A 54,683-nucleotide genomic window follows, 5' to 3' on the forward strand; every position below is an offset into this window, starting at 1 on the left:
CCATCTGTTCGTCGGACGGGCTGAGGCACCGATCGCGTTCGTCGAGACGGTTGCGGGCGGGGTACGGCTCAAGTCGCTCGACCGCGAAGCGCTTCGCGCCGGGCTCGAACCCGGGCTGACGCTTGCCGATGCGCGGGCGCGCGTGCCCGGACTCGAAACCTATCAGCATGATCCGCATGCCGATCACGAATGGCTCGAGCGGCTGGCGGACGGATGTCAGCGCTATACCCCGTCGGTCGCGCTCGATGCCCCGGACGGGTTGATCCTCGACATCGCGGGCTGCGTCCATGAATTTGAGGGTGAGCGCCGGCTTGCCGCAGATCTCGAGGAACGGCTGGCCCGCCGCGGCCTGCTGGTGCGACATGCCTTTGGCGACACGCCGGATACCGCGCGGGCGCTCGCGCGGTTCGCCGGGGCGCCTGCCCCCGACGAACGCCGCGCGGTGAAGCGCCTGCCGGTTGCGGCACTCGGCCTCGATGACGATGCGACGACCGCCTTGTCGCGCGCCGGGTTGAAGACGGTGGGCGACGTGATGGCACGCCCGCTCAGCGTGATCGCGGCGCGATTCGGCGAAGACGCCGCGATGATGATCCGCAGGCTCGACGGATCGGTGAAAGGGCCGATCGTGCCGCGGCAGACGATCGCGAGGATCGGCGTCGAACGCCGCTTTGCCGAACCGATCGCGCGCACCGACTATGCGCTCGAGATCCTGTCCGAGCTTGCCACCGAGGCCGGAATCCAGCTCGCCGAACGCCATGAGGGTGGCAGGCGCTGGGAGGCGAGGCTGTTTCGCGCCGACGGGCTTGTCCAGCGGTTGCGGATCGAGACGGGCCAGCCGACGCGCGACGTCGCCGTGCTGATGCGGCTGTTCCGCGAACGCATCGACAGCCTCGCCGATCCGCTCGACCCCGGCTTCGGCTATGACCTGATCCGCCTCGATATTGCACTCGCCGAACGGCTGGATGCGACGCAGCTGAAACTGGAGGGCGGGCAGAAGGGAGACGGTCAGGACCGGGACGGCCAGAACCGGAACGTGGCGCAACTCGTAGACCAGCTCGGCACGCGGCTCGGTCGGGCACGGGTAAGGCGGTTCGCGGCGCGCGACAGCCATATCCCCGAACAGGCCGAACTGATGCTGCCGGCGGCGGACGCCGCCGCGGTCAGTGCACGCCCGGCGCCGTGGGCCGCCCCTGAATCGGGCGAACCGCCGCTGCGCCCGATCTATCTGTTCGATCCCCCGCACCCGATCGAATCGATGATGGCCGAGGTTCCGGACGGTCCGCCGCACCGGTTCCGCTGGCGCCGCACCGTCCACGACGTCGCGCACAGCGAAGGCCCCGAACGGATCGCAGGCGAATGGTGGCGGCGTCAGGACATTCCGACGCGCGATTACTACCGGGTCGAGGATCGCCGCGGCCGGCGCTTCTGGATCTTCCGGCACGGCCTGTACTCGGAGGTCGAGACCCCGCGCTGGTATCTCCACGGCGTCTTCGCATGACCGCGCCGTGACCGCCTTTGCCGATTCCGCCTTTGCCGAACTCGTCGCGGCGACCAATTTCTCGTTCCTCGACGGCGCGAGCGATGCCGGAACCATGGTCGGTCGCGCGGTCGAGCTGGGCCTTGGCGGCATCGGCATCGCCGACCGCAACACCGTCGCCGGCGTGGTCCGCGCGCACCAGGCGTTGAAGAAGGCCAAAGACGGACTGCTGGGGATGATGCTGCCGCCGATCGACTTCCGGCTGATCGTCGGGGCGCGGCTGGTGTTCGAGGACGGGACCCCCGACATCGTCGCCTATCCTTCGACCCGGCGTGGCTGGGGGCGACTGACCCGTTTGCTCACCGTCGGCAACCGACGTGCCGAGAAAGGCGGCTGCATCCTCGGTCTCGGCGACCTGATCGCGCATCATGCCGACATGATGCTGGTGGTGATGCCCGAGAGCAGCGCGCGTGGCGCAACGGCCGTCTCGCCGCTGCCCGACGGTGACACGCTGCCCGAACGCCGCGACCGCGACCTGTCGAGCGTCCTCCACGCGGTGAAGCGGCTGGGGGCGGACTGTGTCTGGCTCGGCGTGACGATGCCGCGCGGCGGACGCGATCGGCGGCGGCTGGCACGGTTGGCGGGGCTCGCCGACGCGGCGGGCATACCCGTGCTCGCGACCACCGACGCGCTCTATGCCTATCCCGACGACCGCGATCTGCACGACATCGTCACCTGCATCCGCGAAGGCACCAGCATCCACAAGGCCGGTCGCCTGCTCGCCGCCAATGGCGAACGCCATCTGAAGGACACGGACGAGATGGCGCGGCTGTTCCGCGATCGTCCCGATGCGGTCGGGCAAAGCGCCCGCCTGATGGCGCGGATCGCGTTCTCGCTCGACGACCTGCGCTACGAATATCCGCATGAGCCTGTCCCGCCGGGATGGGAGGCGCAGGACTGGCTGGAGCATCTCGTATGGCAGACCGCGCTCGAACGCTATGACGACCGCGTACCCGACAGGATGCTGGCGCTGCTCCATGAGGAGTTCACGCTGATCCGCGAGAAGAACTACGCCTATTACTTCCTGACCGTCTCCGACATCGTCCGGTTTGCGCGCAGCTGCGACCCGCCGATCCTGTGTCAGGGGCGCGGCTCGGCGGCCAATTCGGTGGTCTGCTATCTGCTCGGCGTCACCTCGGTCGATCCGATGAAATACGACCTGCTCTTCTCGCGCTTCGTGTCCAGCGAACGCGACGAGCCCCCCGATATCGACGTCGATTTTGAGCATGAACGGCGCGAGGAGGTGATGCAGTATATCTATCGCCGCTATGGTCGCGACCGCGCGGCGATCGCCGCGACGGTGATCCATTATCGCCCCAAGAGCACGGTGCGCGAGGTCGGCAAGGCGCTGGGCCTGACCGAAGACGTGACGCAGAAACTGACGAGCACGGTCTGGGGCAGTTTTTCGAGCCGGTTCGACGAACGCCGCTTCACTGAAACCGGGTTCGATCCCGACAATCCCGAGATCGCGCGGCTTCGCGAGATGGTCGACCGGCTGCTCGAATTCCCGCGGCATCTGTCACAGCATGTCGGCGGGTTCGTGCTGACGCAGGGACGGCTCGACGAAATGGTGCCGATCCACAACGGTGCGATGGCGGACCGCACCTTCATCGAATGGGACAAGGATGATATCGACGCGCTGGGGCTGATGAAGGTCGATATCCTCGCGCTCGGCATGCTGACCTGCATCCGCAAGAGCTTCGACCTGATGCGCGAGCATGGCCACGGCGATCACCTGCTCGACACGATTGCGGTGGCCGAGGACGACCGTGTCTATGACATGCTGTGCAGGGGCGACAGTATCGGCGTGTTCCAGGTCGAAAGCCGCGCGCAGATCAACATGCTGCCACGGCTGCGTCCGCGCAAACTCTATGATCTGGTCGTACAGGTCGCGATCGTCCGCCCCGGACCGATCGAGGGCGACATGGTCCATCCCTATCTCCGCCGCCGCAGCGGCAAGGAGAAGGTCGACTTCCCCTCGCCTCACCCGCGTTTCGGCCCGCCCGACGAACTTCAGCAGCTGCTCCGCTTCACCTATGGCGTGCCGCTGTTCCAGGAACAGGCGATGAAGCTGGCGATCGTCGCGGCCGGGTTCACGCCGGGCGAGGCGAACCAGTTGCGCAAGTCGATGGCAACGTTCCGCAAGGTCGGCGGCATGGATAATTTCCAGGCCAAGCTGATCGGCGGCATGGTCCGCCGCGGCTATGAGGCGGAGTTCGCCGAACGCTGTTTCAAACAGATCGAGGGGTTCGGATCCTACGGCTTTCCCGAAAGCCACGCGCTGTCGTTCGCACGGCTTGTCTATGTCTCGTCGTGGATCAAATGCTTCCACCCCGCGGTGTTCACCTGCGCGCTGCTCAATTCGCAGCCCATGGGGTTCTACGCCCCGGCACAGCTGGTGCGCGACGCGGTCGAACACGGGGTGACCGTGCTGCCCGTCGACGTGAATGCGAGCCTGTGGGACAATGGCCTCGAAGCCGGCACCACGGCCGGGCAGGAATCGTTGCGCCTCGGCTTTAGGCAGGTCGACGGGTTCCGCGCGGAATGGGCGCTCACCCTCGTCGCGGCGCGCACGCGCGCGCGCTTCACCGGGATCGAGGACCTTGCCCGCCGCGCCGACCTGCCGCAGCGCGCGATGAACCTGCTCGCCGATGCGGATGCGTTCCGCTCGCTCGCCAAGGATCGCCGCGAGGCGCTCTGGGACGTCCGCCGCACCCCGCCCAAACAGCTCGCGCTGTTCGCCGCCGCCGACGTGCCCGAGCTGGGCGTCGAACCCGATGCACAGCTTCCCGCGATGCCCCTGTCCGAACAGGTCGCCGCCGATTACCAGACGACTGGCCTGTCGCTGAAGGCGCATCCGATGGCGTTCCTGCGGGATCGCTTCGCCGCCGAGGGGATCCTGTCGAGCGCGCAGGCCTGTGCCACCAGGGACGGCCGGCGCGCCAGGGTCGCGGGCATCGTCCTCGTCCGCCAGCGCCCGGGCAAGGGCAATGCGATCTTCGTGACGATCGAGGACGAGACCGGCGTCACCAACGGGCTGATCTGGGCGCGCGATTTCGAGGCGAACCGCCGCGCGGTGATGGCCTCGCGGCTGATGGTTCTCGAAGGGGTGATCCAGCGCAGTGAGGAAGGTGTCACGCATCTGATCGCATCGCGCGTCCAGGATCGCAGCGCGATGCTACGGTTCCTGTCCGAGGACCATGCGCTCGACGCGCCATTGTGCCGCGCGGACGAAGTGGTCCGTTCCGTCCCGACGCGCAGTCCGGATTCACGGTCATCTCTGTCGCAACCCTCGCGCGCCCAGCATCCCCGCGACGTGCGTGTCCTGCCCAAGTCACGCGACTTCCATTGAGAGTGTCGGTAAGATGGTGGCAATCACCGCGCCGCCGCCCCAGATAGCGCACAGTTCAATACGGGAGTGTATGTTGGCCACGCTTGGAATGTCGCCTGCCGAGAAGGACGCCGTCGAGGCGTTCCGTCGCGATGTCGTCGAACCGTCGATGACGAAACTCGTGATCATCGACTTCTGGGCGGAATGGTGCGGGCCGTGCAAGGCGCTCGGGCCGACGCTCGAAAAGGTCGCCGCCGATTATGCGGACAAGGGCGTCGTGCTGGCGAAGGTCGATACCGACAAGAACCAGTTCATTGCCGCGCAATTCCAGATCAAGTCGATCCCGACCGTCTATGCGATGTACCAGGGACAGCTGGTCGCCGACATGACCAGCGCACGCACCGATTCACAGCTGCGCGTGATCCTCGATCAGTTGCTCAAGCAGCTGCCGATCGAAGCGGAGGCCAATACCGACGCCCCCGACATCGAACCGCTGATCGCGATGGGTGAGGAGGTCCTTGCCGATGGTGATGGGGAACGCGCGCTGGGGATCTTCCGCCAGATCGCCGACATGGCGCCCGAGCACCCCGCGGTCCATGCCGGCTTCGTCCGCGCGCTCGTCCTGACCGGGCAGCTCGACGAGGCGGCAGACTGGCTTGCGAATCTGGACCCCGCGATCGCCAAGGATCCGGCAATCCACCGCGCGCAGGCCGCGCTGGCGCTGGCCCAGTCCGCGCCGCCGGTCGCCGACCTGTCGCCGCTGATCGCCGCGGTCGAGGCAGCACCAGACGACCTGGCCGCACGCTTCGCGCTCGCCAACGGCCAGATGGCGGCGAACGACCGCGATGCCGCCGCGGACAGCTTCCTCGCCATCATCGCTGCGGATCGCGACTGGAACGAGAGCGCCGCGCGGACGCAGTTGCTGAAATTGTTCGAGGTGGTGGGCCTCGAGGATCCCTGGGTCTCTGGACAGCGGCGGCGCCTGTCTGCGATCCTGTTCGGATGACGACCCGGCTCTCCATCTTCCCCCTGCCCGGCGCGCTGCTGTTCCCGGGCATGCAGTTGCCGCTGCACCTGTTCGAGCCGCGCTATCGGGCAATGATCAGCGACGCGATGGCGCGCGACCGGCGGATCGGCATGATCCAGCCACGCGGTGATGATGGAGAGCTCTACGCACTGGGCTGCGTCGGCAAGATCGCCGAGGTCGAGGCGCTGGAGGACGGGCGGTACAATGTCGTGCTCGAGGGCGTCGCGATGTTCCGCATCGTCCGCGAACTCGATGTCACCACGCCCTTCCGCCAGGTCGAGGCCGAATTGCTGCCGGTGATCGAGGATGACACGCTGTCGCTCGGCCGGCGCTCGTCGCTCGAACTCGAATCGCGTCGCTTTGCCGACGTGCAGGGCTATGCGGTCGACTGGGACGCGGTCGCGCGGCTCGACGACGAGAGCCTGGTCAACGGCATCGCGCAGATCGCCCCGTTCGATTCCGCCGCCAAGCAGGCGCTGCTAGAGGCCCCCGACATCGAAACGCGCGCCGAACTGATCATCCAGCTGATGCAGTTCTTCGGGCGACATGACGGCGACGAACAGGTGACGCTGCAATGAGCGGGCTCGATCCCTGGCTGCTCGAACGCCTCGTCTGTCCGGTGTCGCGCACACCCTTGCGCTACGACGAGGCCGCGCAGGAACTGATCTCCGACGCCGCCGGGCTCGCCTATCCGATCCGTGACGGCGTGCCGGTGATGCTGGTCGAAGAGGCGCGGCCAATCGATGGTGCTGCAACCGCCTGATGTCGAAACCCGACCGCCGCCTCGTCATCCTAGGGGTGGCCTGGAGCATCGGGCTCGCGGCATCGGGATGGTCGCCCTTCGACCGCGCCACTTGGTGGATGGAGGTGGCGCCCGTCCTGATCGCCTTTCCGATCCTGGTGGCGCTGCGCCACCGGTTCGCCTTCACCCCTCTGGCGCTATCCCTGATCGCGTTTCACGGCTTCGTGCTGATGCTGGGTGGCGCCTATAGCTATGCCCGCGTCCCGGTCGGTTTCATGGTGCAGGACTGGCTGCATCTCGCGCGCAATCCCTATGACCGGTTCGGTCACCTGATCCAGGGGTTCGTCCCCGCGATCGTGCTGCGCGAGCTGTTGATCCGGGGTCGGCATATCGCGTCGCCACGGCTGCTGCCCGTTACCCTCCTTGCCTGTTGCCTCGCCATCAGCGCGTTGTACGAACTGATCGAATTCGGCGCGGCGGTTTCGCTCGGCGAGGGCGCAGACGCGTTTCTCGGTACGCAGGGCGACCCTTGGGATACGCAGTGGGACATGCTCATGTGCCTGATCGGCGCCGCACTCGCCGTCATGCTGCTGTCCCGCCCGCACGATCGCCAGATCGCGCGGACGGGTGATGGTCAGATCGTCAGGCCCTGAAGCAGCTTGGGCAGGTCGCCGCTCTCGCCGCGCGCCTCTGCCATGAAGCGATCCTTGAGCGGCGGTAGCGCGTTGACCGCGCTGATGCCGAAGCGGCGCACCGCGCTCGCGGTCTTGCCGGGCATGCCGAACAGCCGGGTCAGCGTGTCGGTCGCGGCCGCGGTCATGAACGTGTCGAGCCCGCGCCAGCGCTGATAGCGCGCGAGAAGCGCCGCGTCGCCAAGATCGAGGCCGAGGCGTTTGCCCTCGACCAGCACCTCGGCGAGTGTCGCCACGTCGCGAAAGCCGAGATTGAGCCCCTGTCCCGCGATCGGGTGGATGCCGTGCGCCGCATCGCCGACCAGCGCGAGCCGCGTGTCGGTGATCCGGGCGGCATGCTGAAAGCCGAGCGGATAGGAGGAGCGCGGCGTCAGCGTCGACAGCTCGCCGAGAAAGCCGCCCATGCGCTTGGTCGCTTCGGCGAGGAAGGCGCGGTCACCCATCTTGAGCATGCCCGCTGCGTTCTTCGTGTCGACCGTCCACACGATCGCCGAGCGATGCCCCTCCGCATCGTCGGGCAGGGGCAGCAACGCGAACGGGCCGCTGGCGTAGAAGATCTCGTAGGCGACATCCTCATGCGAGCGTTCGTGATGAAAGGCGGCGATGATCGCGGTGTGATCATAGGACCAGTGCGCCATCGTGATCCCAGCGGCCTCGCGCGTCGGCGACTTGCGCCCCTCGGCGACGACGACCAGCGGCGCGCGGACCACCGCGCCCGAATCGAGCGTCGCGGTCACCTCCGCAGCGCTGCGGTCAAGGTCGGTGGCGCGCGTCATCATCCGCAGATCGACATGCGCCGCCGCGCTCGCGGCATCGAACAGCGTGTGACGGAGCAGCTTGTTCTCGTACATCGTGCCCAGCGCGCCGTCGTCCGCGGCGGGGACGAAATCGAGCTTGCCCGGTTCCAGCCCGTCGCTGACGCGGATCTGGCGGATCGCGCAGCCCTGCCCCGCCAGCGTCGCGCCGACGCCGATCGCATCGAGCATCCGGTGGCTCGCGCTCGCGACGGCCGAGGCGCGGCCATCGAAGCCCGGCGCCAGCGTGACCGCGGGGTCCGCCGGATCGATCACGATCGTCGAGATGCCGTGCACGTCGAGCGCCACGGCGAGCGTCGCACCGACCAGCCCGCCACCGAGGATGAGTACATCTGTGTCCATGTTGCCGCTCTATCCCGCCCGCCCGCCGCTGCCAACGTCGATCCGGGGTCGCTTTAACCCGTGTTGTCGCGTGCTCGCCTTGACGTCGGACCCGCCCGGCGCGATGAAAAGTCGGATTTTCGCACATTGAAGGATTTGAGGTCATGGCCAGCCGCGCGCAGCCAGCCTTATGGCGTGAGACGGTAAAGGCAGGAGCGGTGCGCAGCGGCGCGCTGATCGCCGCGATCGCGCTGTTCGTCGCGACGTTGCTGATGGCGCTTGCGCTGGCCAGCTATCATGCCAGCGATCCGGCGTTGAACACCGCGTCGGGCGGCTATCCGGCCAACCTGATCGGCCCGCCGGGCGCGTGGTTCGCCGATATCGCGCTGTCGCTGTTCGGCCCTGCCGTCGCGCTGCTGCTGCCGGTCGGGCCGATCCTCGCGATGCGGCTGTGGCGCGACCTGCCGGTCGGACGCTGGGCACGGATGCTGCGCGGTGCGGCGCTCGGCGTCGCGCTGATGGCCAGCGCGCTCGCCTTCGTGTCCGACGCGTCGGTGCTCGCACTTCCCGCAGGCTGGGGTGGCATCATCGGCCTGTCGGTCGCCAATGCGGTGCATTGGGGTCTTGGATTCCTGGGCCAGCCGGTCGCCGAACTCTGGTCGGCGCGCGCCGTCGGGCTCGTCGCCGCGATCGCGGGTGCGATCATCTGGGGCAAGAGCATCGAGATCGATCTGGGCGAGCGCAGGTGGCGCTTCCGGCGCAACCGGATCCCGGCGCTCGGCTATGATGACGGGGCCGACGGCTATGTCGCTGGGCCTGACGACGAGGACGAGCCGCTGACGCTGACGCGCAAGCCCGTCGAGCCGCGCGCGATCGCCGAACCCGATCCACGCCCCGCGCCCGTCATCGCCGACCGCCAGAACGCGCCGTCGCAGGCGAAACCCAAGGAACGCCAGCTCGACCTGCGCGACAATTACACGTTGCCGAGCGTCGACCTGCTGACGCCGTCGCCGCCGAGCCAGGGCAATGTCGTCGACAAGGCCGGGCTCGAGCGCAACGCGCGGCTGCTGGAGAACGTGCTCGACGATTTCCACGTCAAGGGATCGATCATCGAGGTGCGGCCGGGCCCGGTCGTGACAATGTACGAGCTCGAGCCCGCGCCCGGCATCAAGGCGAGCCGCGTGATCGCGCTGGCCGACGACATCGCGCGCAACATGTCGGCGATCTCCGCACGCGTCGCGGTGATCCCGGGACGCAACGTGATCGGCATCGAACTGCCCAATGCACGGCGCGAGGCGGTGTCGCTGCACGAGCTCGTTGGCAGCCAGACGTTCGAGGATCAGGCCGCGCAGCTGCCGATCATCCTGGGCAAGAACATCGCGGGCGATTCGGTGATCGCCGATCTCGCGCCGATGCCGCATCTGCTGGTCGCGGGTACGACGGGGTCGGGCAAGTCGGTCGGCCTCAACAGCATGATCCTGTCGCTGCTGTACAAGCTGACGCCGAACCAGTGCCGGATGATCATGATCGATCCGAAGATGCTCGAACTGAGCATGTACGACGACATCCCGCATCTGCTGTCGCCGGTCGTGACCGATCCCGCCAAGGCGGTACGCGCGCTCAAATGGGCGGTCGAGACGATGGAGGATCGCTATCGCCAGATGTCCTCCGTCGGCGTGCGCAGCCTCGCCGGCTTCAACGACAAGGTGCGTGGTGCCAAGGCCAAGGGGCAACCGCTGGGTCGGAAGGTGCAGACCGGCTATCACCCCGACACCGGCGCGCCAATGTACGAGGAGGAGAAGCTCGAATATGACGTGCTGCCGCAGATCGTGGTGATCGTCGACGAGCTGGCCGACCTGATGATGACCGCGGGCAAGGAGGTCGAATTCCTCATCCAGCGGCTCGCGCAGAAGGCGCGCGCGGCGGGCATCCACCTGATCATGGCGACTCAGCGGCCGTCGGTCGACGTCATCACCGGCGTCATCAAGGCAAACCTGCCGACCCGGATCAGCTTCCACGTCACGTCGAAGATCGATTCGCGCACCATTCTCGGCGAACAGGGCGCCGAACAGCTGCTCGGCAAGGGCGACATGCTCTACATGCCCGGCGGCAAGGGCATCGTCCGCGTCCACGGTCCGTTCGTCAGCGACGACGAGGTCCGGCTGGTGGCGGATCACTGGCGGTCGCAGGGCCTGCCCGATTACATCTCGTCGGTAACCGAGGAGCCCGAGGACGGCTTCACGCTCGAAGGCTCGCCGACCGGCGAGGATTCGGCGGAGGACCAGCAATATCGCAACGCCATCCAGCTGGTCTGCGAATCGCAAAAGGCGTCGACCTCGTGGCTGCAGCGGCAGTTGCGGATCGGCTACAACTCGGCGGCGCGATTGATCGAGCGGATGGAAAAGGACGGCATCGTCGGCCGGCCCGATCATGTCGGACGCCGCGAGGTCCTGCGGGATACCGAAGGGCATGCGATCTAAAGGGGTGTTGTGGGGGGCATATCCAAGGCCCCCCTTGCCCGTCATCCCAACGACGGCTGGGATCCAGAGCCACAAGACCCGGCCTATGCGGCTCTGGATCCTGGGTCGAGCCCAGGATGACGGAGGCTCTGGCGGCGATGACCCGATACTCACGCATCCCAGTTCACAGCCGGTTCAAGCCGGGCCCGGCATTGCCCGGCGTCCAAGGAGATTTCGATGTTCAACACCCGCCCCGCGGTGATCGCGACGATCGCCGCCCTCTCGGTCGCCGCCGTGCCGTCACCGATCGCCGCACAGGCGACCGGCGACCTCGCCGCCGTCCAGAAGCACCTGCAATCGGTCACGACGATGACCGCCGACTTCTCGCAGGCGGATCGCAACGGCAAGGTGCTGACCGGCGTGCTGACGCTCAAGAAGCCGGGCAAGCTGCGGTTTCAATATGAGAAGGGCGTGCCGATCCTGATCGTCGCCGAGGGCGGCGCGCTGACCTTCATCGACTATTCGGTGAAGCAGGTGCAGCGCTGGCCGATCAAGAATTCGCCGCTCGGCGTGCTGCTCGACCCGAGCCGCGACATCACGCGCTATGCCAAGCTGGTGCCCGGCTATGACAACCGTGTCGTCTCGGTCGAGGCGAACGACCCCAAGCATCCCGAATATGGCCGCATCACCTTGGTCTTCGCACGCGATGCCGCCGCCCCCGGCGGGCTGATGCTGCAAGGCTGGGTCGCGCTCGACAGCCAGAACAACCGAACCACCATACGCCTGTCCAAGCAGAAATTCGGCGGACCGGTCAGCGACAACACCTTCCGGTGGAACGACCCGCGCCGGACCCGGTGAGTCTGGTCACCTCCTGAAAATGAACGGCATTGTCGTTTCATTCATCCCGGCGACAGGTTCCTGGCGCTAGGGGCTGAGTCGCGGATGTGGGGCATTCGGGATTTTTCCCCCTGTTGCCCGGATGGTGTCCCCATTGTCTGCCTGCGTGACGAACGCTGAGTCGGCCCTCGCTCCACGCCCCCGGAGCGGGGGTCTTTTCGTTGATCGGCACGCCGCCGCGCGATCCTTGTCGCCACCCCCACGCGGCGCTACATCGCACGCGTGAAAATCGTCTCCTGGAACATCAACTCGGTCCGCTTCCGGATCGCCATCGTCGAGCAGTTTCTGAAGGAAGCCGCGCCCGACATCCTGTGCCTCCAGGAAACCAAGGTCGTCGACGACGACTTCCCCTTCGAAACGTTCCGCGCGCTCGGCTATGAGCATATCGTGCTCCACGGCCAGCGCATGCATCACGGCGTCGCGATCCTGAGCAAGGTGCCGATCGTCGCCGACGACCGGTTCGACTGGCAGGCGAACAGCGAAGCCCGCCACGTCGGCGTACGCCTGGAAAACGGCGTGCGGCTGGAGAATGTCTATATTCCTGCGGGCGGCGATGTCCCCGACCGCGACGCCAATCCGAAATTCGGCCAGAAGCTGGATTTTCTGGAGCGGATGACGCGCTGGTCGGAAACGCTGAGCGGCCCGACGATCCTGGTCGGCGATTTCAACATCGCGCCGCTCGAGGCGGACGTCTGGAGCCACAAGCAGCTGCTCGACGTCGTCAGCCACACGCCGGTCGAGGTCGAAGCGCTGGCCCGGCTCCAGGCCGCGGGAAACTGGGTCGATCTCGGCCGCCGCTTCCATCCCGCCCCCGCGCGGCTGTTCACCTGGTGGAGCTACCGCGCGAAGGACTGGGCGACGTCCGATCGCGGGCGGCGGCTCGATCACATGTGGGCGACGGGCGCGGCCGCGGACGCCGCGATCGCGCATCACGTCTTCGAGCCGTGCCGCAGCTGGCTCAAGCCCTCCGACCATATCCCGATCCTGACCGAGTTCGCCTTTTGAGCGATCGCCCCAATCCGCGCGCCGCAGCCCGCGCGGTCGATGCCCTGCGCCGCGGCTGGCCGATCGCGATCGACGGACTGACGTTGCTCGCGGTCGAGACGGCGGACGCGGACCGGCTCGCGACATTCGATCCGCCGGCGACCGGCGGGGTGCTGATCTCGTCGGGACGGGCGGTGACGCTGAAGCTCGCCAATCAGCTCGAGGCGGCCGACCCGACCGCTCCCGTCCTGGTCGATCGCGCGCCCTGGATCGACTTTCCCGCGGCGACCGCGCTTGCCGATCCGCAGTTCGACCTCGCGACGCCGCTCAAGGGTCCGTTCCGCACCCTGCCCGTCCCGCATCCCGACGCCGCCGCGGCGGCGTTGCGGCTCGCACGGATCGCCGGGCTGTTGCCCGCCTTCTTCCTGGGCAGCGGTGCGCCCGAGGCGACCGCGACCGCCGCCGATATCGACGCGCATGAGGATGCGACCCGGCTCGTCATCGCGACGCGGGCGCGGCTGCCGGTCGAGGGTGCGGAGGATGCCGAGATCGTCGCCTTCCGTTCGCCGGAAAGCGCCGACGAACATATCGCCCTCCTGATCGGACAGCCGAACGGCGATGCCCCGCTCGTCCGGCTGCACAGTGAATGCCTGACCGGTGACGTGCTCGGCAGCCTCAAATGCGACTGCGGGCCCCAGCTCCACGCCGCGATCCATGCGATCCGGCACAGCGGCTGGGGCATATTGCTCTATCTGCGGCAGGAAGGGCGCGGCATCGGCCTGGTCAACAAGCTGCGCGCCTATGCGCTGCAGGATCAGGGGTTCGACACGGTCGATGCGAACACCCGGCTGGGCTTTGCGATCGATGCACGCGATTTCGGCGTTGCCGCGCGGATGCTGAGTCTGCTCGGCCAGAACCGGGTCCGGTTGCTCACCAACAATCCGGCCAAGGTCGCCGGGCTCGAGGCGACCGGCGTGACGGTCGCGGAGCGCGTCCCCCATGCGCTGCCCGCCAACCCGCACAATGCCCGCTATCTCGCGACCAAGCGCGACCGCACCGGACATCAGCTTTGATCGATATACCTCCCTCGCGGCGGCTGATCGTCGTGTTCGGCGCCGCGGTCCGTGCGGATGGCAGCCCGAGCCCGACGCTCGAGCGACGGATCGCGTTCGCGGCAGCGGCGGCGGCACGCTATACCGAGGCCGATCTGTTCTGTTCGGGGGCGATCGGCCGTCATGGTCCGTCGGAGGCGTCGGTGATGGCCGATCGGCTGGCGGAAACGGTCGATCGGTCGCGGATCCATCTCGACGAAGCCAGTCTCGATACACTGCAGAGCGTGGTCGCAGCCACCCGGTTCGCCCGCGCGGGGCATTATGCCCAGTGCATGATCTGCACCGACGGCTATCACCAGCCGCGCATCCGCATGTTGTTCGCAATGTTGGGGATGCCCGCCAGCGCGATTCACGTCCCACATGGCGGCAGCCGCCGCTACCAGATCAAGATGCGCGCACGCGAGGCTGCGGCGATCCCCTATGACCTGGTCGCGGGCGTCGGCGCGATCCTGCGCAGGCGGCGGGCCTAGGCCCCCTCTCGCAGGACGCGCGCCACCGCGTCGAAATCGTCGGCCAGCGCATCGACGCCGATCGCCTTGAGCCGCGCGCCGTGATTCGGCCCGCAATGCGACCCCGCCGACAGTCCGATGACATAGCCGCCCGAGGCCACCGCGCCGGTCGCGCCGACCGGGGAATCCTCGAGGATCGCGGTCCGGCCGATGTCGACGCCCAGCCGTTCGGCACCGTAGAGATAGAGATCAGGCGCAGGCTTGCCGTTCGTGACATGCTCGCGGCCACTATAGAGATGATCGCCGAACGCGTCGCGCAGGCCGATATGGTCGAGGTGCCGCGCGATCCAGCGGGTCGGGCTCGACGAGACGATCGCCTTGGGCAGATCGGCCGGCAAGGCGCGGACGAAGGCGACCGCACCCGCGATCGCATCGATACCCGCGGCCATTACGCGGTCGTCCTCCGCCTTGCGCGCCGCGTAGAACGCCTCGGGCAGCGGCCGGTCGATCCAGCGCTCGATCGCGTCGACGAATTGCGGCCCGGCAAGCCCCATGAAGTTCGCCATCGACTCCTCCGGGGTGATCGGGTGCCCCGCAGCGGTCAGCCATTCGGCGATATGCCGGTTGCCGAGCGCCTCGCTGTCGATCAGCACACCGTCGAAATCGAACAGCAGCGCATCGAACCGGACTGCACCGGTCATGCGCGATGCCCCCGCGCGCCGAACAGTGCGCTGCCGATCCGGACGTGCGTCGCGCCGATCGTCACCGCGGTCTCGAAATCATCGGACATGCCCATGCTCAGCCCCGACAGCCCGCAATCGCGCGCAAGCTTTGCCAGCAGCGCGAAATAGGGCGCAGGCTCGACGTCGGCGGGAGGCAGGCACATCAGCCCCGCAACCGGGAGGTCGGCCGCGCGGGCCGCGTCGAGCAGCGCGGGCAGGTCGGCGATCGCACAGCCGCCCTTTTGCGGCTCATCACCGATATTCACCTGGAGATAGCAGTCGGGCCGCCGTCCGCTCTCGCGCATCGCCTTGCCGAGCGCCGTGACCAGCGACGGACGATCGACGACATGGATGCAGTCGAACAGCGCGACCGCGTCCGCCGCCTTATTCGACTGCAATTGCCCGATCAGGTGCAGGACGACGTCGGGGTATCGCGCCTTGAGCGCTGGCCATTTGTCCGCCGCTTCCTGGACGCGGTTCTCGCCGAATACCCGCTGACCCTGTTCGAGCAGGGGTTCGATCGCCGCCGCCGGATGAGTCTTCGACACCGCGATCAAGGCGACGTCCTCGGGCTTGCGACCGGCAATCTCGGCGGCCTTGGCGATCCGCGCGCGGATCTCGGCCAGGCGCTCCGCGCGGTCGGTTTCGTCGGTCATGCCGTTCGTGTCTGTCATGCGGGGCGCTATAGGCAGCAAGATGCCGCACCGAAACCCCGTCCCGCGCCTCTGGCTGATGACCGACGAGCGGATGGGCGATGCGCTTTGGCGTGCGCTGCAGTGTATTCCGCCGGGATCGGGGGTCGTGATCCGCCATTATCAGACGCCCCCGGCGCAGCGTCGGGCGCTGGCGCTGCGCATCCGCCGCATTGCGCAGGCGCGACGGCTGGTGGTGGTCAGCCCGCCCGGATTTGCCGGGATCGATGGCGTGCATGGCGCCGGCCGCGGTGGGAGCTTGCGGACCTGGCCCGCGCATGATCGGCGCGAGGCGATGCTCGGCGCGCGGGCCGGTGCCGACGCGCTGTTCGTGTCGCCGATCTATCCGACGCGGTCGCATCCGGGAGCGCCAGCAATCGGTCCCGCAGCCGCGCTGCGGGTTGCGTGCGGGCTCGGCCTGCCGATCATCGCGCTGGGCGGCATGACGGCCGCACGGTGGCGGCGACTCAGGATGCTGGGCTTTCACGGCTGGGCAGCGATCGATGCTTGGACGTGATGGGGGCGGTGCACGTCTTATCGCCGGTCAGGCTGCGCCCGGATCAGAAGCGGAAGGCAGTCCCGAGATAGACGGCTTGGCTGTCGCGACGATCGTCCTCGAGCCGAACGAACCGCTCACGGTCCGACCGATAGCGGACGCCGGCGGTCACATCGATGTTCCGCGTGAGCGAATAGGATCCGCCGAGATCGACCGAATAGCTCGGCGCATCCTCGACGAGACGCGGCGTATTGGCGAGCGGACGATCCGCCGCAGCCTTGACGCTGCCCGTGAACCGCTTGCCCGCATAGCTGACCGCCACATCGGCGGAGCTGCGACTGCCCGGCATCCCGGCCAGATCGACGCGTGCCAGATCGCCCGACACTGCGAACCGCTTCCAGCCGACCGACATGCCCAGATTATACGCGATCGGCGCCAATCCGACGGTCGGCGCGGTGCTCGTCGCGAGACGCGTGGTATCGATACCACGGTTGGTCTGCGCGCGGACAGCGACGGTGACGGCGCGATTGTCGCGACGCGTTTCGGCCGGGGTGAAGCGGAAGCTGCCGGCATCGAACCCGCCGCGCGCGAACAGCGCCGCAAGCCGGGGATCCGCCGCCGATGGGGTGAAGCCGCCCGTGCCCCGCACCGACAGCGCCGGGCGCTTGGCGATGCGGACCTGCTGTTCGGAGGCGCCGAACGCGGGCGCGACGAAGACCGCAGCGGCAGCAGCCACTCCGGCGAACATCCCGACCATCACGCGCTTGGCGACCAAAACAACAACTCCCTGCGAATCTTTTATAGACGAATCTTGTTACGATTCCTTCGCTGAACGGCAGCTAACACAGATCGATCCCCGTCAGCTATCCGCACCTAATGATTATCCAAAGGTGTTGCATCAGACACACAGAACAGGTCGAACGCCGCGGTTGCCGGACGAATTGCAGACGCCCACCCCATCCTTGCGGGTAGCAGGCCCGCCCTGTAGAGGCTGACGACGATCTATTGCCAGGATGATGCCGATGTTCCGCCCGCGTACCGCCCTCGTGGTTCTCGCCGCTCTGCCGCTGGTTGCGTGCGGCGGCGGCAGCGCCCGTCCCAAGGCCGATCTGGCCGCGTCGAAGATCACCACGATCGGCGTCAACAGCTATCTCTGGCGCGCGACGCTCGACACGCTGAGCTTCATGCCGCTGCTTCAGACCGACTCCAATGGCGGCGTCATCGTCACCGACTGGTACGTCAACCCGCAGACCCCGGCCGAGCGGATGAAGGTAACGGTATCGATCCTCGACCAGGACCTGCGCGCCGATGCCGTCCGCGTCGCGGCACTGCGCGAGATCAACCGCAACGGCCAGTGGGTGTCCGCACCCGTCCAGGCGGCGACCACGCAGAAGCTCGAGGACATCATCCTGACCAAGGCCCGCGACCTGCGTCGCGCCTCGATCGCGGGCTGAGGACGACATCATGGCGTCGCGTTTCAATGCGTTGAAGGCGGACGCGGCGTGGCAGAAGGTCTGGGACGAACGCAACACGTTCGCCGCTGACGATTCTTCGACCAAGCCGCGCTCGTACGTGCTCGAGATGTTCCCCTATCCGTCGGGGCGCATCCACATGGGGCATGTCCGCAACTATACGATGGGCGACGTGCTCGCGCGGTTCCGTCGGATGAAGGGCATGGAAGTGCTCCATCCGATGGGCTGGGACGCGTTCGGCATGCCCGCCGAGAATGCGGCGATGGAAAAGGGCGTGCATCCGGGCAACTGGACGCGCGCCAACATCGCCACGATGAAGGCGCAGCTGAAGCGCCTCGGCTTCGCGCTCGACTGGACGCGCGAACTGGCGACGTGCGAGCCTGACTATTACGGGCATGAGCAGGCGCTGTTCCTCGACCTGTTCGCAGCGGGGCTCGTCTACCGCAAGGAATCGGCGGTCAACTGGGATCCGGTCGACATGACCGTGCTCGCCAACGAGCAGGTGATCGACGGGCGCGGCTGGCGCTCGGGCGCGCTGGTCGAGCGGCGCAAGCTATCGCAGTGGTTCCTTAAGATCACCGATTTCGCCGACGAGCTGGTCGACGGCCTTGGCGCGCTCGAACATTGGCCCGACAAGGTCAAGCTGATGCAGGAGAACTGGATCGGCCGCAGCCAGGGCCTGCAGTTCAAGTTCGCGCTGGCGGGCAATGCGACCGGCATCGACTCGGTCGAGGTGTTCACGACGCGTCCCGACACGATGTTCGGCTCGAGCTTCGTCGCGGTCGCTGCGGATCATCCGATCGCGCGCGCGATCGCCGAGACGAACCCCGATGCGGCTGCGTTCATCGAGCTCTGCAAGCGTGGCGGCACTACCGCGGCGGAACTCGATACGCAGGAGAAGCTGGGCTTCGACACCGGGATCCGCGCGACGCATCCGCTCGATAAGACGTGGGAACTCCCCGTCTACATCGCGAACTTCGTGCTGATGGAATATGGTACGGGCGCGGTGTTCGGCGTGCCCGCGCATGACCAGCGCGATCTAGATTTCGCGCGCAAATACGACCTGCCGGTCAAGCGCGTCGTCAGCGAAGGCGATGACGAGGCCTCCGTGTTCGTCGGCGACACCGCCTGGACGGGTGCGGGCACGATCGTCAACTCGCACTTCCTCGACGGAATGGACATTGAGGACGCCAAGCGTGTCGTGATCGAGCGCGCCGAGGGTGAAGGCTGGGGCAAGGGCACGACCGTGTTCCGCCTGCGCGACTGGGGCGTCAGCCGCCAGCGTTACTGGGGCACGCCGATCCCGATCATCCACTGCGACGCGTGCGGCGCGGTGCCGGTGCCCAAGGACCAGCTGCCGATCGTCCTGCCCGAGGACGTGTCGTTCGACATCCCCGGCAACCCGCTCGATCGTCATCCAACCTGGAAGCATGTCCCCTGCCCTAGCTGCGGCGGGAATGCGCGACGCGAGACCGACACGCTCGACACGTTTGTCGATTCATCGTGGTATTTCATCCGCTTCGCCAGCCAGCCGGACGCCAAGCCGTTCGACCGGACGGGCGCGGAGAAGTGGCTGCCGGTCAACCAGTATATCGGCGGCGTCGAGCATGCGATTCTGCATCTGCTTTACGCCCGCTTCTGGACGCGTGCGCTGAAGCATATCGGCATGCTCGACATCGCCGAGCCGTTTGCCGGGCTGTTCACGCAGGGCATGGTTACGCACGAGACGTACAAATCCGCGGACGGCCGCTGGCTCGGCCCCGACGACGTGCGCGACGGCATCGAGATCGCGACGGGTGACGCGATCACCGTCGGTCGTGTCGAGAAGATGTCGAAGTCGAAGAAGAACACGGTCGATCCCGAGCCGATCGTCGACCAGTATGGCGCCGACGCGGTGCGCTGGTTCGTGCTCTCCGACTCGCCGCCCGAGCGCGACCTTCCCTGGAGTGAATCGGGTATCGAAGGCGCGTGGCGGTTCGTCCAGCGTCTCTGGCGCCTGATCGAGGCCGACGGTGCCGCCAAGGCGGAGGGCGACGACATTGCCCTGCGCAAGCTGTGCCATCGCACCACGGTGGGTATCGAGAGCGATATCAATGGCTTGCAGTTCAACAAGGCGGTCGCGCGGCTCTACAGCCTGTGCAGCGCAATCGAGAAGGCATCGCCGTCCGCCGACCGCGAACAGGCCATCCGCACCTTGCTGCTGCTCGTAAGCCCGATGGTCCCGCACGTCGCCGAGGAAGCTTGGGCGACCGCGGGTAACGATGGCCTGATCGCCGACGCTGTGTGGCCTGCGGTCGATCCGGCGCTGCTGGTCGATGACGAGGTCACCATCGCGGTGCAGGTCAACGGCAAGCTGCGTGATACGCTCGTCTTCCCCAAGGGCGCGCCGAAGGATGAAGTCGAGGCGGCCGCGCTGGCCTCCGACAAGATCGTCCGCCTGCTCGAGGGCAAGCCGCCCCGGAAAGTGATCGTCGTGACCGACCGCCTCGTGAACATCGTCGCATGACGCGGTACGCGCTTCTTGCCGGAGCCCTGCTGCTCTCGACCAGCCTGGCGGGTTGCGGGCTGCATCCGCTCTATTCGGGCGGCAGCAGCGGCGCGGTTGCCGGCACGCTCGGCCAAGTCGAGATCACGCCGATCGAGGGCAAGTCCGGGTGGCTGATGGCGACCGCGCTGCGCGATCGGTTGCCGTCGAACGGCGCGGCGCCGCTGTACCGGATCGACATCCGGCTCGAGGACCAGATCAACGGCCTCGGCGTGCGGCGCGACGACAGCGTGTCGCGCGAACGCCGGATTCTGCGCGCGCGCTATCAGCTCGTCCGGATCGGTGACGGCACCGTCCTGCTCGACGCGACGGCGGGATCGGACGCTGGCATCGATGTCGTCCGGTCCGAATATGCGACGATCGCAGCCGAAAATACCGCGCTCGAACGTCTGTCGGGCATCGTCGCGGATCAGATCGTCGCGCGGATCGCGCTCTATGCGCAGCGGACCCCGCCGGCCCCCACGCCGGCCCCGTGAAGGCCAGCGCCAACCAGATCCGCGCCGCATTGGCCAGGCCCGGCCCCGATATCCGTCTCTATCTTCTCCACGGCCCTGACGAGGCCGGCGCAAGCGACCTCGCCCGCACGCTCGCCAAGGCGATGGGCCCCGATGCCGAGCGCGTCGATCTGGATGGCGCACAGCTCAGATCGGATCCCTCGCGGCTCGCTGACGAGGCGGCCGCCCTGTCGCTCTTCGCCACCGCGCGTCACGTCCGCGTCGCGTCGGCTGGCGAGGAGAGCCTCGATGCGTTCACCACGCTGCTGAACGCTGATCGCGCGGGCAACCCGGTCGTCGCGATCGCGCCCAGCGTCAAGACAAGTGCGAAGATCGTCAAGCTCGCGCTGGAATCGCCGCGTGCGATGGCGTTCGCCTGCTACGCACCGACCGCCGCCGATGCAGAGCGGCTTGCCAGCACGATGGCAGGCGAACAGGGCCTGCGCCCTGCCCCCGGCGTCGCGCGTCGCCTTGTCGAGACCACCGGTGGCGACCGGGCGGTCATCGCGCGCGAGATCGACAAGCTCGCGCTGTATCTCGACGCAAGCGCCGAACGACCGCATGATCTCGACCACGCCGCGCTCGATGCGATCGGCGCGGACCTCGGCGAGGCGGAGATGGGTCAGGCGATCGACGCGGCGATCGAGGGGCGTGTCGCCGATCTCGGGACCGAACTCGCGCGGCTCGAAGAGGCCGGAACCTCGCCGATCCCGTGGCTGCGGCAGCTTGTCCGCAGGCTGATCGCGCTCGCCGAGATGCGCGGCGAGATCGATCGCGGCGAGTCGGTCGATGCCGTAATGAAGCGCCACCGCGTCTTCTTCCGCGACGAGGCACAGACCGCCAAGTCGCTCCGCCGCTGGTCGCCCGTGATGCTCGCTACGGCTATTGCCCGAGTCCGCGCCGCCGAACGCGCGATCATGGCCCCGGGCAATCCCGGCGGGGTCGTCGCGGATGCCGCCATCGTCGCCCTTGCCCAGGCGATCGCGCGCAGAAACTAAAGCCCGCTAAATTCCCCCCGTCAGGCGGACGTAACGGAGGGGAGGACGCGAACCGCTCCGCCCCAAACGTTCAGATCGCCCCGCCCGTCAGCCGTTGGCACACCATGTCGAGCTGATCGAGTGTCGAATAACTCAGCGTCAGCGTGCCGCCCGTCTCACTATGCGCAACGCGCACCTGTAGACCCAGCAGATCGGCCAGCTGCCGCTCGAGCGCCGCGATATCCGCATCGGGGATCCGCGCCTCGTTCGCCGCAGTCGCCGCAGCCCCGCCCGACCGAGTCCGGCCCGGCTTGGCATCACGTGCCAGCTTTTCGGTCTCGCGCACCGATAGGCCGCGGGCGATCACCTGGTCCGCCAAAGTCTCGACATCGGGCGAACCGAGCAGCGCGCGCGCATGGCCCATCGACAGCGATCCTTCGACCACCTGCGACTGAACCTGCGCAGGCAGTTCGAGCAGCCGCAACAAATTGGCGACATGGCTGCGCGACTTATGGACGATCTTGGCCAGCACCTCCTGCGTATGGCCATATTCGCCCGCCAGCCGCTGATAGGCCTGCGCCTCCTCGATCGCGTTGAGATCCTCACGCTGGATGTTCTCGATCAGCGCAATTTCGAGCGTTTCGGCGTCGTCGAAGTCGCGGACAACCACCGGGACCTCGTGCAGCCGCGCCCGTTGCGCTGCGCGCCAGCGGCGCTCGCCCGCGACGATCTGATAATCATGGCCGTGCGGCCGGACGATGATCGGCTGGATCAATCCGCGTGCCGCGATCGAGGCGGCAAGCTCGCTCAGCATAGCCTCGTCGAAATGCCGGCGGGGCTGGTCCGGATGCGGCGACAGCGAACTGACCGGCAGCATGCGCACGCCGCTATTGGTCGGCGCGTCGCCGCTGGCGTTGACCGGCGCCTCGCGGGCCATCTCGCCGAGCAGCGCGTTCAGCCCGCGGCCAAGTCCCGGCCGGCCGCGCTTGGTACCTTCACTCATGCCAATACCCTCACGCGGCTGCTCGTGCCGATACCGGAAGCCGACCGATCATCTCGCGGGCAAGCGCGATATACGCCTGCGATCCGCTGCAGCGATGGTCGTAGATCAGCGCCGGAAGTCCGTGACTGGGTGCTTCCGACAACCGCACGTTGCGCGGGATGACCGTTTCGAACACCACCTTGCCCAGCACCGCGCGGACATCCGCCGAAACCTGATCGGTCAGCCGGTTGCGGCGATCATACATTGTCAGCGCAACGCCGAGGATCGACAGGCCGGGGTTGAACCGCTGACGGATGCGCTCGACCGTGCTGAGCAACTGCGACAGGCCCTCGAGCGCAAAGAACTCGCACTGGAGCGGCACGAGCAGCGCGTCCGCTGCGACCATCGCATTGATCGTCAGCAGCCCGAGCGAAGGCGGACAATCGATCAGCGCGATATCCCAATGCCCGGTCGAGTCCTGCATCGCACGATCGAGCCGATGCGTCCGCGCATCGAATTCGACGAGCTCGATCTCTGCTCCCGATAGATCGACCGTCGCGGGGATCACGTCGAGTCGGGGCACGCGGCTGTGCACCACGGCCTGGTCGATCGTCGCTTCGCCGATGAGGACGTCATAGCTCGATTTGACGCGTTGCGCATGGCCGATGCCAAGGCCGGTCGAGGCGTTGCCCTGCGGGTCGATATCGACCAGCAGCACCCGCATTCCCGTCGCCGCCAATGCGGTCGCGAGATTGATGGCACTGGTGGTCTTGCCCACCCCACCCTTCTGATTGGCGACCGCGATGGTGATCATCGCGCGCGGACTCGATCCAGAACCACGATAGACGACTCCGGGTTCGTGACGCTTTGTTCCACGTGGAACATAAAGTGCCAAGGCTTCTGAAGCGCGGTGATCTCTGCCTCATCGAGACGCCCCCGAGGCAACAGCCACCGCGTCTCCGTTGTGGCGCAGTGCGCCGCGCCACGCAAAAGGTTTTCGAGCGAGGCGACCGCGCGCGCCGAAATGATCCGCGCCGTTGCAGTGACGGACTCGACCTTGGTCGGATCCACCCGAACCTGCTCGCCAAGCCCGAGCCTGGCGACACAAAGCTGGAGAAAGTCCGCGCGACGCCGGCGCGGCTCGACGAGATCGACCGGCCCTTCGCGGACCAGCGCAACGACCATGCCCGGAAATCCGCCTCCGGTCCCGATATCGAGCCAGCGCATCGCATCCGTCTCTGGGCCCGCGAGTGCAACCAGCTGAAGCGAGTCGACGACATGCCGCTCCCAGATCGTCGGGATCGTCGAAGGCGCGATCAGATTCTGATGCGCGGCTTCCTCGACGACCATCGCGACGAACGCCGCAACCCGCTCGGTCGCGACGGGGCCAAACCGCTCGAGGACCCAGGTCCGTGCTTCGTCTTCGGTCATGCCGGCACTCGTTTCGTATGGAGAAGCACCGCAGACAGCGCCGCGGGCGTGATGCCCCGGATCCGTGCCGCAGCGGCCAGGGACAGCGGTCGTGCCGCACTCAATCGGTCGATCATCTCGTTCGACAGACCCGGAACCCGATCATAGGCAAGATCCTGAGGTAACAGGATCGCCTCGTCCGCCCGCAACCGCGCAACCTCCTGCGCCTGTCGTTCGATATAGGGAGCGTAGCGCGCATCCTCGACGACCTCGTCGACCACCGCCGCCGGGATCCCGATCGCCGCATCAGGCGCGACATGCGCGAGCTTCACGCCCTCGAAGCGCAACCAGTCGAACGCCGTCCGCCGCGCGCCATCGCGGCCGACCGCCACGCCCTGATCCGCGATCTCGGTCGCGGTGCGTTCGCCTTGCAGTGCGGATCGGAACCGGGCCCGGTCTTCGCCACGCGCGCGCTGATGGGCGAGCCGCACGGTGCCGAGGCATCCCGCCGCCGCCGCGATCCCGCCAAGCCGCGTCTCGGCATTGTCAGCGCGGAGCGACAGCCGGAACTCGGCACGCGCGGTCAACATCCGGTACGGCTCGGTAACGCCCTGCAGGACAAGGTCGTCGATCATCACGCCGAGATAGCTCGACGCGCGGTCGAGGATTACCGGTGTGAGATTGCAGGCATGCGCCGCAGCGTTGAGGCCAGCGACCAGCCCCTGCCCCGCTGCCTCTTCATAGCCCGTAGTCCCGTTGAGCTGGCCGGCGCAGAACACGCCGTCGATCGCGGGAAGCGCCAATCGCGTATCGAGCGCGCGCGGATCGATATAATCATATTCGACCGCATAGCCCGGCATCGTCATCACGACGCGTTCGAGCCCGGGAATGCTCGCGAGCATCGCTGCCTGAACCTCGACGGGCAAGGACGTCGACAGACCATTGGGATAGATCGTCGGGTCGTCGAGACCCTCGGGTTCGAGGAACAGCTGATGACCGTCACGGTCACCGAAGCGCGAGACCTTGTCCTCGATCGACGGACAGTAGCGCGGGCCGGCCGCCTCGATCGCGCCGGTGAACAGCGGCGACCGGTGGAACGCGTCGCGGATGATCGCATGCGTCTCGTCCGTCGTCCGCGTAATCGCACAGGCGACCTGCGGCAGGATACGGGCGGTCGTCATCGGCGACATCGTCCATGGCTCGGGATCGGAGGGCTGCTCGGCAAGCGCCCCCCAGTTGATCGTCCGACCGTCGAGCCGTGGTGGAGTTCCCGTCTTCAGCCGCGCCATGGGCAGCGCGCGCGCGCGGAGCTGGTCCGCCAGTGGCTTCGCCGCGCGCTCGCCGATCCGGCCCCCTTCCTCGCGGTCGTCGCCCCGGAAGATCCGTCCACCCAGAAACGTTCCGGTCGCCAGGACCACCGCACGGGCCGCGACCACGGCGCCGTCGGCGAGCACGACACCCGCGACGCGATCACCCTCCAGATGCAGCGCGCTGACCTCGCCGGCGATGATCGACAGGTTCGGCGTCGCCGCCAGCTGTGCCTGGATCGCCGCCGCATAGAGCCGGCGGTCCGCCTGGATCCTGGGCCCCTGGACCGCGGATCCCTTGCTCCGATTGAGCATCCGGTGATGGATCGCCGCGGCATCGGCAGCGCGTCCGATCAGCCCGTCAAAGGCATCGACCTCGCGGACCATATGGCCCTTGCCCAGCCCGCCTATCGCCGGGTTGCATGACATCGCGCCGATCTGCCGCACGTCGAACGACACCAGCGCGGTACGCGCGCCCCTCCGCGCTGCCGCGGCTGCGGCCTCGGTCCCGGCATGGCCACCGCCAACCACCACTACATCGAACATGCCATCGCCGTAGAGCGACGCAACGATCGCGTCAAAGTTGTTCCACGTGGAACATCATTTGCCGATACAGAACCGGCCGAACAGTGCGTCGAGCATCTCCCCGGTTGCGTCGAGACCCAGCACCGCGGCGAGCCCGGTGCGGGCTTCGCGAAGATGCTCCGCAACGATCAACGGGTCGTTGCCCGCCGCACGCAGTGTCACCGCAGCCCGCTCGCAGCGCAGGCGTTGATCTGCCTTGAGCGCCAGATCGTCGTTGCGCGGAAGCAGAGCGACTGCGCGGTCATGAACGACAGCCCAGAGCCGGTCGAGCGATGCCTGGTCGCTTTGTGAGAAGGTAATTACCCGACCGGGCGGGACGCCCCCGTCCCGCCCCGGCAGATCGGCTCGGGCGTGAACCCAGATCGCATCCTCGCGTGGCGGAACGGTGTCGGCAAGCCACAGCAGCAGGTCCGCCGTCGCCATCGCCGTCTCCGCCCGGGCGACGCCGATCGCCTCGATCGGATCAAGCGTATCGATCAGACCCGCGGTATCGGTCAGGACATAGGCGACCCCGTTCCGCAGGACCGGGACATCGATGCGGTCACGCGTCGTCCCGGAGATCGGCGATACGATCGCGGCATCGCGCTCCCCCATCAGATTGAGCAAGGTCGATTTGCCGCTGTTGGGGGGGCCGCCGATCACGACGCGAAGGCCGTCTTTCAGTCGCTCGACCGGGGGGCTCGCGACCACCATCTCGATCTCAGCCGCCAGCGCTACGAGATCGGCGAGCACCGCGTCGAAGGCCGCCGCATCGCTGGTTACGTCATCCTCGTCGGCAAAGTCGAGCATCGCCTCGATCCGTGCGGACAGCATCGCGACCGCGTCCATCCAGCCGCGCACCGCCTGGCTCACCCGCCCCTCGGTCGCGGTGATCGCGGCAACACGCTGCGCCTCGGTTTCGGCCTCGAGCAGATCCGCCAGCCCTTCGGCCTGGGTCAGGTCGATGCGTCCGTTACCAAGCGCGCGGCGGGTAAATTCGCCCGGCTCGGCCAGTCGTAACCCGGTCATTGCCGCAAGCGTGCGTTCAACCGCAGCGATGACCGCCCGCCCCCCATGACAATGGAGCTCGACCAGATCCTCGCCAGTCGCGGTGTTCGGGCCCGGGAAGACGATCACCAATGCGCGATCGAGCATCATCCCGCTCGCATCACGCAGAGCACGCAAACTGGCATGCCGCGCGGCAGGAAGCGGCCCGGCGAGCGCGACCGCTGCCGCAAACGCCTCGGGCCCCGATATCCGCACCACTGCGATCGCCGCGGGCGGGCGCCCGCTCGACACTGCAAAGATCGTCGTCATTCTGTTACTCAACCGCCCGTTTTGCCCGTCTGCGTCGCGCCGTCGAACATCCGTTTCCAGAACGCCATCCCCGCCTCACCCATCGGCTGCCACCCGCGCATCATCGTCTCGATCATCTCGGGCTGCATCGCCCCGTCGCCGAGCCCGGGCATCGCCTCGATCATCATCGCGACATAGCGGTCATGGATCGGCGTCAGGTCGGGCAGCCCGACCGCGCGGCGGGCCTCTTCGGGCGTGCATTCGATTTCGATGTTCATCTTCATGGACGGCCCTTTCGGTGGCGCTTGAGCCGCACGGCGGGGCACGGCATAGCGTGGCAATGTATGCGCGGGATGCCGCCTCGATCGCAACGCCTATCGGGCTGATCCGCGTGACCGGCAGCACCGACCGGATCGACGCGATCGCGATCGACCGGGACGGCATCGTCGAGGCGACCATGAACCCGGTGATCCGCGAAGCGCTTCGCCAGTTCGACGCGTATTTTGCCCGCCGTCTCACCGTCTTCGACCTTCCGCTCGCGCCATCGCTGACGCCCCGCGGCGACGCGCTGCGCCAGGCGATCGTTGCGGTCCCTTACGGCCGGACCGCCAGCTATGGCGATCTCGCGCAGGCGATCGGGTCGAGCCCGCGTGCGATCGGCCAGGCCTGTGCGCGCAATCCGTTTCCGATCGTCGTCCCCTGCCACCGAATTCTCGGAGCCGGGGGCGGGCTTGGTGCGTATTCCGCAGGCCAAGGCCCGATCACAAAATCCCGGCTGCTCGATCTCGAACGGCCGCAAGGAGGATTGCTATGACCAACACCACCACCATCCCGACGCTCGCGGGCGACGGCAGCTTCACCGCCTATCGCGCGGTCCCCGCCGGCACGCCCAAGGCCGCAATCGTCGTGATCCAGGAAATCTTCGGCGTGAATGCCGGCATCCGCCGCAAGTGCGACACGCTCGCCGAGGCCGGCTATCTCGCGATCGCTCCGGACCTGTTCTGGCGGCTGGAGCCAGGGGTCGAGCTCGACCCGGACGTGAAGCCCGAATTCGAACGCGCGCTCGAACTCATGGGCCAGTTCGACCAGGACAAGGGCATCGCCGATATCGAGGCGACGATCCGCGCCGCGCGCAGCGAACTCGGTGACGGCGCCAAGGTCGGCGCGGTCGGCTATTGCCTCGGTGGCCGCCTCGCCTTCATGACCGCGGCGCGCACCGACATCAATGCGAGCGTCGGCTATTACGGCGTCGGGATCGACGGCCTGCTCGGCGAGAAGCACGCGATCGCAAACCCCGTGCTGCTCCACGTTCCCGAGGAGGATCATTTCGTCGACAAGAACGCGCAGGCGGCGATGCACGCAGGGCTCGACGATCACCCCAAGGTGACGATCTACGATTATGCGGGCGAGGATCACGGCTTCGCGACCGAGTTCGGCGAGCGCCGGTCGGATGTGTCGGCCAAGCTGGCAGACGAACGCACCGCGGCGTTCTTTGCCGAGCATCTGGGCTGAGGGCGGAGGGCGGAGGACCCCGCCTCCCCTTCGTCATTCCCGCGAAGGCGGGAATCCATACTGGCTAGCAGTAGTACAAGATCACTGGCCTCGGAGGATATGGATCCCCGCCTCCGCGGGGATGACGAAGGGGTCTGGGCGAACAAAGCCGGGCATAACGAGATGCGAGCGCAATAAAAAAAGGCCTCGCCGGACGATCCCGGCGAGGCCTTCTCTCTATCCGAACGCTGCCCCGATCAGCCGAGCAGCGAGACGATCCCGAGCGTTTCGCCGGTACCGGTCCAGCCCTCATAGATCATCTTCACCGCGACCACGAGGATCACCGCCAGGCCGATATAGGCGATCCAGCGATAGCGGTTGATGATCCGGGCGATGAAGTTCGCTGCCAGGCCCATCATCGCGACCGACAGCAACAGGCCGATCACGAGGATCCCCGGATGCTCGCGCGCCGCGCCGGCGACCGCGAGCACATTGTCGAGGCTCATCGACACGTCGGCGACCGCAACCGCCCAGGCGGCGCTGGCAAAGCCCTTGGACGACTTGATCCCCGAGCGTTCGTCGCCCTCGATTTCCTCGGAGCCGGCGTTTTCCGCACCCTCGCGGATTTCACGCCAGAACTTCCAGCTGACCCACAGCAGCAGCAGGCCGCCCGCGAAGATCAGCCCGACGATCCCCATCAGCCACGTCACGATCAGCGCGAAGAAAATGCGCAGGACGAGCGCGGCGCCGATGCCGATCAGGATGACCTTCTTGCGCTGGTCGGCGGGAAGCCCCGCGGCGAGCGCGCCGACGACGATCGCATTGTCGCCGGCAAGGACGAGGTCGATCATCAGGACCGATCCGAACGCGGCCAGCGCCTTCGGGTCGCCGAGATTGGAGAAGTCGGCGACGATGTGCTGCCAGATTTCCAGCGGTGAACCGGGTCCGGTTACTCCCGATGCGGCGGTGGCCAGCATGGCGATGATACTCAAGATGTCAGCTCCCGGTGACGGGCCACCACCGACGTGCGGAGATGGCGGATTTCAATGGGTTTCATAGCAAAGCGGCACACGAAAGCCATTGCTCTCGCGTGCCGGATTTTGGGTCGGTGTACTTGGCCGGACATGGGCGAAGCCCATGTCGTCGGTCGGAGCTTCGCCCCGCCGGCCGAACCGGTGCGAGTCCTGCTGCAGCTTGCAGCAGGCCGCACTCGGTTATTGATTCATGCTGTCGAAGAAATTCTCGTTGGTCTTCGAGTCCTTCATCTTGTCGAGCAGGAACTCCATCGCGTCGATCGTGCCCATCTGCATGAGGATACGACGCAGCACCCACATCTTGGAGAGCTTGGCCTTGTCGACCAGCAGCTCTTCCTTGCGGGTACCCGACTTGCCGACGTCGAGCGCCGGGAAGATGCGCTTGTCCGCGACCTTGCGGTCGAGCACGATTTCCGAGTTGCCGGTGCCCTTGAACTCCTCGAAGATCACCTCGTCCATGCGGCTGCCCGTGTCGATCAGCGCGGTGGCGATGATCGAGAGCGAGCCGCCCTCCTCGATGTTGCGTGCCGCACCGAAGAAGCGCTTCGGACGCTGCAGTGCGTTCGCATCGACACCACCGGTCAGAACCTTGCCCGACGACGGCACGACGGTGTTGTAGGCACGACCCAGACGCGTGATCGAGTCGAGCAGGATCACCACGTCCTTCTTGTGCTCGACCAGGCGCTTGGCCTTTTCGATCACCATCTCGGCGACCTGCACGTGGCGCTGCGCGGGTTCGTCGAACGTCGAGCTGACGACCTCGCCCTTCACGCTGCGCTGCATGTCGGTGACTTCCTCGGGGCGCTCGTCGATCAGCAGGACGATCAGGAACACCTCGGGGTGATTGTCGGTGATCGCCTTGGCCATGTTCTGCAACATGACCGTCTTGCCAACGCGCGGCGGGGCGACGATCAGCGTGCGCTGGCCCTTGCCCTGCGGCGACACGATGTCGATCACCCGCGCTGACTTGTCCTTGACGGTCGGGTCGGCGGGATCGAGCGTCAGCTTGCTCTCGGGATAGAGCGGCGTGAGATTGTCGAAATTGACGCGGTGGCGGACGACGTCGGGATCGTCGAAATTGACGGCAGTCAGCTTTACCAGCGAGAAATAGCGTTCGCCATCCTTCGGCCCACGGATCTCGCCCTCGACCGTGTCACCGGTACGCAGGCCGAACTTCCGCACCTGGTTCGGCGAGATGTAGATGTCGTCGGGCCCGGCGAGATAGTTCGATTCCGGTGAGCGCAGGAAACCGAAACCATCGGGCAGCACTTCGATCGTGCCGAGCCCCATGATCTGGTCGCCATTGTCCGCCTGCACCTTCAGGATCGCGAACAACAGGTCCTGCTTGCGCAGCGTCGAGGCGCTCTCGACCCCCAGTTCCTCGGCCAGCTGGACCAGCTCGGCGGGCTTCTTCTTCTTCAGGTCTTTGAGATGCATGGGGATTTCCGGATAGCGATCAACGGGAACAGGTTCGGTCTGCGGGTGCGCTGGAAAGCGGAACTGGGCGAGCCGAACAGGCAGGACCACACGACCGGGCAGGACGCCAGGAGGCCGTGCTGGGAATCGGGGTAGAATTGGGGGGGCGGTTAGTCAAGCAGAGACGGGGCGACCGCCCTCGCCGTCATCCTGGGCTCGAATCCAGAGCCACAAACGGTGTCCTCCGCCGCTCCGGATCCTGGATCAAGTCCAGGATGACGTGGGTGTTCAGAACGGCTTGACGATCACCAGCACGACGATGAGCGTCACCGCCAGCGCGGGAATCTCGTTGAGCATCCGCAACTGCTTCCCCGTCAGCGTCGGCTTCCCCGCCGCGAGCTTCTTCGCATAGCCGACCGTCCAGCCATGATAGCCCGTCAGCAGGAACACCAGCAGCAGCTTGAGATGCAGCCACCCCAGCCCCGGCGCGCCATCCGCCAGTCCCAGATTCAGCGCAAGCGCGAGTCCCAGCACCCAGACGACGATCATCGCCGGCGTCAGGATGATCTTCCGGATCTTGCCCTCGCGCTCGATCCAGCTCGCCGCCTCGGCTGCATTGCCCGCGGCCAGCGCTTCCTGATGATAGACGAGATAGCGCGGTAGCATGAACAGCCCCGCCATCCAGAAGATGACGAAGATCAGGTGCGCGGCCTTCACCCAGTCATAGGCCGCCCCGAGAAAACCGCTCATGTCGTGCTCCTGACGCGGGCGATCAGTTGCTCGACATGCGTGATTGGCGTGTCGGGCAGGATACCATGCCCCAGATTGAAGACGTGCGGACGATCACCGAACGCCCCGAGGATCCGGTCGATCGCGGCATCGAGATCCGCACCGCCCGCGATCAGCGCGAGCGGATCGAGATTGCCCTGCACCGGCAGGTCGGCGGGCAGCGACGCATGCGCCCAGACCGGATCGACCGTCTCGTCAAGCCCGATCGCATCCGCACCCGTCTCGCGCGCATAGGCGGGGAGCTTGCCCCCTGCCCCCTTCGGAAAGCCGATCACCGGCACGCCGGGGCAGCGCGCATGGAGTTCGTCGATGATCCGCGCGGTCGGCGAGATCACCCAGCGTTCGAACTGCGCGGGCGACAGCGATCCCGACCAGCTGTCGAACAACTGGACCGCATCGACCCCCGCCTCGATCTGGCGGACGAGATACTCGACGGTGTTGTCCGCGATCGCATCGATGATCGCTCCGAAGGCTGCCGGATCGCGATAGGCGAAACGCCGGGTCTCGCCCTGATCCTTGCTGCCCTTGCCCGCCACCATATAGGTCGCAACCGTCCAGGGAGACCCCGCAAAGCCCAAGAACGTCGTCTCGGGCGGCAAGGCCTCGGCGACCCGTGCGACGGTCTCGTAGACCGGCTCCAGCCGCTCCGGCACCGACTGCAGGCGATCGAGCGCATGATCGACCAGCGCGGGTTCGAGCCGCGGCCCCTCGCCCACCCCGAAGCTCAGATCCTGCCCCAGCGCCCAGGGAATCATCAGGATGTCCGAGAACAGGATCGAGCCGTCGAAGCCGAACCGGCGGATCGGCTGCAGCGTCACCTCGGCTGCGGCCTCGGGATCGGTCGCGAGCGCGAGGAACCCGCCCTTTTCAGCCCTGAGCGCGCGATATTCGGGAAGATAGCGCCCGGCTTGGCGCATCAGCCACAGCGGCGGGGTCGCCTGACGGTCGCCGCGCAACGTCGCCAGAAGCGGCTTGAAGGTCGGCATATTGGGGGTCGGATCGGTCAGCGGAGCACCCTTCTTCTACTATAAGAAGATTCAAGAAAGAGGTTGTTGCAGTGGTTGGGCGGTTAATCACGGGACTTATGCGGTGATCCCGGAAATGCCAACAGCTTGACCTCTGCACACCTGTACAAACGCGCTGATTCGATTCAACGGCCCCCGCAACCCACAGCCTGTGGATAACTTTTCGGGCTGTGCGCGGCCCTGTGGATAAAAGGTGACTTATCCACAGCAACCGGCCCGCTTGGCGGGCGGCGTGAGTTACGCTAGCCCTTATCCGCATGTTATCCACAGATTCATCCCGATGGCCCCTCGCGGCAGGGCTATGCGACCTATGATACGGCTCCATCTTCACCTGCTGTCGGACTCGACGGGCGAGACGCTGGAGAACATCGCCAAGGCCGCGCTCGCGCAATATGACGATGTCGAGACGGTCCGCCATTTCTGGCCGATGGTCCGCACGGAGGCGCATCTCGAACGCATCCTGCAGGAGGTCGCGCAGAATCCCGGGCTGGTCATCTTCACGCTGGTGAACCCCGCGACGCGGCGGATCCTCGAACAACGCTGCCTCGCACTCGGGCTGCCCGCGGTCGCGCCGCTCGATCCGGTCAACGATGCACTGTCAGGACTGCTGGGTCAGCAGGCCAAGGCGCGGCCGGGTCGTCAGCATGTCCTCGACGCCGCCTATTTCGCGCGCGTCGACGCGATCCAGTGGACGATCGCGCATGACGACGGGATCGCGTGGGAAGAATGGGAGGAGGCTGACATCGTCCTCGCCGGCGTCTCGCGCTCGTCGAAGACGCCGACCTCGATCTACCTCGCCAATCGCGGCTACAAGACTGCCAATATCCCGATCGTCGTCGAAAGCCCGCCGCCGAAGATCCTCTACGCCTTGCGGAAGCCGCTGATCGTGGGGCTGACGACCAGCGCCGACCGGCTGATCCAGGTGCGCCGCAACCGGCTGCTGTCGCTGCACCAAGCACCGGACACCTCCTATGTCGAGGAAGAGGCCGTGATGCGCGAACTCGCCTTTGCGCGGCGGATGTTCGCGGACAATGGCTGGCCGGTGATCGACGTGACACGGCGGTCGATCGAGGAAACCGCGGCGGCGATCATCGCGCTGTGCAACCAGCGCCGGCCCGAGGCATGAGCTTCCTGATTCTCGCGTCGCAGAGCGCGTCACGTCGCGCGATGCTTACCGCGGCGGGCGTCGCGTTCGATGCGACCTTTGCAGGTGTCGACGAGGATGCGGCCAAGGCGGCCCTGGTCGCGCTGTCACCCCGAGATCTTGCCGACGCGCTTGCCGAACTCAAGGCGACGAAGGTCTCGGCGCGGATGCCGGGGCATCTCGTCCTTGGCAGCGATTCGCTCGTCGCGCTGGAGGACGGCACGATCCTCGACAAACCGGTCGATCGCGATGACGCGGCCGCGCATCTGCGACGGATGTCGGGCACGCATCATGACCTGTGGAGCGCGGCGGTCATCGCGGAGAATGGCCGACCGGTGTGGCGCCATGTCGAGCGCGCGCGGATGCATGTCCGGCCGCTGTCCGACGCGTTCATCGAAACCTATCTCGAAGCCGAGTGGCCGGCGATCGCGGGGTGCGTCGGCTGTTACCGGATCGAGGGTCCAGGCGCGCAGCTCTTCACGAAGATCGACGGCAGCCAGTTCACCGTGCTCGGCATGCCGCTGCTCAACGTGCTCGATTTCCTCCGGACCCGCGGTGCACTGCCCGCCTAGCGCGTGTGCCTCTGACGGCGATCGGCGTTCGTCTGGCAATCCCGGTGGTATCGATTACACGCGATCGATGCGCGGTGGGCGGCGTCGAACGCCGGCCAGCCAGCCCCGGGATCTTATGGAGCTCTGAATGACCCCTCGCCCCTATGCCGAAGTGATCGGCGATCCGATCGCCCAATCGAAATCGCCACTGATCCACGGCTTCTGGCTCGACGCGCTCGGGATCGACGCCGAGTACCGGCACAAGCACGTCACCGCGGAAGAGCTTCCGGCCTATTTCGCTGCGCGAAAGAGCGATCCTGCATGGCGGGGGTGCAATATCACGATGCCGCACAAGCTGGCGGCACTCGACCACGTGTCCGACCCCGGCGACGTCCGGGGTTCGATCGGCGCGATCAATACCGTCTTCCGCAACTCCGCCGGCGACTGCATCGGTACAAATACCGATGCCGCGGGGTTCTGGGCGCCGATCGACGATCTTGATATCGCCGGCCAGCCCGTCACCGTGATCGGTGCAGGCGGCGCGGCGCGGGCCATCCTCTTCGCCCTGTCGCGTATGGGCGTCGGTCCGGTGACGATCCTCAACCGCAATCCTTTGAAGGCGGCGGCGTTGCTGTCGACATTCGGGCTCAAGGGACAGGCGCTGCCGATCGGTCCGGCGGTCCCACCGTCGCGGCTGCTGGTCAATGCGAGCATCCTCGGCATGGCCGGTCAGCCGCCCCTCGACCTCGATCTCGGCGCGCTCGATCCCAACTCGCTCGTCTATGACATCGTCTACGCACCGCTCGAGACCGGACTGCTCAAGGCCGCCCGCGCGCGCGATCTCGAAACCGTTGACGGGCTCGAGATGCTGATCGGCCAGGCGGCGGTAGCGTTCGAGATTTTGTTCCACGTGGAACCTCCGCGGGACCGCGACGAGGCCTTGCGCGCGCTGCTCACCGCATGATTATCGGCCTCACGGGCTCGATCGGCATGGGTAAATCCGCCGTTGCCGCGATGTTCGCGGAGGAAGGCGTCCCCGTCTTCGACGCCGATGCGACGGTCCACCGGCTGCAGAGTGTCGGCGGCCGACTCGTCGCACCGATCGGCGACGCGTTTCCCGGCACCGTCCATGACGGCGCGGTCGACCGTACACGACTGGGGGCGGCGGTGTTCGGCGACGACGACGCGATCCGCCGTCTCGAGGCAATCGTGCATCCCGCGGTCGGCGAGGAGCGTCAGGCGTTTCTCGATTCTCATGCCGGCGCGCTGGTCGTGTTCGACGTGCCGCTGTTGTTCGAAACCGGCGGTGATGCGCGGGTCGACTGCATCGTCGTCGTAACCGCCGCCGCCGATGTCCAGCGGGCCCGCGTGATCGCCCGCCCCGGTATGACCGCCGAGCGTTTCGCCGCGATCCTCGCCCGCCAGACACCCGATTCCGAGAAACGCGCGCGTGCCGATCATGTCATTCGCACCGACACGAGCTTCGACGAAACCCGCGCGCAGGTTCGTGCGGTGATCGCTTGCGTGATGGGACATGAGCGCCGATAACAGCCGGATGCGTGAGATCGTCTTCGATACCGAAACCACCGGCCTCAGCTTTTCCGGTGGCGATCGCATGGTCGAGATCGGCTGTGTCGAGATGGTCAACCGGGTCGAGACCGGGCGCACCTTCCACGCTTATTACCATCCCGAACGCGACATGCCGGTCGAGGCGTTCAACGTCCACGGGCTGAGCCAAGCGTTCCTCGCCGACAAGCCGCGGTTCGGCGACGGCGTGGCGGACCTGCTCGATTTCGTCGGCGATGCGCCGATGATCGCGCATAATGCGAGCTTCGATTTCTCGTTTCTCAACGGCGAACTCGTCAAATGCGGACGGCCGATCATTCACCTGAACCGGATGATCGATACGCTGCAGATCGCCCGCAGCCGTCATCCGGGCGCGAAGCACTCGCTTGATGCGCTGTGCTCGCGGTTCGGGATCGATCGGAGTCACCGCGTTCTCCACGGCGCGCTGCTTGACGCGCAGCTTCTGGCGCAGGTCTATGTCGAGCTGTTGGGTGGTCGCCAGATCGGTCTCGGCCTGCTCAGCGAGCGGACCGTCACCGCTGCGACTCCGGTCGTCGCACCGGCGCCTCGTGTCGTTCGGCAACCGCGTGTTTTCACGGTCAGCGAGGGAGACCTTGCGGCCCATGCCGCGTTTATGAAGGGGATCAAGGATCCGATTTGGGGGGCCGTGGCGTCCGGATGACGCCGGGCGGACGGAGCCAATAGGACCGTCCGATGAGAAGGAGACGATAATGGATATCCGGATTTCTGGTCATCAGGTCGCCACTGGCGATGCGCTCAACAGCCATGTGGAAGACCGACTCCAGGGTATCGCCGACAAGTATTTCTCGCGCGCCATTTCCGCCGAGGTCACGTTCGGCAAGGGGCCGCATGATGCCGGCTTCAAATGCGATATCGTCGCGCATGTCATGAAGGGGCTGGTGCTCAAGGGCCATGCCGATGCCTATGACGCCCGTGCCGCGTTCGACAGCGCCGCGGCCAAGATCGAAACCCAGCTTCGCCGCTATATGCGTCGCCTCAAGGATCGCCATGCCGGTGAAGCCGTGGCGATCGCGGAAAGCAACGGCTATGACAATGCAAGCTATACGCTGTTTCAGGAGCAGGTCACCGAGGACGATGCCCCCGATGCGCCCCTGATCATTGCCGAGACGCGCGTCGACATTCCCGAGGCCAGCGTATCCGACGCGGTGATGATGCTGGATCTTCGCAATACAGCCGCATTATTGTTCATGAATGCGGGTACTGGCGCGCATAACATGGTCTACCGCCGCGGTGACGGCACGATCGGCTGGGTCGAACCGCAACGCTCCGCATCCGCCGCACCCTAATAGAGCGCGCGAGCCGCAACAGCTGTTGTGACGCTGCGCTTTACGCCCCCGTGCGAACCGTTAAGGCGGGGCGTGCGGGGGCGCTTTTGAGACATGAACAGCATGAATGACTTCAGTGATATGCTGCGTCCGGACGCGGTCCTGACCGGCATGGTCGCGGCAAACAAAAAGGCCGTGCTTCACCATGTCGCCACGCTTGCTGCCGACATTGTCGAAGGCGACGCAAAAACTATCGCGGACCGTCTGATTGCCCGCGAAAAGCTGGGCTCGACGGGATTTGGCGGTGGTGTCGCGATTCCGCATGCCAAACTCGACGGACTGACGCAGGTCACGGCTGTGTTCGCGCGACTGGCGCAGCCGATCGATTTTCAGGCCGTCGACGATCTGCCCGTCGATCTCGTCTTCATGCTGTTGTCGCCGACCGATGCCGGCGTGGTTCATCTGAAGGCACTGGCGCGGATATCGCGCCGGCTGCGCGACAAGCTGTTCCTCGACAAGCTGCGCGGTGCGGGCTCGACCGATGCGCTTTATGCGCTGTTCACCGCCGATGCGGTTCGCGATGCCGCCTGAACTGGCCTCCGCCGGCGCCGAGGCGCATTTTCGCGCGCTGGAATCGCTCTACGCCTGTGCGCCGATCAACCGCTTCTTCGAATCCACGCTCGAGATACCGGAGGCCGGCGTTGCGCGGATCCGGTTCACGATCGACGAACGTCATTATCATGCCGGCGGTGCCGCGCACGGGACGAGCTATTTCAAGATGCTCGACGATGCCGCCTTCTATGCCGCCAACAGTCTCGTCACCGATCGCTTTCTCCTGACGACCGCGTTCAACCTGTTGCTGACCCGCCCGTTAAAGGCGGGGCCGGTCATCGCCGAAGGCCGCTGGATCAGCGGGAAGCGCCGCGTGTTCGTCGCCGATGCCCGGCTGATCGATGCCGAGGGGGAGGAGGCGGCGCGGGGCACGGGCACGTTCATGCGCTCGCGGATCGCCCTGGCCGGGCTTCCCGGATATCGCGTCTCGCCGCGCCCCCTGCCGTGATGGTCCTGCGATGAGTGGCCGGCTTCCCAGCGGCGTCCTCGTCAGTGCGCTGCTCCGACGGGTCAACGATGCCGGCGGTTTCGGCGCGGTGCTCGCCAAAGGGGACGCGCAGGGCGGCGCGATCCTCGTGATCGCCATCGACCGTGGTGCCCTGCCCCGCCTGCTCGAGCGCGGAATCGGCGCCGACGGGCGAACGGCGCTGATCGACTCGACTCCGGCCGAAGATCTCGACGGCTATTGGCGTCGACGGCGGTCGAGCGATCCGGATCTCTGGGTGATCGAGGTGGATGTCGCAGCGGCGGAACGGTTCGCCGCTGAAACGATCCTCGCCAATTGACTCCAAAGTCCCCCCGATAGAGGGGATATTCAACATTGATTGGCGTTGTGCTGGGACGGGTGCGATCCGGATCAGTTACGCAGTCGGGGGGATGCCTGGACGATCGGCTCGTACGATTGGTTCCGTGGTCCAACCGCATCTGAATAAGTTTGAATGACGATTTTGCAGCGGGCCGCAACGATTGCGGTCATGACCTTCTCTCTCGCCGGCCTGTTCGGCAACAGCGCGCCCAGCCAGGCGACCGGCGTCGATCGCTCGACCGCCAGCCTTACCGCACTCGCAAATCTAAACGCCCTCTCCTCTCAGAATGTTCCGCAGATCGTTCCCGCCGTGACGCCCGTCACCGCCGTCGAGCCCGCTGCACAGACCGCCGTCCCGACGTCGGCCGAAATCGAAGACGAAGAATTCGAAACGCTCGCCCAGGCCGTTGCCGCGCAGGATAGCGCCGCCGCCGACGAAGCGCTCCAGTGCCTTGCCGGCGCCATCTATTTTGAATCCAAGGGCGAGCCGCTCACCGGTCAGCTCGCCGTCGCCGAAGTCATCATCAACCGCGCCAAGTCGGGTCGTTTCCCCGCCGACGTCTGCGACGTCGTCAAGCAGCGCGGCCAGTTCAGCTTTGTTCGCGGCGGCCAGATCCCCGCGATCAACAAGGGCACGTCGTACCGCACCGCCATCGCCGTCGCGAAAGTCGCACTGGCCGATGCGTGGAACAGCCCGGCCGAGAAGGCACTGTATTTCAATACCGCCGATCGCCGCCCTGCGGGCCGCGTCATCAAGGTCGCTTCGATCGGCAACCACGTCTTCTATCGCTGATCGACAGCCGATCCGGACAGGATCCGGTTCATGATCAGCATACCACTTGCATCGCCAACCCTATAAACAATCCGTGAACGCGCTTGCGTCGTTCGCGGATTGTTCTATTTCTGGCGCATGCTCGACAGCCCCCCGGACTCCTGCATCGACGAACCCGGATCACCCCTATGTGCCGCCGATGTGGCACGCGGCGTGATCCGGATGTTGTTGCGCCACGACCTGACCGCGATGGCTGAGGTTCCCCTCGACGGGGGGCGTCGCGCCGATCTGATGGCGATCGATGCCCGCGGGCAGATCGTCGTCGTCGAGATCAAGGTGTCGCGCGCGGATCTGGTGGGGGATGGCAAATGGCCCGAATATCTCGGGCATTGCGATCGCTATTTCTGGGCGGTGCCGGCCGGGTTCGACATGCGGCCGCTGCAGGGGGCGGCGTTTCTGCCCGAACGTACCGGGATCATCGTCGCCGATCGCTATGACGCCGCGATCGTCCGTGAGGCGCACACGACCCCCCTGCCCGCGCATGTCCGCAAGCGCTGCACTTTAGCCTTTGCGAGACGCGCCGCACGCCGCCTGATCGCACAGGTCGATCCCGACGCCGCCGGTCTCGCCTTCTGATCCGGCTGGCGGCTGATCCTCCCGATACGCGGCAGGATCAGCCGCCCGGCGACGTGATCGTCAGAATTTCGGTCCCGAAACTGCCTTGCGGGTCTTCTTCGGCGCATCGGCCAGCAGCTTGGTCACCACGACGTTGCGGCCGTCCTGCTTGGCATAATCGCGGGCCGACATGCCGGCGATGATATCCGCCTGATCGGGATCGGCATTTTCGTTGAGCAGCACGCGGATCATGGCAACGTCGCGGCGCTGAACGGCGCGGATCAACGGAGTCTCTCCTGCCGAATTGGCAAGGTTCGGATTGGCGCCGGCGGCGGTCAGGATCGGGATCATGTCGGTCTGGCCGAGCGTCACCGCGAGCAGCAGCGGCGTGTTGCCCTTGCCGTCGCGCAGATTGGCGTCGGCGCCTTTCTGCAGCAGGAACCGCAGATAGGTCTCGTCGGCACGTTTGATGACGATGTGCAGCGCGCCCTCACCCGTCGAGACGTCGCGCGCATTGACGATGCTGCTGCCCGGACGTCCGAGCATTTCGAGCACCTCGTTGTTCTTCGACTCGCGCACCGCGTTCAGGAATTTATATCCCTCCGACTGATTCTGCGCATGCGCGGCACGCGGGGCGATCACAGTGGCGGCGGGAAGCGCGATCACGGCTCCCATCAACAGGGCGCCCATGGTCTTGGCGCCCGTCGTCAGGGCGGGGCACTGGCGGATATACGACATCGATAGATCCTCGGGACGCGGGTGATGTGCGACGCTTGCGCCGCACGGGCTAACAGATCAAGGCTGGCTGTATCATGACCAATCGACGCCCCGCCCTTCTCGCCGCCCTCGCGCTCGCGGCGTGCAGCCCCTCTGCGCCCGATACGAGCGCGGCGCCCGCGACGCCGCCGCTTGCCGGGGCGCGGATCGGCGGGCCGTTCACGCTCGTCGATCAGGACGGGCAACAGGTCAGCGACCGCCGGTTCGCGGGCAAATACCGGATCATGTATTTCGGCTACACCTTCTGTCCCGATGTCTGTCCGACCGACATGCAGACGATCGGCGGCGCGATGAAACTGCTCGAGGCCAGCGATCCGGCGCTTGCGGCGCGGATCGTGCCGATCTTCGTGACCGTCGATCCGACGCGCGACACCCCTGCGGTCGTCAAGCAGTTCGTCACCGCCTTTCATCCGCGCATCGTCGGGCTCACCGGCAGTCCCGCGGCGATCGAGACGGTGAAGAAGGAATTCGCGATCTTCTCGGCCAAGGGGGATGCCGCGCCCGGTGGCGGTTACCTCGTAAATCACTCGCGTCAGGCCTATCTGATGGATCCGGACGGCAAGCCTCTCGCGCTGCTGCCACAGGATAAGGGACCACAGGCCTTGGCCGATGACATCAAGCGCTGGGCCCGATGAGCGCCAGATTCTGGGAAGACACGCCGATCGAGAAGCTCGACCGCGGCCAATGGGAAGCCCTGTGCGATGGTTGTGGCAAATGCTGCATCCACAAGCTCGAGGACGAGGATACCGGCGAGCTCGTCGCGACCAATGTGTCGTGCCGGCTGCTCGACCGGCGCAGCGGGCAGTGTTCGGACTATCGGCACCGCCACGCCTATGTCGCAGAATGCGTGCGGCTGACGACGTCGAATGTCCGCGATATCGACTGGCTGCCCTCGACCTGCGCCTACCGCCTGCGCGCGGCGGGCGAGCAGCTTCCCGAGTGGCATTATCTCGTCTGCGGCGACCGCGAGGCGGTCCACCGCGCCAAACAGTCGGTCCGCGGCTGGACGATCAGCGAGGACGAGGCCGGTGAGCTCGAATATCACGTGATCGACCGCGAACTCTGACGCGGTGATCGACGGCCTCGAGATCATCCGGCATCCGCGCGCACGCCGGGCACGGTTGTCGATCGATCCCGCCAGCGGCCGCGCCCGGCTCGTCCTGCCCAAGCGGGCGGCCTTGAAGCAGGCGCTGGCCTGGGCGGAGGAGAAAGCAGACTGGATCGCCGAACAGCGCGCGCGGCTGCCGCGGCCGCAGCCCTTCGTTCCCGATGCGGTTGTGATGGTCGCCGATGAGCCGGTGACGATCGCGTGGACCCCGGGCAGCCGCCGCACGGTGGTCCGCGACGGCGCGATCCTGTCATTGTCCGGTCCCGTCGAGACGATTGCGCGCCGTGTCGAGGCATGGCTCAAGCGTACCGCGCTGGACCTGCTTGACCAGGAAACCGCCGAATATGCCGCCAAGGCGGGGGTGAGCGTCACGCAGGTCGCGATCGGCGATGCCAGGGGCCGCTGGGGCAGCTGCGCGTCGAGCGGGGTGATCCGCTACAGCTGGCGGCTGATCCTCGCCCCCGGCTTCGTACGGCGGGCAACGGTGGCACATGAGGTCGCCCACCGCGTCCACATGAACCACGCGCCCGCCTTCCACGCGCTCGTCGCCGATCTCTATGGTGAGGACCCCACCCCTGCGCGCGTCTGGCTACGCACGCATGGCGCGGCGCTTCACTGGGTCGGTCGATCGTCCTGAAAGCGATCGCGCGAACTCTCGCGTGACCAGTCCCGCTGGGGCGCGCGCGGCTGCGGCGCGACGGGATCGCGCCGGGGTGCGTCCCGGCCCGTTACCCTGTCGATCCAGTCCTGGTTCAACTGCTGCTGCGGCACCTGCGGAGGTTGGTCGGACGGGTCCGCATCGGGGCGCGGTATCGGCTCGCCCGCCGGGGCATCGCTTGGCATATCCGGAACACCGCCAGGCTCGATCGGATTGCCATTCTCGTCGACCATCATCTGGCCGTTGTCGGGCTGGCCGAAATAGCTCTCCTCATCGGGTTCGAGCTGCCATTCGGGCAAGGTCACCTGCGTATCGAACTGCTCGATCGGGCGATTGGCCGTGGCGGGCTTCATGAACGCGGCCCAGGCGCGCGCCGGTGCCGTACCACCGTGCAGTCCCGAGATCGGCTTGGCATCGTCGCGGCCCATCCAGACGCCGGTGGTGATGCCGCTCGAGAAGCCGAGGAACCAGCCATCCTTCGACGAACTCGTCGTGCCCGTCTTGCCCGCCACCGGGCGGCCGATCTGCGCGGCGCGCCCGGTGCCGGTGTTGACCGCGGTCTGCAGAAGGTCGGTCATCTCGGCGGCGACATAGGGGGCGACGAGGACGTGGCTGCGATCGACCTCATGCGTGTAGATCGTTTGGCCGTTCGCGGTCACGCGGGTGATGCCATAGGGGGTCACCGCGACGCCCTTGCTCGCGACGCTGGCAAAGGCACGCGTCATGTCGATCACGCGGACCTCCGACGTGCCCAGCACCATCGAGGGATGCGTGTTGACCGTCGTCGTGATCCCGAACCGCCGCGCCATGTCCGCGACCGTCGTGAAGCCGACCTCCTGCCCCAGCTTGGCCGCGACGGTGTTCAGCGAATAGGCAAAGGCCGTGCGCAGGCTGACGGCGCCGGAATTGCGCCGCGAATCGTTGCGCGGGCTCCATCCGTCGATCGTCACGGGTTCGTCGACGATCGAATCCTCGGGCTTGTGCCCGGCCTCGAGCGCGGCGAGATACACGAACAGCTTGAACGCCGAACCCGGCTGGCGCACCGCCTGCGTCGCGCGGTTGTAGATCGACGAGACATAGTCCTTGCCGCCGACCATCGCCTTGACCGCGCCATCGCGGTCGAGTGACACCAGCGCGCCTTGCGCACCCGCGGGGGCATTCGCCCGGATCGCGGCATCGGCATCGCGCTGCATCGAGAGGTCGAGCGTCGTCCACACCTCGAGCGGTGCCTCGGTCTCGTCGATCAGCGTGTCGAGCTGCGGCAAGGCCCAGTCGGTGAAGTAGCGGACGCTGTTCTGCTTCGGCTCGGGCGCCAGTTTGAGCCCCTGCACATCGGCATCGGCGGCCTCGCCCGCGCTGATGACGCCGGTTTCCGCCATCGTCTTCAGCACGACGCCCGCGCGGCCCATCGCCGCCTCGGCATCGGCAGTCGGCGAATAATTGGACGGTGCCTTGACGAGCCCGGCGATCACCGCCGCTTCGGCCAGCGACAGGCGGTCCGCCCCGTGGCCGAAGAACTTGCGCGACGCGGCGTCGATCCCGTAGGCGCCGCCGCCATAATAGACCTTGTTGAGGTAGAGTTCGAGAATCTGGTCCTTGCTGAACTTGCGCTCGAGCGCGAACGCCAGGATCCATTCGCGGAACTTGCGCCCGAACTTCTTCTGGTTGTTGAGGAAGACGTTACGCGCGAGCTGCTGCGTGATCGTCGACCCGCCCTGCGTCCAGCGCCCGCGATCGAACCGTACCTTGACCGAGCGTGCGATCCCGACCGGATCGACGCCGAGATGCGATCGGAACCGACGATCCTCGACCGCGACGGTCGCGTCGCGCATCACCGCGGGGATCTGACCATAGGAAAGCCATTCGCCGAAACTCGGCCCCATCGACACGATCACGCTGCCATCGGCGGCATGTACCCGGATCATCTGGCCGTTGGGCGAGGATTTGAGGCTTTCGAAGCTCGGCAGCTGCGCGCGGGCGATATAGATCGCGATCACCAGCGCGCCGAGCGCGAGGATGGCAATACCGGCGAGAACCTTCAGGAGGAGGACAAACCGGCGGCGCCATGAGGAGCGAGGCCGAGAGGGGCGGGAAGCGGGACGCGCGCGAGCCATGAAGGGTCGACGAAATACGCCTTAACCGCGGCGCCGACAAGCGGTTCGCGTGTGCGCCCGCGGGACGCGCACTCCGCCCGGCGTTTCGTCGACAGTATTCATCGCCGCGCGACGGCGCGTCACGCGCTGATCCGCGTCGCCTGCGCGAGCATTCGGATCAGTACGGGATGCGCGAAGGGGATCAGCCGGGCGGCACCGCGGCTTTCGGCCACCCGGCGCACCGCGCCCGCCACCCCGATCGGCCGCGCGAGCGTCCGCGCCAGCTGCTGCTGCCATGCCGCCGCACCCCGTGCCCCGTCGGTGCGATAGGCGCGCGCGGCGGCGAGTCCGCTGGCCATCGCAATGCCCATGCCCTCGCCCGCCAGCGAGGGGATCACCCCCGCCTGATCGCCCAGCCTGTACTGCCCCGCCTGCCCCGTCGTCTGGCGCCAGCCATAGGGGACGTTGGCAATCGCATCGATCGTCGCATCCGGCGCGATCGCGGCGACCCATTCGCCAAGTGCCGGCATCGCGCGGCCAAGCTCGGCGAGCAGATCAGCCGGCGTTCCCGCCTCCTGCAACCGCGAGCGATGTACCGCCATGCACAGATTCGCGCTGCCATCCTCCTGCATCGCAAGCCCGGCATAGCCCCGGTCGAAGAGATACAGGTCGATCTGCCCCGCCAGCGCGCGGGCCATCGCTGGCGGGGGCACGATGCGGACGCGTATCCCCAGCGTCGGATCGGCGCCGCGGGCGCTTGCCGGCCGTGCGGTCCCGCGAACGTCCGACTTGCCATTGGCCAGGAACAGCGCGGGCGCGGCGATCACCGCGCCATCGGCGGTCCGCACCTGGCCGTCTTCGATTGCCCGCACGGTCACCCCGCGTTCGACCGCTGCGCCCTGCGCCACTGCGGCGGCGAGCAGAACGGTGTCGAGTCGCCGTCGCGATACCGATAGCGCAGGCCTTGGCAGCGCGGCATGCGCGACGCGGCTACCGGCGAAGATCCGGACGGTCGTCGTTCGCGCCGGGTTGAGCTGATCCGGATCGATCCCCAGCCGCGCCAGCGTGTCGAGCGTCCGCCAGCTGAGGAACCCGCCGCACAAGGCGTCGCCCGTCTCGCGGCTACGCTCGATCAACAGATGCGGCAGGCCCGCGCGTGCAAGCTCGATCGCGACCGCCGCCCCTGCCGGCCCGCCGCCGACGATCAGCGCGCGCGTCGCGGTCACCGCAGCCGTTCGACGCACAGCCGGAACGGGAACGCCCGGAACACGCGCGCACCGCGGATCCCCGCCTCGTCGAGAATCGCCGGCCATTCGTCGGGCCGGTACGACCGCGCGATCGACAGCGTCCCGTCGTGACGCACGATCGGATGCCAGCGCGCGAGCCGTGCAAGAATCGGAAATCCGCGATGCGCAAAGCCATGGCGATGCAGATCGTTGATCAGCCAGCATCGCGCATGTGCGTCCATGAACCGAAGGAAGGCAATCAGTTGGGCATGGCTCATATGGTGCGCGACCAGGCTGCTGACGATCGCATCCCAGCGGGGTTCGGCGCCCCTCTGACCGGCGAGTTCGGCGTAATCCCCCGTGACATAGCGGATCGTCGATCCCGCGTCCGTATGCATGCGCGCGGCCTGTTCGCTGCGGGGATTGAGGTCGACCCCGACCAGTTCGGTGTTCACGCCTCGCCTGCGGGCCCAGCGCTCGATCGTCCTCAGCATGTCGCCATCGCCGAACCCGACATCGAGCAACCTCAGCCGCGTCCGCCCCGCGATGACCCGCTTCAGAAAGGCAAGCGTCGGACGCGCCGCCATCGTCACGACATTCACCTTCGCAAGATCGGCGACCACCGCGGCATAAGTCTCCGGCGCCAGGTCGTCGGCGTCCATCAGTTCCTCGGCCTGTGTCCGCGTCGTCAGCATCGCGGTGCGCTTCGGAAGCCGATACCCTCGGCCGCGAGACCAGGGCCGAACGCCAGCGCGACGCCGCGGCCGATGTCCGGACCCGCGAGCAACTGCTGCAGGACGAACATCAGCGTCGCCGACGACATGTTGCCGTTCGCCGACAGCACCGCACGCGACGCGTCGAGCGCATCCGCCGGGAGCGCCAGGGCATGCTCGACCGCATCGAGGATCGATCGCCCGCCGGCATGGACCGCCCATCCGTCGACCGTATAGGCGGGGCGTCCGCCGCTCGCGGCGGCGCGGAAGGCGGGATCGGCGAGCGCCTGCGCGATCCGCCCCGGTACTTCTCCGGACAGATGCATCGCAAAGCCCTGGTCGGTGATGTCCCAGCGGATCAGCGCCTCGCTGTCGGGCAATGCGGTGGCGAACGGCGCTTCAAGTTCGAATCCGCTCGGATCGCTGGTCACCAGCGCCGCGGCGGCACCGTCGCCGAACTGGAGCATCGCCAGCAGCGGCTCGATCTCGGACACCGCCTGCAGGTGCAGCGTGGACAATTCGACGGTGACGACCAGCACGCGCGCGCCGGGCTCCGACCGGACGATATGCCGCGCGCTGCGGAGCGCGACGACCGCGGCATAGCAACCCATGAACCCGATCAGCAGCCGCTCGACCGTCGCGGGCAGCGCGAGCCTGCGAGCGATGATCTGGTCGATGCCGGGCGCGACGAACCCGGTGCAGCTCGCCACCACCAGATGCGTTATCGTGCCGAGCGCGATCGTTTCCTGAAGCGCGGCGATGGCCTCGAGGGCAAGACCGGGTGCGGCGTCAGCATAGATGGCCATCCGCTCCGCGGTGCCGGGATGCGGATCGATCGCGTAAAAGCCGCCCGGGTCGACCGGAGACCCGGCATGCAGCCGCTGCGTGTCGCCGCTGTCGACGCCGTCCGCAACCGCGATGGCCTTGGTCGGCGGCAGCACCGACCAGCGGTGCGCGATACCCGATCGACCCGCCATCCGATCGAACAGCCTGGCCGAACGGGCATCGACCCGGTCGCGTGCCCAGCGGATAAACGCCTCGTGAATGTCATGGCCGGGGACCGCAGTCCCGATCGCGTTCAGATAGGCAGGCAGGGGAGCGGGCACGACATCCTTTCGCACGGTTGATACGGCCAACGCGTGACGTCCGGACATCGGCCCGACGTGCGGCTATAACAAGCCCTTGGCATGCGGAACCGCGCTGGCTTCAGTCCTGATCGATCGGGTCGAGATGGTCGTGCCCGACCAGGTACTTCTCCTCGACCATCGCCATGCTGACACCGACATAGGCTGCAATCGCGTGATCGCCCGCCTGTTCGAGCGCGCGACAGGCTTCCTGCAGAAGCTCATAGGTGCGTGCAGCATTCATCGCGTATCTCCGAGGAGGGCGTCCGGGCGGGGAGATCATGCCGGACGCGGGCAAAATCGATCAAACCTTATATTGGTTTCACATTGGTACAAAATTCCACCTGTTGCAGCCCAAAAACCCACACGGGGCAAGCCACCAATCGCAACCAAACTGAACAGATTTCAACCCGTTTTGCATATCTTAAGAAAGTTCCGAGACTATCGCGTGTACCTAAAAGAATAGAGCGGTAAAACAGATAGCTGAATGATGTTGACCATTATGCCGGCGTGCCGCCATATTTGGGTCATTATGGGCTTAAGACCCTGTGGGCGACCGGGAGCATGTGGTGAAAGACGAATCCGTTGCCGACTTGATCAAGGATCTGGGATCGAGGCTGGCCGCCGTCAGCGAGGAGTTCACGGCGCGGGCATCGCGGGTCGTCGACCAGCGGGCCGAGGATGCGACGAGCCCGATCAGCGAGGAAATGCTCGTCGCCCGGGCCAAGGAGATTCTGGCGCATCGTAAACTGCGCCGTCGCTTCCTGCCGGGCGAATTGTTCCACGAGCCGGCCTGGGACATGCTCGTCGCACTGTTCGTTTCGCACCGCGATCACCGGCCGACCAACGTCAAGGCGCTGGTCGCGATGGCGGATGCACCGGTCACCACGTCGCAACGCTGGATCGAGCATCTCCACAAGCTGAAGCTGATCGACCGCGTCAACGACCCGACCGATCGGCGTCGCATCGAAATCTCGCTGAGCGCAGCCGGCTATGACGCGGTCGCCGGCTACCTCACCGCGATCGCCCGACGCTGACCGGCATTCAGCACAGTATTACAGTAATTTCGGTTTTGTAGTAATTAGTTAAGCCGCGCCTAGCACGGTTCGCCGACACCGTTCGGGGATATCAAATGTGCGGCAAGGCAGACCAGGCTCAGGCACCAGATGGCGCTTTCGCGCACCGACAGGGCGGTGCGTGCTGATCGCGCGTCGCGCCTCCCGATCGCATGGCGGCGGGGAGACGGCGCGTGCTCTCGGGGCCTGACGAGGGAGACGAAACCGGCGGTGACGGCGGGAGCGGAGCAGATCTGCGCCGGCCCGCGGACCGCGACCGGCGTGCCGGTCGGCGCCATGCGACCGTCCTGCTGATTGGCCGGGTCATGCATGCCGACCGCGGCTCGATCTGTCTCGTCCATGACATTTCGACCGTCGGTCTGAAGGCGCGCTTCACCACGCTGCCAGCGCTTGGTGAGACGCTAGAGATCAAGGTGCGGGGCATGCCGTTGCTTCGCGCCACCGTCCGCTGGGTCGACGGGTTTCACGCAGGGGTCGATTTCGACGAGCCGCATGTGATCGACCCCGTCTTCGCGACGCGCGACGCCGCCGGGATGATCGCCCGATCGCCGCGATTCGTCGTATCGGCACCGGTCAGGCTGAATGTTCAGGGGTGCTGGTATGCTGCACGGCTGGTCGACATCTCGACCGGAGGTGCGAAACTCGAGGTCTCGGCGTCGCTCTGCGAGCATTTTTCACAGGGGCAGGCGGCCCAGCTCGTCGTCGATCCCGGCGGACTCGCGATTTTTGCGGCAATCTGCTGGCGGCGTGGCAACCGATTCGGGCTTCGCTTCGTTGCGCCGCTATCGCTCGTGACTTTGTCCCGGGTGCTGGAGTCAAACCCCGATTGTCAGGTCCCCATCCCCCCTCCCAGGGGCCTGGCAACGACGACCGGCGACTAAACCTCGTCGGTCGTCAACTTCACCTTGTTGGGAAGCTTCTTGCCCTTGGTGCGGCGCGACGGGAGCTGCACGGGGTGCTTCTTCTTCCACTGCGCGAACGTCATCGGGCCATCGGGCGTTTCGATGATCTGGTCGTCGATCGAATCGGCCATCGCCGTGCTCCGCTTTGACAGGATCCCGCAGGACGGACCGTCATGTCCCCCATGGGGGTGGTTCTGATCCGGGTCGGTAGAAACGAGGAAAGTGGTGCGGCCGAGAAGACTCGAACTTCCACGGGCTTTCGCCCACAACGACCTCAACGTTGCGCGTCTACCAGTTCCGCCACGGCCGCACGTGAAACACTGACCGGACAAGCCGGCTAGCTGGTAGGCCGGTGCCACTAGCAAGGCTTTTGCGATCCCGCAACGCCCTTTCGCCATCGAATGCGCGCCGCTGCGAGAAAATCATGCCGCAGGGCCCTATGCCGCCACCGCGTCGGGGCGGGGGGACCGGATCAGGAGGCGTCTTCGCCAGCAAAGCTCAGTTCGAGCCGTTTCGAATTCGACGGCACGTCGAGCTTGGCGGAGTTGAAATCGATCGCGGCGCCGGGTGTCAGCGTCCGCTTTTGCGGGGTGATCGTCCAGCTATACACGATCCGGCCCTGCGCATCGCGCAGCTCGGCGCGGATGTCGGGCACACGCTGCGTCGAATCGGAGGGGTTGGTAACCTGCCCGCTGACCGCGAACAGCTCGGATCCGTTGTCCAGTTCGCGGCGCTCGATCGGATTGTCGCGCAGTCGCAGCGGTGTCTCGTCCGCGCCCGTCACGAGTCCAAGCTGCGTCGCAAGGCCAGGTGCGCCGACATAGAGGATCGCAGCGACGCCTAGCAGCATCAGAAGCCCGGCCGCCACCGCACCGATCGTCCACAGCCGGGTGGTGTTGCGCCGTGCGCGGAACGGCGGGGCATGTGCGAATGCATCATAGGAATCGGCGTCGCTCCGGCTGCCCGCATAGGAGGACGGAGCGGCGCTGTCGGTGGTCGTGGCGGACACGGTCGTCGCAGCCGCCGGCGGCACGGCCTGCGCATCCTCGACATCCGGCGTGGCAGCGGGCGGGGCAGCCGGCGCGGCAGCCAATGGCGCAAAGGGTCGGATGATCGGCGGCGGCAGATCGTCGGCGGTCTGCGCAGCCGAAGGCGGCGAAGACATCGGAACCCCGGACGGGGTGGGCGAGGACGGATTGGGCCACGCCGGATTGGGCCAGACCGGGGGCGCGGCGGGCTCAGCGTCGAACGCCGCGCCGAACGGCGGCGCGGGCGCGAAGCCCAGCGGGGCCGCAGGCATCGCCTCCGCGGGAGCCGGCGCGTCGGGCGCCGTGATGTCCGTCGCGGCCTGGAACCAGCTGTGGCGGCAATTGGCACAGCGCACGGTCCGACCTTCGGTGCCGATTGCGCTGTCGGGGACCAGATAGCGTGTGCTGCACTCGGGGCATTGGAGGATCATCGGGCACGATTCACTGCGGGCCGCGGGACGGGGCCGTTCGCCGTCAAACTAAGCACGTGGCCCCCGCTCGTGGCAAGCATCATGCGCCCGGATGCTGTCTGCCGCGCTGCAGATGGCCGCCAGCTTGAAGCCGCGCGCGCTTTCATGCGAAAGCGAGGCTCACGGCACAGGCGAACTCGGGCGGGCGCGACCAATTTCATGGCGAATATCGTGCAGTTCGAAAATGTTGGCTTGCGCTACGACACCGGCGCGGAAACGCTGTCCGACATCTCGTTCACGCTGCGCAGCGGCGCCTTCTACTTTCTGACCGGCGCGAGCGGCGCGGGCAAGACGTCGTTGCTACGGCTGCTCTATCTCGCGCAGCGGCCGAGCCGCGGCGTGATCCGGCTGTTCGGCGAGGATGCCGTGCTGCTCCCGCGTGACCGGATGCCGGGGTTTCGCCGCCGCATCGGCGTGGTGTTCCAGGATTTCCGGCTCGTCCCGCATCTGTCGACCTGGGACAATATCGCTCTGCCGCTACGCGTCGCGGGGATGCCCGAGGCGGATCTGCGCCAACCGGTCGAGGAGATGCTCGCCTGGGTCGGCCTGACCGAACGCGCCGAGGCGCGACCGGCGACGCTGTCGGGTGGTGAGCAGCAACGCGTCGCGATCGCCCGCGCGGTGATCGCCCGGCCCGAGATGCTCGTGGCCGACGAGCCGACCGGCAATGTCGATCCCGACATGGCCGAGCGGCTGCTCCATCTGTTCGAATCGCTCAACAAGCTCGGCACGACGGTGGTGGTCGCGACGCATGATCTGCACCTTCTCAACCGGATTCCGACCGCGCAGATGATGCGGCTCGATCACGGCCGGTTGCTCGATCCGACCGGGTCGTTGCAGTACCCCCCATCGCCCCGGGCCGAGCCATGAGCCGCGCATCCGAACGTCGCGTGCTCGACGAGGCTGGCGGCGTCCGTGCCATGACCTGGGTCATGGCGATCATGTTGTTCCTTACCATGCTCGCCGCCGCGCTCGGGCTGGGGACCGCTGGTGCCGCGCGCGCGCTCGATCGTCAGCTGGCGGGACGGCTAACGGTCCAGATCATCGACGGCGACCCGGTTCGGCGTGATGCCAGTGCCGCCCGCGTCCTCGCGACGCTGCGGACGCTGCCGGAGGTGACCCGCGTCGCCGCGGTCGATCGCGCCGAGCTGACGCGGCTGTTGCGACCCTGGCTCGGCAGCGACGGCGCCGATCCGGGGCTGCCCGTGCCGGCGATGATCGACGTCGATCTGGGCGGCCAGGACGATGCCGCGGTCGCAGCGGTCGCGCGCGCGGTTCGCGGCGTTGCGCCGACCGCGCGCGTCGACCGGCACGAAACCTGGATGTCACCCGTCAGCGGGGTGATGCGCTCGCTGACGCTGCTCGCGCTCGGTATCGTCCTGTTGATGGCGGGCGCGACCGCGGCGGTGGTCGTGCTGGCGGCACGCGCGGGACTTGAAACGCACCGCGCGACGATCGAGGTCATGCACATGTTGGGATCGACCGATCTGCAGGTCGCGCGTCTCTTCCAGCGTCGGGTGGCGATCGACGCCGCGATCGGCGGCGTGGCCGGTGCCGGCGTCGCGATTGCCGTCATTTTGCTGATCATGACCCGGTTGCAGGGGCTGGGCTCCGAACTGCTCGACGGGGGGCGGTTGTCCTCGACCGACTGGGCCACGCTGGGCGCGATGCCGGTCGGGTTCATCGTGCTGGCGATGGTCGCCGCGCGCGCGACGATCGTGCGCGCGATGAGGACGACCTTGTGATCGTCCGCCTTCTGGGTGTCGGTGTGCTCGTCTGGGCGCTGGGGTTCGCCGCGTTCATGCTGCTCCTGCCGCCGCCGCTCAACGGCTCGACCACCGATGCGATCGTCGTGCCGACCGGCGGGGCAGGGCGGATCGATCGCGGTCTGTCCCTGCTGCGCGACCGCCAGGCGAAGCGGATGCTGGTGACCGGAGTCGCGCCGGGCGTCCGCCCGATCGACCTCGCGCTCGAATATCGCACCTCGCCCAGCGTCTTCGCCTGCTGCGTCGATCTCGGCGCGGATGCGGTGGATACGCGGTCGAATGCCGAGGAAACCGCGCGCTGGGTCAAGATGCACGACTATCGTACCGTGCGCCTCGTCACCTCGGACTGGCATGTCCCGCGCGCCAAGATGGAGCTTGCCGCAGTGCTCGGGCCGCGGGTGCTGGTGCTCGGCGATGGCGTCCCCGGCACGCCGCGGCTCGGGACGCTGGTCAACGAATACAACAAGTTGATCCTGCGACGGATCGCATTGTGGATAGGATTTGGCGCATGATCGCCTGGTTGCGAACGATCGTCTTCATGATCGTCTTTTACAGTATCTCGGCGCCGATTGTGCTGACCGTGCCGATCAGCGCGCTGTTCGGGTCGCGCGCGGTGATCGTCCATTCGACGGTGTGGACGCGGTTCCACCGCTGGGCGACGCGCTGGATCCTCGGCATCCGGATCCGGATCGAGGGGACGAGGCCCGACGGCGCGGCCTTCTACGCGTGCAAGCACCAGGCGATGTTCGAGACGCTCGAGCTTCAGGCGCTGCTCGACGGCCCGGCGATCGTTCTCAAGCGCGAACTGGCGGACATCCCCGCCTGGGGATGGGCGGCGCGACGCTATGGTGCGATCGTCGTCGACCGCGACGCGTCGGCCAAGGCGCTGCGCAACATGATGCGCGAGGCGATCGCGGCCAAGGCGACCGGGCGCTCGGTCCTGATCTTCCCCGAAGGCACCCGGGTCGCACCCGGCGAGCATCCCCCGCTCAAGCCGGGTTTTGCGGGCCTCTACCGCGCGCTCGGCATGCCGACGGTCCCGATCGCCTGCGACAGCGGCACCGTCTGGCCGCGCAAGGGGCCCAAGCGCGCAGGCGTCATCACCTTCCGCTTCGGCGAGGTCGTCCCCGCCGGTCTCAAGCGCGAGGAGGCCGAGGCGCGCGTCCATGCGGCGATGAACGCGCTCGACGGCTGACGCCGCTGGTGCCGCTCAAATGGGGTCAGTCGTGCGCGCGGCCGAAATCGGCGGCGTCGTCGTCCTGACCCTGTTCGACGATCGACCGGCGTACCGC

The 54,683-nt window shown here is 66.9% G+C and carries 62 protein-coding genes and 1 tRNA gene (3 of these 63 cut by a window edge); 39 read left to right on the forward strand and 24 right to left on the reverse strand.

Features of this window, described 5'->3' with window-relative positions; genetic code table 11:
• Positions 1–24, forward strand: partial view of a hypothetical protein gene (locus J3A66_RS19275; RefSeq protein WP_348634036.1) — the end only. It extends 774 nt beyond the left edge of the window; 24 of the gene's 798 nt are visible here — the last part of the coding sequence; its start codon lies beyond the left edge, outside the window; it ends in the stop codon at positions 22–24.
• A protein-coding gene (locus J3A66_RS10945; protein WP_245337034.1) for a DNA polymerase Y family protein crosses the window boundary here: on the forward strand, positions 1–1,498 show its 3' portion. 8 nt of this gene lie to the left of the window's left edge; 1,498 of the gene's 1,506 nt are visible here — the last part of the coding sequence; its start codon lies beyond the left edge, outside the window; the stop codon is at positions 1,496–1,498. The genes J3A66_RS19275 and J3A66_RS10945 overlap by 32 nt, the downstream gene beginning before the upstream one ends.
• A gap of 7 nt (positions 1,499–1,505) precedes the next feature.
• Positions 1,506–4,889, forward strand: a complete 3,384-nt coding sequence (locus tag J3A66_RS10950) for an error-prone DNA polymerase (protein ID WP_348634037.1) — start codon at positions 1,506–1,508, stop codon at positions 4,887–4,889.
• A gap of 88 nt (positions 4,890–4,977) precedes the next feature.
• On the forward strand, positions 4,978–5,874 hold the full coding sequence (locus tag J3A66_RS10955) for a tetratricopeptide repeat protein (protein ID WP_107931105.1): 897 nt from the start codon (positions 4,978–4,980) through the stop codon (positions 5,872–5,874).
• The gene (locus tag J3A66_RS10960; protein ID WP_031395355.1) at positions 5,871–6,473 is read left to right on the forward strand and encodes an LON peptidase substrate-binding domain-containing protein; all 603 of its coding nucleotides are present in this window, start codon (positions 5,871–5,873) and stop codon (positions 6,471–6,473) included. Before J3A66_RS10955 ends, J3A66_RS10960 begins: the two co-directional genes overlap by 4 nt.
• Positions 6,470–6,658 (forward strand): Trm112 family protein, encoded by a 189-nt coding sequence (locus J3A66_RS10965; protein ID WP_031395356.1) that lies wholly within the window; start codon positions 6,470–6,472, stop codon positions 6,656–6,658. Before J3A66_RS10960 ends, J3A66_RS10965 begins: the two co-directional genes overlap by 4 nt.
• A complete protein-coding gene (locus tag J3A66_RS10970; RefSeq protein WP_209568898.1) occupies positions 6,658–7,290 on the forward strand; it encodes a DUF2238 domain-containing protein in 633 nt (210 codons plus the stop codon). The genes J3A66_RS10965 and J3A66_RS10970 overlap by 1 nt, the downstream gene beginning before the upstream one ends.
• Here J3A66_RS10970 and J3A66_RS10975 read toward each other — a convergent pair.
• On the reverse strand, positions 7,272–8,486 hold the full coding sequence (locus J3A66_RS10975) for a UbiH/UbiF/VisC/COQ6 family ubiquinone biosynthesis hydroxylase (RefSeq protein WP_209568900.1): 1,215 nt from the start codon (positions 8,484–8,486) through the stop codon (positions 7,272–7,274). The two genes, J3A66_RS10970 and J3A66_RS10975, sit on opposite strands and share 19 nt — an antisense overlap.
• Before the next feature lie 143 nt (positions 8,487–8,629).
• Between J3A66_RS10975 and J3A66_RS10980 the strand changes: the two genes are divergently transcribed.
• From J3A66_RS10980 to J3A66_RS11000, 5 genes are all read left to right on the forward strand, one after another.
• Complete coding sequence (locus J3A66_RS10980; RefSeq protein ID WP_209568902.1) at positions 8,630–10,945, forward strand: DNA translocase FtsK; 2,316 nt, start codon at positions 8,630–8,632, stop codon at positions 10,943–10,945.
• A 216-nt stretch (positions 10,946–11,161) separates the two neighbouring features.
• On the forward strand, positions 11,162–11,782 hold the full coding sequence (locus J3A66_RS10985) for an outer membrane lipoprotein carrier protein LolA (protein WP_031395416.1): 621 nt from the start codon (positions 11,162–11,164) through the stop codon (positions 11,780–11,782).
• Positions 11,783–12,043: 261 nt separating this feature from the next.
• Positions 12,044–12,826: an exodeoxyribonuclease III gene (locus tag J3A66_RS10990; RefSeq protein WP_056406626.1), complete on the forward strand. Its 783-nt coding sequence runs from the start codon at positions 12,044–12,046 to the stop codon at positions 12,824–12,826.
• A complete protein-coding gene (gene ribA, locus J3A66_RS10995; protein ID WP_245336799.1) occupies positions 12,823–13,878 on the forward strand; it encodes a GTP cyclohydrolase II in 1,056 nt (351 codons plus the stop codon). Before J3A66_RS10990 ends, ribA begins: the two co-directional genes overlap by 4 nt.
• On the forward strand, positions 13,875–14,387 hold the full coding sequence (locus J3A66_RS11000; RefSeq protein WP_209568904.1) for a YdcF family protein: 513 nt from the start codon (positions 13,875–13,877) through the stop codon (positions 14,385–14,387). Before ribA ends, J3A66_RS11000 begins: the two co-directional genes overlap by 4 nt.
• Here the strand turns inward: J3A66_RS11000 and J3A66_RS11005 are convergent.
• A complete protein-coding gene (locus J3A66_RS11005; protein ID WP_209568906.1) occupies positions 14,384–15,067 on the reverse strand; it encodes an HAD family phosphatase in 684 nt (227 codons plus the stop codon). The two genes, J3A66_RS11000 and J3A66_RS11005, sit on opposite strands and share 4 nt — an antisense overlap.
• A complete protein-coding gene (locus tag J3A66_RS11010; protein ID WP_245336800.1) occupies positions 15,064–15,762 on the reverse strand; it encodes a YggS family pyridoxal phosphate-dependent enzyme in 699 nt (232 codons plus the stop codon). The genes J3A66_RS11005 and J3A66_RS11010 overlap by 4 nt, the downstream gene beginning before the upstream one ends.
• Before the next feature lie 22 nt (positions 15,763–15,784).
• On the opposite strand from J3A66_RS11010, the gene J3A66_RS11015 reads away from it, so the two are divergent.
• The gene (locus J3A66_RS11015) at positions 15,785–16,297 is read left to right on the forward strand and encodes a thiamine phosphate synthase (RefSeq protein ID WP_209568908.1); all 513 of its coding nucleotides are present in this window, start codon (positions 15,785–15,787) and stop codon (positions 16,295–16,297) included.
• Between the two features lie 43 nt (positions 16,298–16,340).
• Here J3A66_RS11015 and J3A66_RS11020 read toward each other — a convergent pair whose 3' ends face one another.
• Positions 16,341–17,051 carry a hypothetical protein gene (locus tag J3A66_RS11020; protein WP_234387526.1) on the reverse strand — a complete coding sequence of 237 codons (711 nt, stop codon included), beginning with the start codon at positions 17,049–17,051 and terminating at the stop codon, positions 16,341–16,343.
• A 247-nt stretch (positions 17,052–17,298) separates the two neighbouring features.
• On the opposite strand from J3A66_RS11020, the gene J3A66_RS11025 reads away from it, so the two are divergent.
• Genes J3A66_RS11025 through holA form a run of 4 tightly spaced genes read left to right on the forward strand, consistent with a single transcriptional unit; the run spans position 17,299 to position 21,785 of the window.
• Positions 17,299–17,730 (forward strand): DUF3576 domain-containing protein, encoded by a 432-nt coding sequence (locus J3A66_RS11025; RefSeq protein WP_031396163.1) that lies wholly within the window; start codon positions 17,299–17,301, stop codon positions 17,728–17,730.
• A 10-nt stretch (positions 17,731–17,740) separates the two neighbouring features.
• A complete protein-coding gene (gene leuS, locus J3A66_RS11030; RefSeq protein ID WP_209568910.1) occupies positions 17,741–20,254 on the forward strand; it encodes a leucine--tRNA ligase in 2,514 nt (837 codons plus the stop codon).
• Positions 20,251–20,769: an LPS assembly lipoprotein LptE gene (gene lptE, locus J3A66_RS11035; protein WP_031396161.1), complete on the forward strand. Its 519-nt coding sequence runs from the start codon at positions 20,251–20,253 to the stop codon at positions 20,767–20,769. Before leuS ends, lptE begins: the two co-directional genes overlap by 4 nt.
• Positions 20,766–21,785: a DNA polymerase III subunit delta gene (gene holA, locus J3A66_RS11040; RefSeq protein WP_209568912.1), complete on the forward strand. Its 1,020-nt coding sequence runs from the start codon at positions 20,766–20,768 to the stop codon at positions 21,783–21,785. The genes lptE and holA overlap by 4 nt, the downstream gene beginning before the upstream one ends.
• Positions 21,786–21,855: 70 nt before the next feature.
• On the opposite strand, the gene J3A66_RS11045 is transcribed toward holA, so the two are convergent.
• The 6 genes from J3A66_RS11045 to J3A66_RS11070 are packed head-to-tail and all read right to left on the reverse strand — an operon-like array spanning position 21,856 to position 27,607.
• Complete coding sequence (locus J3A66_RS11045) at positions 21,856–22,767, reverse strand: ParB/RepB/Spo0J family partition protein (RefSeq protein ID WP_209568914.1); 912 nt, start codon at positions 22,765–22,767, stop codon at positions 21,856–21,858.
• A gap of 10 nt (positions 22,768–22,777) precedes the next feature.
• A complete protein-coding gene (locus J3A66_RS11050) occupies positions 22,778–23,560 on the reverse strand; it encodes an AAA family ATPase (protein WP_031396158.1) in 783 nt (260 codons plus the stop codon).
• Complete coding sequence (locus J3A66_RS11055; RefSeq protein WP_209568915.1) at positions 23,557–24,177, reverse strand: 16S rRNA (guanine(527)-N(7))-methyltransferase RsmG; 621 nt, start codon at positions 24,175–24,177, stop codon at positions 23,557–23,559. The genes J3A66_RS11050 and J3A66_RS11055 overlap by 4 nt, the downstream gene beginning before the upstream one ends.
• Positions 24,174–26,009 (reverse strand): tRNA uridine-5-carboxymethylaminomethyl(34) synthesis enzyme MnmG, encoded by a 1,836-nt coding sequence (gene mnmG / locus J3A66_RS11060; protein ID WP_209568917.1) that lies wholly within the window; start codon positions 26,007–26,009, stop codon positions 24,174–24,176. The genes J3A66_RS11055 and mnmG overlap by 4 nt, the downstream gene beginning before the upstream one ends.
• Before the next feature lie 54 nt (positions 26,010–26,063).
• On the reverse strand, positions 26,064–27,344 hold the full coding sequence (gene mnmE / locus J3A66_RS11065; protein ID WP_209568919.1) for a tRNA uridine-5-carboxymethylaminomethyl(34) synthesis GTPase MnmE: 1,281 nt from the start codon (positions 27,342–27,344) through the stop codon (positions 26,064–26,066).
• A gap of 8 nt (positions 27,345–27,352) precedes the next feature.
• The gene (locus J3A66_RS11070; protein WP_031440901.1) at positions 27,353–27,607 is read right to left on the reverse strand and encodes a DUF6489 family protein; all 255 of its coding nucleotides are present in this window, start codon (positions 27,605–27,607) and stop codon (positions 27,353–27,355) included.
• A 56-nt stretch (positions 27,608–27,663) separates the two neighbouring features.
• Between J3A66_RS11070 and J3A66_RS11075 the strand changes: the two genes are divergently transcribed.
• Both J3A66_RS11075 and J3A66_RS11080 read left to right on the forward strand, forming a co-directional pair.
• Positions 27,664–28,137 carry a methylated-DNA--[protein]-cysteine S-methyltransferase gene (locus J3A66_RS11075; RefSeq protein WP_166746577.1) on the forward strand — a complete coding sequence of 158 codons (474 nt, stop codon included), beginning with the start codon at positions 27,664–27,666 and terminating at the stop codon, positions 28,135–28,137.
• A complete protein-coding gene (locus J3A66_RS11080; protein ID WP_209568921.1) occupies positions 28,134–28,835 on the forward strand; it encodes a dienelactone hydrolase family protein in 702 nt (233 codons plus the stop codon). The genes J3A66_RS11075 and J3A66_RS11080 overlap by 4 nt, the downstream gene beginning before the upstream one ends.
• Before the next feature lie 236 nt (positions 28,836–29,071).
• Here the strand turns inward: J3A66_RS11080 and J3A66_RS11085 are convergent, their stop codons facing one another.
• The 4 genes from J3A66_RS11085 to hemE all read right to left on the reverse strand — a co-directional run bounded on the left by J3A66_RS11085 (position 29,072) and on the right by hemE (position 33,039).
• Positions 29,072–29,791, reverse strand: a complete 720-nt coding sequence (locus J3A66_RS11085) for a TerC family protein (protein ID WP_037528574.1) — start codon at positions 29,789–29,791, stop codon at positions 29,072–29,074.
• A 237-nt stretch (positions 29,792–30,028) separates the two neighbouring features.
• Positions 30,029–31,285 (reverse strand): transcription termination factor Rho, encoded by a 1,257-nt coding sequence (rho, locus tag J3A66_RS11090; protein WP_031395107.1) that lies wholly within the window; start codon positions 31,283–31,285, stop codon positions 30,029–30,031.
• A gap of 267 nt (positions 31,286–31,552) precedes the next feature.
• A complete protein-coding gene (locus J3A66_RS11095) occupies positions 31,553–32,014 on the reverse strand; it encodes a CopD family protein (protein WP_031440904.1) in 462 nt (153 codons plus the stop codon).
• Positions 32,011–33,039 carry a uroporphyrinogen decarboxylase gene (hemE, locus tag J3A66_RS11100; RefSeq protein ID WP_209568924.1) on the reverse strand — a complete coding sequence of 343 codons (1,029 nt, stop codon included), beginning with the start codon at positions 33,037–33,039 and terminating at the stop codon, positions 32,011–32,013. The genes J3A66_RS11095 and hemE overlap by 4 nt, the downstream gene beginning before the upstream one ends.
• A 349-nt stretch (positions 33,040–33,388) precedes the next feature.
• On the opposite strand from hemE, the gene J3A66_RS11105 reads away from it, so the two are divergent.
• The 11 genes from J3A66_RS11105 (at position 33,389) to J3A66_RS11155 (ending at position 40,471) form a co-directional block, all read left to right on the forward strand.
• Positions 33,389–34,204, forward strand: coding sequence for a pyruvate, water dikinase regulatory protein (locus tag J3A66_RS11105; RefSeq protein ID WP_031440906.1), 816 nt, complete (start codon positions 33,389–33,391; stop codon positions 34,202–34,204).
• Complete coding sequence (locus tag J3A66_RS11110) at positions 34,201–34,794, forward strand: nucleoside triphosphate pyrophosphatase (protein ID WP_209568926.1); 594 nt, start codon at positions 34,201–34,203, stop codon at positions 34,792–34,794. The genes J3A66_RS11105 and J3A66_RS11110 overlap by 4 nt, the downstream gene beginning before the upstream one ends.
• Before the next feature lie 127 nt (positions 34,795–34,921).
• Positions 34,922–35,737 (forward strand): shikimate dehydrogenase, encoded by an 816-nt coding sequence (locus J3A66_RS11115; protein WP_209568928.1) that lies wholly within the window; start codon positions 34,922–34,924, stop codon positions 35,735–35,737.
• On the forward strand, positions 35,734–36,321 hold the full coding sequence (gene coaE, locus J3A66_RS11120; protein ID WP_209568930.1) for a dephospho-CoA kinase: 588 nt from the start codon (positions 35,734–35,736) through the stop codon (positions 36,319–36,321). The genes J3A66_RS11115 and coaE overlap by 4 nt, the downstream gene beginning before the upstream one ends.
• A gap of 7 nt (positions 36,322–36,328) precedes the next feature.
• Positions 36,329–37,021, forward strand: coding sequence for a DNA polymerase III subunit epsilon (dnaQ, locus tag J3A66_RS11125; protein WP_031395100.1), 693 nt, complete (start codon positions 36,329–36,331; stop codon positions 37,019–37,021).
• Between the two features lie 49 nt (positions 37,022–37,070).
• Entirely contained in the window at positions 37,071–37,667 is a 597-nt protein-coding gene (gene raiA, locus J3A66_RS11130; protein WP_031395099.1) for a ribosome-associated translation inhibitor RaiA, read from the forward strand.
• Positions 37,668–37,769: 102 nt separating this feature from the next.
• Positions 37,770–38,237 (forward strand): PTS sugar transporter subunit IIA, encoded by a 468-nt coding sequence (locus J3A66_RS11135; protein WP_209568932.1) that lies wholly within the window; start codon positions 37,770–37,772, stop codon positions 38,235–38,237.
• Entirely contained in the window at positions 38,227–38,706 is a 480-nt protein-coding gene (locus tag J3A66_RS11140; RefSeq protein ID WP_031395097.1) for a PaaI family thioesterase, read from the forward strand. Before J3A66_RS11135 ends, J3A66_RS11140 begins: the two co-directional genes overlap by 11 nt.
• A gap of 10 nt (positions 38,707–38,716) precedes the next feature.
• Positions 38,717–39,043 (forward strand): DUF1491 family protein, encoded by a 327-nt coding sequence (locus J3A66_RS11145; RefSeq protein ID WP_209568934.1) that lies wholly within the window; start codon positions 38,717–38,719, stop codon positions 39,041–39,043.
• Positions 39,044–39,373: 330 nt separating this feature from the next.
• Entirely contained in the window at positions 39,374–39,856 is a 483-nt protein-coding gene (locus J3A66_RS11150; RefSeq protein ID WP_348634038.1) for a cell wall hydrolase, read from the forward strand.
• Between the two features lie 117 nt (positions 39,857–39,973).
• Positions 39,974–40,471: an MmcB family DNA repair protein gene (locus J3A66_RS11155; protein ID WP_031395094.1), complete on the forward strand. Its 498-nt coding sequence runs from the start codon at positions 39,974–39,976 to the stop codon at positions 40,469–40,471.
• A gap of 60 nt (positions 40,472–40,531) precedes the next feature.
• Here the strand turns inward: J3A66_RS11155 and J3A66_RS11160 are convergent, their stop codons facing one another.
• On the reverse strand, positions 40,532–41,188 hold the full coding sequence (locus J3A66_RS11160; RefSeq protein WP_245336803.1) for an ankyrin repeat domain-containing protein: 657 nt from the start codon (positions 41,186–41,188) through the stop codon (positions 40,532–40,534).
• A 74-nt stretch (positions 41,189–41,262) separates the two neighbouring features.
• On the opposite strand from J3A66_RS11160, the gene J3A66_RS11165 reads away from it, so the two are divergent.
• The 3 genes from J3A66_RS11165 to J3A66_RS11175 are packed head-to-tail and all read left to right on the forward strand — an operon-like array spanning position 41,263 to position 42,972.
• Positions 41,263–41,862, forward strand: coding sequence for an SCO family protein (locus tag J3A66_RS11165; protein WP_166746565.1), 600 nt, complete (start codon positions 41,263–41,265; stop codon positions 41,860–41,862).
• Complete coding sequence (locus J3A66_RS11170) at positions 41,859–42,293, forward strand: YcgN family cysteine cluster protein (RefSeq protein ID WP_031395091.1); 435 nt, start codon at positions 41,859–41,861, stop codon at positions 42,291–42,293. Before J3A66_RS11165 ends, J3A66_RS11170 begins: the two co-directional genes overlap by 4 nt.
• A gap of 4 nt (positions 42,294–42,297) precedes the next feature.
• Positions 42,298–42,972: a SprT family zinc-dependent metalloprotease gene (locus J3A66_RS11175; RefSeq protein WP_107931050.1), complete on the forward strand. Its 675-nt coding sequence runs from the start codon at positions 42,298–42,300 to the stop codon at positions 42,970–42,972.
• Here the strand turns inward: J3A66_RS11175 and J3A66_RS11180 are convergent.
• The 5 genes from J3A66_RS11180 to J3A66_RS11200 form a co-directional block, all read right to left on the reverse strand.
• Entirely contained in the window at positions 42,948–45,107 is a 2,160-nt protein-coding gene (locus J3A66_RS11180; RefSeq protein WP_209568938.1) for a PBP1A family penicillin-binding protein, read from the reverse strand. The two genes, J3A66_RS11175 and J3A66_RS11180, sit on opposite strands and share 25 nt — an antisense overlap.
• A 119-nt stretch (positions 45,108–45,226) precedes the next feature.
• Positions 45,227–46,312: an FAD-dependent monooxygenase gene (locus J3A66_RS11185; RefSeq protein ID WP_348634039.1), complete on the reverse strand. Its 1,086-nt coding sequence runs from the start codon at positions 46,310–46,312 to the stop codon at positions 45,227–45,229.
• On the reverse strand, positions 46,309–47,007 hold the full coding sequence (locus J3A66_RS11190; RefSeq protein ID WP_209568943.1) for a methyltransferase domain-containing protein: 699 nt from the start codon (positions 47,005–47,007) through the stop codon (positions 46,309–46,311). Before J3A66_RS11190 ends, J3A66_RS11185 begins: the two co-directional genes overlap by 4 nt.
• Positions 47,001–48,131: a type III polyketide synthase gene (locus J3A66_RS11195; RefSeq protein WP_348634040.1), complete on the reverse strand. Its 1,131-nt coding sequence runs from the start codon at positions 48,129–48,131 to the stop codon at positions 47,001–47,003. Before J3A66_RS11195 ends, J3A66_RS11190 begins: the two co-directional genes overlap by 7 nt.
• A 100-nt stretch (positions 48,132–48,231) precedes the next feature.
• Positions 48,232–48,393 (reverse strand): hypothetical protein, encoded by a 162-nt coding sequence (locus J3A66_RS11200; protein ID WP_156360361.1) that lies wholly within the window; start codon positions 48,391–48,393, stop codon positions 48,232–48,234.
• A 325-nt stretch (positions 48,394–48,718) separates the two neighbouring features.
• On the opposite strand from J3A66_RS11200, the gene J3A66_RS11205 reads away from it, so the two are divergent.
• The gene (locus tag J3A66_RS11205; RefSeq protein ID WP_031395526.1) at positions 48,719–49,186 is read left to right on the forward strand and encodes a hypothetical protein; all 468 of its coding nucleotides are present in this window, start codon (positions 48,719–48,721) and stop codon (positions 49,184–49,186) included.
• A gap of 212 nt (positions 49,187–49,398) precedes the next feature.
• A complete protein-coding gene (locus J3A66_RS11210; protein WP_209568946.1) occupies positions 49,399–50,106 on the forward strand; it encodes a PilZ domain-containing protein in 708 nt (235 codons plus the stop codon).
• Here the strand turns inward: J3A66_RS11210 and J3A66_RS11215 are convergent.
• The 3 genes from J3A66_RS11215 to J3A66_RS11225 form a co-directional block, all read right to left on the reverse strand.
• Positions 50,103–50,258 (reverse strand): hypothetical protein, encoded by a 156-nt coding sequence (locus tag J3A66_RS11215; protein WP_166746558.1) that lies wholly within the window; start codon positions 50,256–50,258, stop codon positions 50,103–50,105. The two genes, J3A66_RS11210 and J3A66_RS11215, sit on opposite strands and share 4 nt — an antisense overlap.
• A 92-nt stretch (positions 50,259–50,350) precedes the next feature.
• Positions 50,351–50,437, reverse strand: a tRNA-Leu gene (locus J3A66_RS11220).
• Positions 50,438–50,599: 162 nt separating this feature from the next.
• Positions 50,600–51,586 (reverse strand): MJ0042-type zinc finger domain-containing protein, encoded by a 987-nt coding sequence (locus tag J3A66_RS11225; RefSeq protein WP_209568948.1) that lies wholly within the window; start codon positions 51,584–51,586, stop codon positions 50,600–50,602.
• 198 nt (positions 51,587–51,784) lie between these two features.
• On the opposite strand from J3A66_RS11225, the gene ftsE reads away from it, so the two are divergent.
• The 4 genes from ftsE to J3A66_RS11245 are packed head-to-tail and all read left to right on the forward strand — an operon-like array spanning position 51,785 to position 54,586.
• Positions 51,785–52,495, forward strand: a complete 711-nt coding sequence (gene ftsE / locus J3A66_RS11230) for a cell division ATP-binding protein FtsE (protein WP_056406665.1) — start codon at positions 51,785–51,787, stop codon at positions 52,493–52,495.
• Positions 52,492–53,370 carry an FtsX-like permease family protein gene (locus J3A66_RS11235; RefSeq protein ID WP_192069375.1) on the forward strand — a complete coding sequence of 293 codons (879 nt, stop codon included), beginning with the start codon at positions 52,492–52,494 and terminating at the stop codon, positions 53,368–53,370. The genes ftsE and J3A66_RS11235 overlap by 4 nt, the downstream gene beginning before the upstream one ends.
• Positions 53,367–53,903 (forward strand): YdcF family protein, encoded by a 537-nt coding sequence (locus tag J3A66_RS11240; protein ID WP_209568950.1) that lies wholly within the window; start codon positions 53,367–53,369, stop codon positions 53,901–53,903. Before J3A66_RS11235 ends, J3A66_RS11240 begins: the two co-directional genes overlap by 4 nt.
• Positions 53,900–54,586: a 1-acyl-sn-glycerol-3-phosphate acyltransferase gene (locus J3A66_RS11245; protein ID WP_056406671.1), complete on the forward strand. Its 687-nt coding sequence runs from the start codon at positions 53,900–53,902 to the stop codon at positions 54,584–54,586. The genes J3A66_RS11240 and J3A66_RS11245 overlap by 4 nt, the downstream gene beginning before the upstream one ends.
• Positions 54,587–54,611: 25 nt before the next feature.
• Here the strand turns inward: J3A66_RS11245 and J3A66_RS11250 are convergent, their stop codons facing one another.
• Positions 54,612–54,683, reverse strand: partial view of a prephenate/arogenate dehydrogenase family protein gene (locus tag J3A66_RS11250; protein WP_056673245.1) — the 3' portion only. The gene runs 837 nt beyond the window's last position; the window shows 72 of its 909 coding nt (coding positions 838–909); the start codon falls outside the window, past its right edge; it ends in the stop codon at positions 54,612–54,614.

This window comes from Sphingomonas sp. PvP018 (genome assembly GCF_017876865.1).
GTDB lineage: Bacteria > Pseudomonadota > Alphaproteobacteria > Sphingomonadales > Sphingomonadaceae > Sphingomonas > Sphingomonas aerolata.

What these genes read in the sequence shown, in the direction of transcription:
- J3A66_RS10955 (WP_107931105.1), top strand. Translation starts at nt 4,978, where the DNA reads ATGTCGCCTGCCGAGAAGGACGCCGTCGAGGCGTTCCGTCGCGATGTC.
- J3A66_RS10960 (WP_031395355.1), top strand. Translation starts at nt 5,871, where the DNA reads ATGACGACCCGGCTCTCCATCTTCCCCCTGCCCGGCGCGCTGCTGTTC.
- J3A66_RS10965 (WP_031395356.1), top strand. Translation starts at nt 6,470, where the DNA reads ATGAGCGGGCTCGATCCCTGGCTGCTCGAACGCCTCGTCTGTCCGGTG.
- J3A66_RS10970 (WP_209568898.1), top strand. Translation starts at nt 6,658, where the DNA reads ATGTCGAAACCCGACCGCCGCCTCGTCATCCTAGGGGTGGCCTGGAGC.
- J3A66_RS10975 (WP_209568900.1), bottom strand. Translation starts at nt 8,486, where the DNA reads ATGGACACAGATGTACTCATCCTCGGTGGCGGGCTGGTCGGTGCGACG.
- J3A66_RS10980 (WP_209568902.1), top strand. Translation starts at nt 8,630, where the DNA reads ATGGCCAGCCGCGCGCAGCCAGCCTTATGGCGTGAGACGGTAAAGGCA.
- J3A66_RS10985 (WP_031395416.1), top strand. Translation starts at nt 11,162, where the DNA reads ATGTTCAACACCCGCCCCGCGGTGATCGCGACGATCGCCGCCCTCTCG.
- J3A66_RS11005 (WP_209568906.1), bottom strand. Translation starts at nt 15,067, where the DNA reads ATGACCGGTGCAGTCCGGTTCGATGCGCTGCTGTTCGATTTCGACGGT.
- J3A66_RS11010 (WP_245336800.1), bottom strand. Translation starts at nt 15,762, where the DNA reads ATGACAGACACGAACGGCATGACCGACGAAACCGACCGCGCGGAGCGC.
- J3A66_RS11015 (WP_209568908.1), top strand. Translation starts at nt 15,785, where the DNA reads ATGCCGCACCGAAACCCCGTCCCGCGCCTCTGGCTGATGACCGACGAG.
- J3A66_RS11025 (WP_031396163.1), top strand. Translation starts at nt 17,299, where the DNA reads ATGTTCCGCCCGCGTACCGCCCTCGTGGTTCTCGCCGCTCTGCCGCTG.
- leuS (WP_209568910.1), top strand. Translation starts at nt 17,741, where the DNA reads ATGGCGTCGCGTTTCAATGCGTTGAAGGCGGACGCGGCGTGGCAGAAG.
- lptE (WP_031396161.1), top strand. Translation starts at nt 20,251, where the DNA reads ATGACGCGGTACGCGCTTCTTGCCGGAGCCCTGCTGCTCTCGACCAGC.
- J3A66_RS11045 (WP_209568914.1), bottom strand. Translation starts at nt 22,767, where the DNA reads ATGAGTGAAGGTACCAAGCGCGGCCGGCCGGGACTTGGCCGCGGGCTG.
- J3A66_RS11050 (WP_031396158.1), bottom strand. Translation starts at nt 23,560, where the DNA reads ATGATCACCATCGCGGTCGCCAATCAGAAGGGTGGGGTGGGCAAGACC.
- J3A66_RS11055 (WP_209568915.1), bottom strand. Translation starts at nt 24,177, where the DNA reads ATGACCGAAGACGAAGCACGGACCTGGGTCCTCGAGCGGTTTGGCCCC.
- mnmG (WP_209568917.1), bottom strand. Translation starts at nt 26,009, where the DNA reads ATGTTCGATGTAGTGGTGGTTGGCGGTGGCCATGCCGGGACCGAGGCC.
- mnmE (WP_209568919.1), bottom strand. Translation starts at nt 27,344, where the DNA reads ATGACGACGATCTTTGCAGTGTCGAGCGGGCGCCCGCCCGCGGCGATC.
- J3A66_RS11070 (WP_031440901.1), bottom strand. Translation starts at nt 27,607, where the DNA reads ATGAAGATGAACATCGAAATCGAATGCACGCCCGAAGAGGCCCGCCGC.
- J3A66_RS11075 (WP_166746577.1), top strand. Translation starts at nt 27,664, where the DNA reads ATGTATGCGCGGGATGCCGCCTCGATCGCAACGCCTATCGGGCTGATC.
- J3A66_RS11080 (WP_209568921.1), top strand. Translation starts at nt 28,134, where the DNA reads ATGACCAACACCACCACCATCCCGACGCTCGCGGGCGACGGCAGCTTC.
- J3A66_RS11085 (WP_037528574.1), bottom strand. Translation starts at nt 29,791, where the DNA reads ATGCTGGCCACCGCCGCATCGGGAGTAACCGGACCCGGTTCACCGCTG.
- rho (WP_031395107.1), bottom strand. Translation starts at nt 31,285, where the DNA reads ATGCATCTCAAAGACCTGAAGAAGAAGAAGCCCGCCGAGCTGGTCCAG.
- J3A66_RS11095 (WP_031440904.1), bottom strand. Translation starts at nt 32,014, where the DNA reads ATGAGCGGTTTTCTCGGGGCGGCCTATGACTGGGTGAAGGCCGCGCAC.
- hemE (WP_209568924.1), bottom strand. Translation starts at nt 33,039, where the DNA reads ATGCCGACCTTCAAGCCGCTTCTGGCGACGTTGCGCGGCGACCGTCAG.
- J3A66_RS11105 (WP_031440906.1), top strand. Translation starts at nt 33,389, where the DNA reads ATGATACGGCTCCATCTTCACCTGCTGTCGGACTCGACGGGCGAGACG.
- J3A66_RS11110 (WP_209568926.1), top strand. Translation starts at nt 34,201, where the DNA reads ATGAGCTTCCTGATTCTCGCGTCGCAGAGCGCGTCACGTCGCGCGATG.
- J3A66_RS11115 (WP_209568928.1), top strand. Translation starts at nt 34,922, where the DNA reads ATGACCCCTCGCCCCTATGCCGAAGTGATCGGCGATCCGATCGCCCAA.
- coaE (WP_209568930.1), top strand. Translation starts at nt 35,734, where the DNA reads ATGATTATCGGCCTCACGGGCTCGATCGGCATGGGTAAATCCGCCGTT.
- dnaQ (WP_031395100.1), top strand. Translation starts at nt 36,329, where the DNA reads ATGCGTGAGATCGTCTTCGATACCGAAACCACCGGCCTCAGCTTTTCC.
- raiA (WP_031395099.1), top strand. Translation starts at nt 37,071, where the DNA reads ATGGATATCCGGATTTCTGGTCATCAGGTCGCCACTGGCGATGCGCTC.
- J3A66_RS11135 (WP_209568932.1), top strand. Translation starts at nt 37,770, where the DNA reads ATGAATGACTTCAGTGATATGCTGCGTCCGGACGCGGTCCTGACCGGC.
- J3A66_RS11140 (WP_031395097.1), top strand. Translation starts at nt 38,227, where the DNA reads ATGCCGCCTGAACTGGCCTCCGCCGGCGCCGAGGCGCATTTTCGCGCG.
- J3A66_RS11145 (WP_209568934.1), top strand. Translation starts at nt 38,717, where the DNA reads ATGAGTGGCCGGCTTCCCAGCGGCGTCCTCGTCAGTGCGCTGCTCCGA.
- J3A66_RS11155 (WP_031395094.1), top strand. Translation starts at nt 39,974, where the DNA reads ATGCTCGACAGCCCCCCGGACTCCTGCATCGACGAACCCGGATCACCC.
- J3A66_RS11160 (WP_245336803.1), bottom strand. Translation starts at nt 41,188, where the DNA reads ATGTCGTATATCCGCCAGTGCCCCGCCCTGACGACGGGCGCCAAGACC.
- J3A66_RS11165 (WP_166746565.1), top strand. Translation starts at nt 41,263, where the DNA reads ATGACCAATCGACGCCCCGCCCTTCTCGCCGCCCTCGCGCTCGCGGCG.
- J3A66_RS11170 (WP_031395091.1), top strand. Translation starts at nt 41,859, where the DNA reads ATGAGCGCCAGATTCTGGGAAGACACGCCGATCGAGAAGCTCGACCGC.
- J3A66_RS11180 (WP_209568938.1), bottom strand. Translation starts at nt 45,107, where the DNA reads ATGGCTCGCGCGCGTCCCGCTTCCCGCCCCTCTCGGCCTCGCTCCTCA.
- J3A66_RS11190 (WP_209568943.1), bottom strand. Translation starts at nt 47,007, where the DNA reads ATGCTGACGACGCGGACACAGGCCGAGGAACTGATGGACGCCGACGAC.
- J3A66_RS11200 (WP_156360361.1), bottom strand. Translation starts at nt 48,393, where the DNA reads ATGAATGCTGCACGCACCTATGAGCTTCTGCAGGAAGCCTGTCGCGCG.
- J3A66_RS11215 (WP_166746558.1), bottom strand. Translation starts at nt 50,258, where the DNA reads ATGGCCGATTCGATCGACGACCAGATCATCGAAACGCCCGATGGCCCG.
- J3A66_RS11225 (WP_209568948.1), bottom strand. Translation starts at nt 51,586, where the DNA reads ATGATCCTCCAATGCCCCGAGTGCAGCACACGCTATCTGGTCCCCGAC.
- ftsE (WP_056406665.1), top strand. Translation starts at nt 51,785, where the DNA reads ATGGCGAATATCGTGCAGTTCGAAAATGTTGGCTTGCGCTACGACACC.
- J3A66_RS11235 (WP_192069375.1), top strand. Translation starts at nt 52,492, where the DNA reads ATGAGCCGCGCATCCGAACGTCGCGTGCTCGACGAGGCTGGCGGCGTC.
- J3A66_RS11245 (WP_056406671.1), top strand. Translation starts at nt 53,900, where the DNA reads ATGATCGCCTGGTTGCGAACGATCGTCTTCATGATCGTCTTTTACAGT.